Raw genomic sequence first — 55,418 nt, 5'->3', positions numbered from 1 at the left:
TCACCGACCTGAAACGCGGAGAAGGCGTCGATCATGTCGTCCGCTTCCTGAAGGAGCAGGGCGGCCTTTAAGGCCCGCAAGGCGAGGCGTCATGCTCGAACTCCTCAAGATGCTGCTCGCACGCTGGTTTCCGCCGAAGCCGGACGGGCTGACCAATGTTTCCGCAGCATCCATAGATCGCCAGGACGCATCGACGGAGATCCGCCGGTTCATCTGGAGCGGTTTCGAAGCCGAGGAGGCAATCGCCGATATCGTGGTCGAGGGATATCCGAGGCCTGAAGCGGTGTCGGACGCCGATCGTCTCTGGATAAGGACGGAAGTTAGCCGCCTTTTCGAGGAGAAGCGGCGGGAGGAGGCGACATGGCCAGCCAGAACCGACTGGGATCGCCTCGATGCGGCCTTCGTCGAACTCCGGGCATCCGGTATCGTCGCCTTGCACAATGCCGGTCTGACACAAGCAGATGGATTTGCCGAAGTTGCGGAAGAGTTCCGGATGCGCCAGGAAGTCGACGTCAAATCATCCGGTTTCGTCTTCTATGTTGGCGAGGATGTCGAGACGGCGCTCTCTGAAGGAGAACTTTATCTGGCCTTCGGAGCATTCGAGAAGCGAAGCGAAAATACGCCGGTGATCGCACGGCAGATCATCGCCGCTCTCAACAAGAAGGGCCTTCGCGCGACATGGAGCGGCGATATCGGCAAGCGCCTGCTGCTCAGCCCCTTCGAATGGCGCAAACGCAGTCCGGCCGATGAACCGATCCCATAAAAAATAGAGGCCGGTGACCCTCGAAAGTCACCGGCCTTTTCGCATGCCGCTTCCACCCGCCCGTGGCACGACACGCGCTCAGAGAGAGATCAGATCCGCCAATCCGACCTCGCCTCGCTGAACTTCTAGACTTCCCGCAACGCCTGGACGTCGCCCACCTGGATCACCCGGCCCCGCACCGTGACACCCGTCTTGCGCAGCGTTGAGAAGGCGCGGGAAAGTGCCTCCGGGGCGAGTCCGAGCATTCCTGCCAGCAAGCTCTTCTGGAACGGCAGCCGGATGGCCGCTGGACCTCCGTCGACCGGGCAGCGGGTCAGAATGTAGTTCGCCACCCGCTGCGGCGCCGTATGCAACCTGTCGTTTGCGACGCATTCCATCGTGGTAAGGAGATGCCTGGAGAGTGAGGTCATCACGGCCTTGGCGATGTCCTTCTCCTGTTCCGCCATTTCGCGCACGGCCTGCAACTCGAATCGGGCAACCGTGGCGGTCTCCGCCGTCTGGGCATGATAGCGATATTTGTTGCCGCCATAGAGCAGACATTCGGCAAATGTATCGCCCGGTGCGCAGATGCGGATATCGGCTTCACGACCTTCGCGATTCAGCCGGTAGAGCCGGACATAACCATTGAGAACACAGTAGAAAGCATCGGCGTCTTCCCCTTCGCGGAAGATAGACTTGCGGGTCGGAAGACTTGTCACGCTCATCGTCGCGAGCATGCGAACAAGGGAATTGCCGCTCAAACCTGAAAGAAACGGAGTCTTCATCAACACTGCCCGGTCCCGGCTGCTGAGCTTGAGGTTGCTGTTCATCATCTCCGTGGTCTCTTCCATAGTTTGAACCGCTACACACTCCTGATGCTGCTAAAATAACAGGTTTATGAAAGTCGAATTTGACGTCGATCAAATTCAATTCATTTTTCCTGCAATTTTTGCGCGCGGAACGAAAAACGCCGGACTTGAAGGCCCGGCGTCGTCCTTATGGGTATGGAAGCAGCGCCTATTCCGCCGCCATGGGAGGCAGGCGGAGCACTTTGTTGCCGGCCTGGGCGCCGGGAGAACGATCGTCGTTGGCGCTCGTCTGCCGTTCCATCTGGTTGAGGCGTTCTTCCAGGGATGCGATCGACTGGGCGTTTCTGCGCGCTTCCTGGCTGAGCTCCTCGTTGGAAAGACCGAAGTCCTCCTCTTCCTTCTTGCCGACCATCCGGCCGAAGATTTTGCCGAGGAGGCGCGACAGGTCGTCCATGATCAGGAAGAAGGACGGCACGACGACGAGCGAGAGCACCGTCGAGACAATGATGCCGCCTATCACTGCGATGGCCATCGGTGCACGGAAGGAGCCGCCTTCGCCGACGCCGAGCGCCGAGGGCAGCATGCCCGCCGACATGGCGATCGAGGTCATGATGATCGGGCGGGCGCGCTTGCGGCCGGCCTCCACCATGGCATGGACTCGTTCCAGGCCGTGGCGCTTCATCTCGATCGCGAAGTCCACCAGCAGGATGGCATTCTTGGTGACGATGCCCATCAGCATCAGGATACCGATCAGGACCGGCATGGAAAGCGCGTTCTGGGTGATGATCAGCGCCACTGCCACGCCGCCGATCGCAAGCGGTAGCGAGAACAGGATGGTGAACGGCTGGATGACGTCCTTGAAGAGCAGGATCAGCACCACGAGCACCAGCATCAGGCCCATCAGCATCGCATTGCCGAAGCTCTGCTGCATTTCTGCCTGCACCTTGGCGTCGCCGCTTTCGGCCAGCCGAACGGTCTTCGGCAACTCGGTCTCGCCGACGATGCGCTTGAACTCGGCCGATGCGGTATCGAGCGCCGTACCGAAGGGCACGTCGGAGCCGATCGCTACGACGCGGTTGCGGTCGTTGCGCTTGATCGAGCTCGGGCCTTCCGAATAATCGATGTCGGCGACGCTGTAGAGCGGCACGCTGGCACCGGCCGCGGTCTTGATCTTCAAGGCGCGGATGGAGGCGAGATCCCGGCGGACATCGAGCGATGCTTGAACGCGGATCGGGATTTGGCGGTCGTCGAGCGAGATCTTGGCAAGGTTGGCGTCCACGTCACCGATCGTTGCGACGCGGACCGTCTGGGCGATCTGCTGCGGCGTGATGCCAAGGCGCGAGGCCTCCGCCATGCGCGGCCGGATCTGCAGTTCCGGACGGGGCAAGGCGCCTTCCGAGGAGACGTTGAAAAGGACCGGCGAGGCGCGCAGCTTCGATTCCAGCACGCTGACGGCTTCGTTCAGGTCCGCCTCGTTGGTGGAGAGGAAGTTGAACGACAGGTCACGCTCGGCGCGGTCGTTGACCTTGGAAATCCGTACGTCCGGAATGGATTGGACGGCGGCGAAAATGTCCTTTTCGACATCCCATTGCGGACGCGTGCGGCCATTTTCCTTCATCTTCGGCACGACGTCGCGGATAACGGGGATCGATCCCAGACCCTTGTTGACCAGGGTCTTTACCAGCGAATGGTCGATATTCTGCAGGATGACGCGCACGGTTGCGCGTCGCAGTTCGAGGTCGCCCTTCGGCGAAGCGCCGCCGAGGATGAAGACGCTCTCGACACCGTCGATATGGCGTACCGCATCATAGATGACGTCGGTGCTCGCAGCCGTCTCCTCAAGCGTCGCATTCGGCGGCAATTCCACCGACAGCACGACGCGCGAGGAATCATCCGGCGGCAGGAAGCTGCCGGGAACCTGCGCAAGCAGCATCATCGAGCCGATGAGGAAGCCGATCGCGGCAAGCAGCGTCGTATAACGCCAATACCAGCGGCGGGTCGTGCCGGTGACGAGGCGCGTATAGGCCTTCATGATCCAGCCGTCGTTGTCGTGATGGTCTTCCATCCCGTCTTCGGGGCTCATCAGATAGGCGGCCATCAACGGTGTGATGAGACGCGCCACGGCGAGCGAGAAGAACACGGAGAAGGCGACCGTCAGGCCGAACTGGATGAAGTACTGGCCCGGAATGCCCGGCATGAACGAGACCGGCACGAAGACGGCGATGATCGTGAAGCTGGTGGCGATGACGGCAAGGCCGATTTCATCCGCTGCCTCGAGCGCCGCCCGGTAGGGCGTCTTGCCCATCTTGATATGCCGCGCGATGTTCTCGATCTCGACGATCGCGTCGTCGACGAGGATACCGGTAGCGAGCGTCAGCGCCAGGAAGCTCACGAGGTTCAGCGAGAACCCCATGATGTCCATGATCCAGAATGTCGGGATCGCCGAAAGCGGCAGGGCGACTGCGGCGATCAACGTCGCTCGCCAGTTCCTCAGGAACAGGAAGACGACAATGACGGCGAGGATCGAGCCTTCCATCAGCGTATGGAGAGCGGCCTCGTAGTTGCCGTAGGTGAAGTAGACGGAATCGTCGACCATCTCGATGGCGACGTTCGGATTGGCCTTGCGGACCTGGTCGAGGCTTTCCGCGACGGTCTCGGAGACCGATACTTCGCTGGCGCCCTTGGCACGGAAGACGGCGAAGGTGACCGACGGCGTACCGTTGAAGCGCGAGAAGGATTTCGGCTCCTCATAGGTATCGGTGACGGTGCCGAGTTCCGACAGCTTGACGAACTGGCCGTTCGGGAGGGTGATCGTCGTATCGGCAAGCTGGGTCACGCTGCGGGCATCGCCCAGCGTGCGGATCGTCTGCTCGTTGCCAGCAACCTGGCCGCGGCCCGAGCCGAGGTCCACGTTGGTGCCGCGAAGCTGCTGGTTCACATCGGCGGCGGTAATGCCGTAGGCATCCAGCTTGGCCGGGTTGAGCGACACGCGGATTTCGCGGTCGGAGCCGCCATAACGGTCGATACGGCCGATGCCGGGCTGGCCCTGAAGGGCGCGCTTGACGGTATCGTCGACGAACCAGGACAGTTCTTCGAGCGTCATGTTCGGGGAGGAGACGGCAAAAGTCTGGATCGCCTGACCTTCGACGTCGATCTTGGTGACGACAGGCTCTTCGATGCCGGCCGGCAGGTCGCTGCGGATCTTGTCGATCGCGTCCTTGGTATCCTGCACGGCTTCTTCGGTCGGCTTCTCGATGCGGAAGACGACGACCGTCTGTGATTGTCCATCGGTCACCGTCGACTGAATCTCGTCGATGCCGCTGATCGAGGCGACCGCATCTTCGATCTCCTTCGTCACCTGCATCTCGAGCTCGGCAGGTGCCGCGCCGCTCTGGGTGACGGTGATCGAAACGACGGGGACGTCGATATTCGGGAAACGGGTGATCGGCAGCGCATAGAAGGATTGGATGCCGACATAAAGCAGCAGGGCAAAGCCGAGCAGCGGCGCAATCGGATTGCGGATCGACCAGGCGGAGAAGTTCATGCGGCTTGACCTCAGTTGGCAACGGCGGCGGGTTCGGCCGGAACCGGGGCGATCTTGTCGCCGTCCCGGACAAAAGCACCGGCCTTCGCAACAACGATGTCACCGGCCGTAAGACCGCTGACGACCTGGATGAAACCGCCATCCTGGATGCCGGTCTCGATCTTCACCTGCTTGACCACATTATCCTCGACCTTGCGGGCTGTGGAGCCGCTGCGGCCTGTGGTGACGGCCGACAAGGGGAGGGCGAGCGCGTTAGCCTCGGCAATGACGATCTCGGCGCTCGCATACATGCCGGATCGTGCCCCGCTCTTGTCGTCAATCACGATATGCACCGAGCCCAGGCGGGTAGTCGCGTCGACCGTCGGGGAGACGAGCCGAACCTTGCCTTCGATCTTGGTCCTGCCTCCGGCAATCGTTACGATCGCCCTCTGGCCAGCCTTGATCTTCTGGATATCGGTCTCGGACAAATCTGCGACCAGTTCGATCGCGCTGTCCTTGATGATCGTGAAGAGCGGGCTGCCCTGTCCGGTCGCGATCGCGCCAACCTTGGCGGTTCGTGCCGAAACCACACCGGCAATCGGCGTCTTGACGCCGGTGCGGGCGAGTCTCAGTTTGACATCGTCGATCTGCGCATCCACGACCTTGATGTCCGACTGGCCAACCGCGACCGCCTGTTTGGCGGCATTGAGGCGCGCCTGCGCCACCTCGACCTGGGCTTCGGCCTGTTCGAGCTGGGAAACGGTGCTGGTGCCGCTCTGGCTGAGGCGCTTGGTGCGGTCCCGCTGGCGCGTCATGTCGGCCAGATTGGCTTCCGCCTCGATGACCTGCGCCTGATATTGAGCGACGCCAGCCTCAGCCTTCGCCTTGTTGGCTTCGTATTGGCTCTTCTGCAGAAGGAGGGCGTCGTCATTCAGCGTCGCAAGCACGCTGTCGGCCTTCACCTCGTCGCCGACATCCGCATTGAGCGTCTTGATCGACAGACCGTCGACGAGCGGCTGGACATAAACCTCCTCGACGGGTTTGATCGTGCCGGTGGCGATCACGCGGTCCACAAGCGGTTTCGTCACTGCTTCGGTAACGATAATGGAAGGCAGCTTGAGCTCAGTCTGCGCCGGGGCGGGCGCTGCCGCATCCTGGGCGAGCGCGGTGCTCGCAGCAAGCGAGATGATGAGAGCCGGTATACCGACAGACTTCGAGAACTTGCGAAACATGCGACTACTTCCAATATGAAAAGCTAGGGGCAAATATTCCGCTGGGTTTGATCCCGTCCCGCCGCGCTCCCCTCAGCGCACGACATCCCCGTCCAAGGTGGTAACCGCACAAAACGGTTACAAGACCGGCAGCGAAAGATTCATCTCGGCTTGCACTTTTACGTGTTTGCGGTGCACAAATCAATCCGCGGCCGTTATGGAACGGATGAGATTTGGTTATGCTTTACGTAAGAAAAATTTTAAAAACACGCGGCGGGTAGCCGCGTGTTCTCTTTAAGTGAACGATAGGCGATTATTATTTCAGCGCCGCGTCGGTAATCTCGGTCGTGTAGGCGCCTTCGGGCTTCTTGGTGATGATCTTCTGGTCGAGCAGTGCCTTTACCGTGCGGTCGTAGGTGGCGGTATCGAGCTTACCCGTGCCGGTGCCGATCAGCTTGGCAACTTCGCCCATCATGCGCTTCTGGTGGTTCTCGTCCTGGCCGCCATTGTCCATGACGATTTCGGCGGCCTCCGCGGGGTTGGCGATGGCATATTTCCAGCCCTTCATCGAAGCGCGCACGAACTTGATCATGTTCTCCTTGAACTTCGCATCCTTGAGTTTCGGCTCCATGACATAGAGACCATCCTCCAGCAGGTCGTTGCCCATGGCGGTATAGTTGAAGACGATCAGGTCTTCCGGCTTGAAGCCGGCATCGATTGCCTGCCAATATTCGTTATAGGTCATGACCGAGATGCAGTTCGCCTGCTTCTGGATCAGCGGTTGCACGTCGAAGCTCTGCTTCAGCACGGTGACGCCGTCCTTGCCGCCTTCCGTCTTCAGGCCCAGCTTGTTCATCCAGGCAAAGAACGGATATTCGTTGCCGAAGAACCAGACGCCGAGCGTGTGGCCTTTGAAATCGGCCTCGGTCTTCACCGGGCCGTCCTTGGGGCAGATCATCTGCAGGCCGGATTTCTGGTAGGGCTGAGCGATATTGATCAGCGGCACGCCCTTTTCGCGAGCAACCAATGCGCCGCCCATCCAGTCGACGATCACGTCCGCGCCACCACCGGCGATCACCTGTTCCGGCGCGATGTCGGGACCGCCGGGCTTGATCGTCACATCCAGGCCTTCCTCCTTGTAAAAGCCCTTGTCCTTCGCAACGTAATAACCGCCGAACTGGCCTTGCGCGACCCATTTCAACTGCAACGTCACCTTGTCGGCGGCCATCGCCTGGGCGGCTGCGAGCGACATCGTGCCCGCCATCAGTGCCATCATCGTCTTCTTCATTGTCGTTTTCCCTCTGTGGTTTGCCGGTCCCTCTCAAGCCGGGGCCGGATTTCAGCGGCTAACCCCCACGGTTAGACGGATGCCAGAACGTCGTCGCTCTCTCCGCGAGCGCCACGACACCATAAAAAACCGATCCGGTGAGCGCCGCAACGGCGATTTCGGCCCAGACCATATCGACATTCATGCGGCCGATTTCGGTCGAAATGCGGAAACCCATGCCGACGATCGGCGTGCCGAAGAATTCCGCGACGATCGCGCCGATCAGCGCCAGCGTGGAATTGATCTTCAAGGCGTTGAAGATGAAGGGCATGGCGGCCGGCAGGCGCAGCTTTGCCAGCGTTTGCCAGTAGCCGGAGGCGTAGGAACGCATCAGATCGCGCTCCATGGCGCCCGATGCCGTAAGCCCCACCACCGTGTTCACCAGCATCGGGAAGAAGGTCATGACGATCACCACCGCCGCCTTGGACTGCCAGTCGAAGCCGAACCACATGACCATGATCGGTGCGACGCCGATGATCGGCAGGGCGGATACCATGTTGCCGATCGGAATGAGACCCCTGCGCAGGAAAGCGAAGCGATCGGCGAGGATCGCGACGACAAAGCCGCTAGCGCATCCGACCACGTAGCCGAACAGGACCGCCTTGAAGATGGTCTGCTGCACATCGGCCCAGAGGATCGGCACGGAGCCTGCAAGACGGGCGCCGATCGCCGACGGTGGCGGCAGCAAGATGAAGGGAATGCCGAAACCGCGGGTGATCGCCTCCCAGATGATCAGGATCCAGGCGCCGAAGATCGCCGGGATCAGCAGTCTGAGGAATGTGCTGCCGGCGGCCGATTTCGCATGGATGCCGGACAGGACTGCGACGCAGCGCCAAGCGATCAGCCAGGAAGCGGTGACCATGAGGAAGAAAGCAAGCGTCGCCTTGCCCTCGTTGCCGGCGATGCCCGCCAGCAGCAACCAGGCGGCGAGATGGGCGACGACGAAGAGGATCGTCGAGAGAAGGGACGGCGAGATCCCCGCGAACGAGATCAGTGCCGTACCGGCAATCATGAGGAAGATCAGGAGGAGAGTGCCGGTGCCGAAGGGCGCGGGCGCGTCCGCCGCCAGCAGCGGCAGCGAGGCGAAGGCCGCCAGGCAGAGGATCAGGGCAACGGCGCCCTGCCAGGAGCGGAGAAAAACGGTCATGCCAGCCTCCCGCCCATCGACCGGTCGACGATCTTGCCGACGATGCCGACGATGGTGACCAGCAAGGCAGCGAGGACCGACCCGGCGATCAGGGCGGCCCAGATATCGATCGTCTGGCTGTAATAGGCGCCGGCGAGTAGTTTCGAGCCGATGCCGGCGACCGCGCCGGTCGGCAGTTCTCCGACGATCGCGCCGACGAGGCTTGCGGCGATCGCCACCTTCATGGACGTGAAGAGGAAGGGGATCGAAGCCGGCACGCGCAGCTTCCAGAAGGTCTGGCCGGCGCTGGCATGATAGGTGCGCATCAGATCGAGCTGGATGAGTTCCGGCGACCGCAAGCCCTTCACCATGCCGACCGCGACCGGAAAGAAGGACAGATAAGTGGAAATCAGCGCCTTCGGGAGAAGCCCGGTAATATTGACCGCTCCAAGCACGACGATGACCATGGGCGCGACCGCCAGGATCGGCACGGTCTGCGAGGCGATGATCCAGGGCATCAGGCTGCGGTCGAGCGCCTTCACGTGCACGATGCCGACGGCGATCAGGATGCCGAGCAGCGTGCCCATGGTGAAACCGGCGACGGTCGAGGACAATGTCACCCAGCCATGATAGACGAGGCTGCGGTTCGAGCTCACGCTGCGCAGGAACGTGTTTTCGAAGACGTTGCTCACCACCTGGTGGGGCGCGGGCAGGACGGGCTTCGGTTGTGCCATGGTCTTCTGGAAGAATTCCATGGCCGTCGACGTGACGTTGCCGCGCCGATCGAGATCGCGCTGAAAGGGCGAGTTCATGACGTAGGCCGCGACATACCATATTGCGATGATGACCAGGAGAACGGTGACGACCGGCAGGATGCGGTGCTGGAGGAGTCTTTCCTTCTGCATCAGCTTTTCGCCTCCAGCGGAAACAGCATCAGTATCATGGCGGCCACACCCAGGCCGACACCGGCAAGCTGTGTGGTGCTCAGTCGCTCGCCGAACATGAAAAAGGCGATGATGTTGACGAGCAGCAGCTGGGCGATGGCGGATGCCGAAATCGCCAGCCCCAGCCCGCCTTCGCGCATCAGCCGCACCATCATCAGGTTGCCGACGCAATAGAGGAGGAGCGAGAAGACGAGCAGGACGATATTGCTGCTGGCGATATAGGCGCGCGACGCGGTGGCCGCGGAGAGAAACACCACCATTGCGCCGGCCAGCCAGAGAAGGAAGACGGGATTCATGCCTCACTCCTCATAACTGTGCCCCGCTCTCAGACCCTCGCGGACCCGGTGGGCGATTTCCAGGAATTCGGGCGTCTCGCGGATTTCCAGAGGCCGCTCCTTTGGCAGCGTGGAGTCGATCACATCCGTCACCCGGCCGGGGCGTGGCGACATGACGACGATCCTGGTCGAGAGATAGACTGCTTCGGGAATGGAATGGGTGACGAAACAGATGGTTTTCTGCGTGCGAGCCCAGAGTTTCAGGAGCTGTTCGTTCAGATGGTCGCGGACGATCTCGTCGAGCGCACCGAAGGGCTCGTCCATCAGGAGAAGATCGGCATCGAAGGCGAGCGCGCGGGCGATCGAGGCGCGCTGCTGCATCCCGCCGGAAAGCTGCCAAGGATATTTCTTGCCGAATCCGGCGAGGTTGACGAGGTCCAGGGTGCGCTCGATGCGGGCTTTGCGGTCGGTCGCCGAATAGCCCATGATTTCCAGCGGAAGGGCGATGTTCTTTTCGATCGTTCGCCAGGGATAGAGCGCCGGCGCCTGGAAGACATAGCCGTAGGAGCGGGATTTTCGCGCCTCTTCCGGCGTCATGCCGTTGACGGTGATTTCGCCGGACGTCGCCTTCTCCAGATCGGCAATGACGCGCAGGAACGTCGTCTTGCCGCAGCCGGAGGGGCCGATGAAGGAAACGAAGTCGCCCTTGTTCACCGTGAGGTCGACATTCGACAATGCATGGACCGGGCCGTCGCCGGTCTCGAAGGTGAGGCCGAGCTTTCTGGCCGAGACGACGGAGGATGGGGCATTGTTCATCGGCATTTCGGCATTGGTCCCAGTTTGGTGCCGTCCGTGAAGCTGACGGTGTAGCCTTTGGCGGATTTGGTGATAGTCACCGTGTCTTCCGGCCCGACTTCCCCTTCGGCATCGCATTGCGCCTTGATGGTGAAACCGTTCGCAGTCTTCTTCGGAGCACCCTTGAATTCGCAGGCGGAAACGGAAGTCGTCACGCCTTCGTCGTTCAGCAGCAGAAAGTCGTCGACGCCGGACGATTCGCCGGTCTTGGCATAGGTGCAGCCTTCCTTGCTGCCATAGGCGCCGTCGAGGAATGTCGCGGCCCTGGCGGGAACGGCAATCGACATCGCGGCAAGGACCGCAGATGCGATGGTCAAGCGGATCGTATTCAATGACATTTCTCGAAAGGTCCCCATTCAAGCCCGTCTGCGAAGCGCACAGTATAGACATCGCCATTGCACAGGATATCGATCATTGCCGCGCGCGGATCTTCTTTTCGTTGGCCCCGGCTCCCGTGCTCGAACCGCCATGATATGCTGGCGGCAGATCCCGTTCGACAGAGGAATTTTGCCATGGACAGTACATCAAAACCCACCTGCCGTGTCGTGAGGCCCGGCGCTGCCTATGACGGCAAGCAGGGCTTGAGCTATTTCGAGGGGATCGCGGCGGAAACGGTCGGCTCCAAGGGTATCTGCATGCACCTCATCATCATTCCGCCGGGTGCCCGCGCCAAGGCGCATCTGCATGAAACCCATGAGACGGCGATCTACGTGCTCTCCGGTTCCGCCGTCACCTGGCATGGCGACCGGCTGGAGGAATGTGCTGAACTCTCGGCCGGCGAGATGATGTACATCCCGGCCGGCGTGCCGCACCTGCCGGCCAATATTTCCGGCGCGCCGTGCTCTGCGGTAATCGCGCGGACGGATCCAAACGAACAGGAGAGCGTGGTGTTGCTGCCGGAACTGGATGGGCTGGTGCCGGGTTAAAGCTCCGGAATTTGCGGTGTTGCTGCGCGCGGCCATCTCGTCCTGCTTACACCCCGCTGGCCGGTATGCCGGTGCGCTCCACCTTGCGCGGTGCGGTCAGGTCCTTCCAGGTCGACAGCGCCTTGTTGACTGCCTGGAAGGGCTCGCGCTTCACGAACTGGCCCTGTCCCTCCTGCGTCTTGACGACCGATTCTTCGATGGCCACCACACCGCGTGTTAGCGTGTAGCGCGGCAGACCGGTGACTTGCTTGCCTTCGAAGACGTTGTAGTCGATCGCCGACTGCTGGCTCTTGGCGCTGATCGTCTTGGACCGTTTCGGGTCCCAGACGACGATATCGGCATCCGCGCCGACCAAGATCGCACCCTTTCGCGGATAGATGTTCAGGATCTTGGCAATGTTGGTGGAGGTGACCGCCACGAACTCGTTCATGGTGATGCGGCCGGTCGCGACGCCATAGGTCCAGAGCATCGGCATGCGGTCTTCTAGGCCGCCGGTGCCGTTGGGGATCTTGCGGAAATCCCCGACGCCATACCGCTTCTGATCGGTGGTGAAGGCGCAATGATCGGTCGCCACCACCTGCAGAGAACCGGAGGCTAATCCGGCCCAGAGTGAATCCTGATGCTGCTTGTTGCGGAAGGGCGGGGACATGACCCGGCGGGCCGAATGATCCCAGTCCTTGTTGAAATACTCGCTTTCGTCGAGCGTCAGGTGCTGGATCAGCGGCTCGCCGTAGACCCGCATGCCGTTCTGCCGCGCGCGGCGGATCGCTTCATGCGCCTGTTCGCAGGACGTGTGGACGACGTAAAGCGGCACGCCCGCCATGTCGGCGATAATGATCGCGCGGTTGGTCGCTTCGCCTTCGACCGAAGCGGGACGCGAATAAGCGTGCGCCTCCGGGCCGTCATTGCCCTCATCCATCAGCTTGGTCTGCATGGCGGCGACCACGTCGCCGTTTTCCGCATGGACGAGCGGCAGGGCGCCGAGTTCGGCGCAGCGCTGGAAGGAGGCGAACATCTCGTCGTCGTTCACCATCAGAGCGCCTTTATAGGCCATGAAATGCTTGAAGGTGTTGATGCCGTGGTTGAGCACGACCGCCTTCATCTCGTTGAACACCTGCTCGCCCCACCACGTGACCGACATATGGAAGGAGTAGTCGCAATTGGCCCGTGTTGCCTTGTTGTCCCAGCGTTTCAGCGCGTCGAGCAGCGACTGGCCTGGTTCGGGCAGGCAGAAATCGACAACCATGGTGGTGCCGCCGGCAAGCGCCGCGCGCGTTCCGCTTTCGAAATCGTCCGCTGAATAGGTGCCCATAAACGGCATTTCGAGATGCACATGCGGATCGATGCCGCCCGGCATGACGTAACAGCCGGTGGCGTCCAGCGTGGTGTCGCCGACAAGGTTCTGGCCGATCTCGATGATTCTGCCGCCATCGATCTTCACGTCCGCCTTGTAGGTCAGGTCGGCGGTGACGATGGTTCCACCCTTGATGACTGTGGTCATGGCTGCTGTTCCTTATTCTTTTTCGTGAATGAGGCCGGCGCGTAGAAGCCGGATGCGGGATCTGCCTCAAGCCGACCGGACAGCGCGGCGAGGATCGTTTCAAGGACGGAGCGGCGTTCGCGCGAGATTTCGTGATTCCAGAAACGCACGACGGAATAGCCTTGGGTGTTCAACCAATCGGTACGTAGCCGGTCATAGGCGTTGTCGGCGTGTTGGGCGCCATCTACTTCGACGACGAGGTCGTGTTTGCGACAGAGGAAATCGACGATGTATGGGCCTAGTGGGACTTGGCGGGCGAATTTGTAACCGTTCAGCCTACGGGCGCGCAGGTCGCTCCAGAGTTGGTATTCTTCTTCTGTTTCGTTTTGGCGGAGTCGGCGGGCTTGGGATGTTTTTCCGGAGCGGTGTTTGCGGATATCCTGCTTTATGATTTTGATCGCTGTACCCGGAGCCCCCTCATCCGCCCTGCGGGCACCTTCTCCCCGAGGGGAGAAGGGGGAGTATGCCGTGGCCTCCGCACTTCCCTTCTCCCCGGCGGGGAGAAGGTGGCCCGAAGGGTCGGATGAGGGGGCTCCGGGCGCTACGGTCATCACCCCACAATCTCCGCCGTCTCCAGCACGGCGTGGAAGAGCACGTCCGCGCCCGCCGCCGCCCATTCCTTGGAAATCTCCTCGGCCTCGTTGTGCGACAACCCGCCGACGCAGGGGCACATGATCATGGTGGAGGGTGCGACCCTGGCGGCCCAGCAGGCGTCGTGACCGGCGCCGGAGATGATGTTCATGTGGCTGTAGCCGAGTTTTTCGGCGGCATTGCGGACGCGTTCGACGAGCGTCGGGTCGAAGGTCACGGGGTCGAAATGGCCGACCGCTTCCACCGAACAGCCCACGCCGAGTTTTTCGCAGATTTCGACCGCCTGTTTCTCGATCTTCGCCCGCATGCGGTCGAGCTTTTCCTGGGAGGGCGTGCGGATGTCTACGGTGAAGACCACTTTGCCCGGCAGGACGTTGCGGGAATTCGGGGAGAAAAAGACCTGGCCGACGCCGCCGACGGCGCCGGGCTGCTCGGCCATAGCCACTTCCTGCACCATTTCCAGAATGCGGCTCATGGCGAGGCCGGCATTGACGCGCATATTCATCGGCGTGGAGCCGGTATGGGCCTCTCTGCCGGTCAGCGTGAATTCCAACCACCAGAGGCCCTGACAATGAGTGACGACGCCAATCTGCTTTTCCTCGGCCTCAAGGATCGGCCCTTGTTCGATATGATATTCGAAATAGGCGTGCATTTTCCGCGCGCCGACCTCTTCATCGCCCACCCAGCCGATGCGCTTCAACTCGTCGCCGAAAGTCTTTCCTTCCGGGTCCTTGCGCGCATAGGCGTAGTCCATCGAATGCACGCCGGCGAAGACGCCGGAGGCGAGCATGGCAGGGGCGAACCGGGCGCCTTCCTCGTTGGTCCAGTTGGTGACGACGATCGGATGCTTCGTCCTGATGCCGAGATCGTTCATGGTGCGGACGACTTCGAGTCCGCCCAAAACCCCGAGTACGCCATCGTATTTGCCGCCGGTCGGCTGGGTATCGAGATGCGAACCGATGTAGACGGGCAGCGCATCCGGATCGGTGCCGGCACGGGTGGCGAACATCGTCCCCATCCTGTCGACGCCGATCGTCATGCCTTCGGCTTCGCACCATTTCTTGAAGAGGTTGCGGCCTTCGCCATCGGCATCCGTCAGGGTCTGGCGGTTGTTGCCGCCGGCAATGCCGGGGCCAATCTTCGCCATCTCCATGAGCATGTCCCAGAGACGGTCGCCGTTGACGCGCAAGTTCTCGCCCGGTGCTGCCACCATGTTCTCAAATCCTCGCCTGTTTCATGTTCCGCCCTTTGCGGGCGGCATGCTTGTCGTTCCCAGGAGGTCTCTTGCGTCCTTCCTTCGAGGGACGGAAGATCGGCATTGCCTTTATTGGCTTGTTGCCGATAATTTGACCGGTTGGTAAAACATTACAATTTCCGCGCTGTCACTCAAGCCGAAAATCACGAAAAATCCAGAGGAAATTCTGGAGGAGACGCCGGCGGTGACGCAAAGCGGAAAAGGGTGGAGACGTGAATGGCCATCCCGAGGGCGGCGAAGACACAAAGGCGCACGCGCATCCAAGAAGAGAAAGAGGAGCGCATCCTCGAAGCCGCGCTCGACGTGTTTTCCTCAAGCGGATTTCGCGGCTCCACCATCGACCAGATCGCCGAGGCGGCCGGCATGTCGAAGCCGAACCTGCTTTATTATTTCCGCACCAAAGAAGCGATCCACCGCCAGCTCATCGACCGGGTGCTGTTTACCTGGCTCGAACCGCTCCGGGCCTTCGATCCCGACGGCAATCCCGAATCGGAAATCCGTTCCTATATCCGCCGCAAGCTGGAAATGGCGCGGGATTTTCCACGCGAAAGCCGTCTTTTCGCCAATGAGATCCTGCAGGGCGCGCCGCATATCGAGGACGAGCTGAAGGGCCCGCTGAAGCAACTGGTCGATGAAAAGGCGGAGGTGATCCGCGCCTGGGCCCGTATGGGAAAGATCGCCAAATGCGATCCCTATCACCTGATCTTCTCGATCTGGTCCACGACCCAGCATTATGCTGACTTCGACGTGCAGGTGCGTGCGGTGCTGGGGCAGCACTATGCGGGCGAGGGCCGTTTCGAGGATGCGGCGCGGTTCCTGGAGGGGCTTTTCATGGAGGGGTTGAGGGTGAGGGGTGGCGTGATGTGAAGCCGCACCCGGATCGAGCCCTTCACCAACAAAGTCTAAGACTTAGCTCTCGCTAAGATCTGGATTTTGTAACCTCTCCTACAAGGGGAGAGATAGGCTGCCGAGCTTGCCGCGCGGTTATCTCTCCCCTTGTGGGAGAGATATTTCAACACATTAGCTTCAGCTAAGTGTTGGAAATCGCAAGTGAAGGGATTGGCTCCCGCCATTGCTCTTCCCGAAACCCACAAACAAAAAACGCCGGCATTTCGCCGGCGTTTTTCTCCTGGGAGGCCCTCGAAAGGGCGGCATATCGATCAGGCGGCTGCCGAAGAGTAGCCAGTAGTCGGGACTTCCGAGATCGTCTTCAGAACCTGAGAGGCGATCTGGTAGGGATCGCCCTGGGAGTTCGGACGACGATCTTCGAGGTAGCCGCGGTAATCGTTCTTGATGAACGAGTGCGGAACGCGGATCGAGGCGCCGCGGTCGGCAACGCCGTAGGAGAACTTGTTCCACGGGGCGGTTTCGTGCTTGCCGGTCAGACGCATGTGATTGTCCGGGCCATAGACGTCGATGTGGGCCATCAGGTTCTTGTCGAACTGCGCCATCAGGGCCTCGAAATAAGCCTTACCGCCGACTTCGCGCATGAACTTGGTCGAGAAGTTGCAGTGCATGCCGGAGCCGTTCCAGTCGGTGTCGCCGAGCGGCTTGCAGTGGAACTCGATGTCGATGCCATACTTTTCGCAGAGGCGGAGAAGCAGGTAGCGCGCCATCCAGATCTGGTCGGCGGCCTTCTTGGAGCCTTTGCCGAAAATCTGGAATTCCCACTGGCCCTTGGCCACTTCGGCGTTGATGCCTTCGTGGTTGATGCCGGCAGCGAGGCAGAGGTCGAGATGCTCCTCGACGATTTCGCGGGCGACGGAGCCGACATTCTTGTAACCGACTCCGGTGTAGTACGGACCCTGCGGAGCCGGGTAGCCGGTTTCCGGGAAGCCGAGCGGACGGCCGTTTTCGTAGAAGAAGTATTCCTGCTCGAAGCCGAACCATGCGTCCTCGTCATCGAGGATGGTCGCACGGCTGTTCGACGGATGCGGCGTGACGCCATCCGGCATCATCACTTCGCACATGACGAGAGCGCCGTTGGTGCGGGCCGGGTCCGGATAAACGGCGACGGGCTTCAGCACGCAATCGGACGAGCGGCCTTCAGCCTGCATCGTGGACGAACCATCGAAGCCCCAGAGCGGCAGCTGCTCGAGTGTCGGGAAGCTTTCGAATTCCTTGATCTGCGTCTTGCCACGCAGGTTCGGTACGGGGGTGTAACCGTCGAGCCAGATATACTCGAGCTTATACTTGGTCATTTTTTATCTCTCAGGCCGTGAGTTTCATGGTTGAGCCATCCTGAGGTCGCGGCACGACAGGCGCCGCGCCTCCGGGATGAGAGATTGAACGCATATCCCGTGCCAGTTTCGATGCGCGCGCCGATTTTTTTCTGAAAAAGCGCAAACGGACAGGAAGGCAGCCTTTTTCGCCAGCCCTTCCAGTGGCGTAGATAAGCGGAGGCTCATGAAAACCAGTGGTTTTTAAGCTTTCGCGAGGTTTTGTCGGAACTTCAGCGCGTCAGCACACGTTTTTTGCAAATGAGGGGTCCTCGGAGCAAATCGATCCCGCAATGTCATGGTTCGGCTAATTTAGCGCCTAGCGCATCAGGCTGAATTGATGTAAAATAAGGCAATAAGCACAAAAAATGTGCAGATTTGTGCCGTGTATGTTTGAATGCACTTATGAAGTTAGGAGACGATCGGATGACCACCAACATCCATCGTGAAACCGCCAAAGTCTATCAGTTCCCGATTCGCCAGCGGGTGCGCCTGGACAATGGCCGGACTTTGCCGACCGGTATCTACGATGTAGCGCCGGCCGTGGTCGATACCAATTGCTGGTATCACGACGAAGCCGTTCGGGAGTCCACAAAGACGGATCGGCCGAAACCCTGTTGAGCGACCAATAAAAAGGCCCCGCCATTGCTGACGTGGCCCAATTTGGTCCTTCTTCTCTTTCAGAGCGCGAAGACCTTCAGCATCGCGTAGCCGAATATTGCGATGAAAAGCCAGCCGAAGGCTCCGAGGGCCAGCGGCCTCCAGCCTTCCGCTTTCAGTTTGCCGATATTGGCCTGAAGCCCCATTGCCGCCAATGCCATAGACAAAAGGAAGTTGGTGAGCGTCGCAAGTCCCTTGCTTGCGTCTGGCGGAATCGCGACAGCGCTGTTGACCAGCATCATTCCCACAAAGCCCAGCACGAACCAGGGCATCGGCGCGGAAGCCCTGGCTGCGCCGTCTGAGCTCGATCGCATGGCCAGCGCCAGCGTCATGATCAGCGGCGCCAGCATTACCACGCGGGCGAGCTTGGATATTGTGCCGAACTGGCCGGCGACGTCGCCGCCCTGAAACGAGGCCGCCACGACCTGCGCCACTTCATGAATGGTGGCGCCGGTCCAGAGGCCGTAAGCGCGGGCATCGAGGCCCAGCGGCGTGGAAAGCAGCGGATAGGCGAGCATCGAGAGCGAGCCGCACAACGTCACGCAGGCGACGGCATAGGCCACGTGTTCCTGCTTTCCCCGCACGACCGTATTCGCCGCAATGACGGCGGAGGCGCCGCAGACCGACGTGCCGGCGGCGATCAAATCGGTTAATGCGCGGTCGACGCCCATCATCCGGCCGGCGATACGAATGGCCATGAAAGTCGCGACGAGCGTCAAGGCGACCATGGCAAGCCCTGAGCCCCCGAGTGAGAGGATCTGAGTCGCCGTAACCTGCAGACCGAGGAGGACGATGCCCAAGCGCAGGATACGCTTCAGCGAAAGACCGATGCCGGGTTCGGCAGCGGCCGGAACGGACAAGGTGTTGCGGATCAGCATACCGATGATGATCGACATAATAAGGGGGCTCAACGTCATCCAGCCGGTGAAGTTGCGGATGGCGAAGGCGGTGAGAGCAATCGCGGCTGTGAGTGTGAGGCCCGGAAGAAATCCCAGGATGGCTGGCAGACGGATCGGGGAAGAGGAGGTTCCGTGTTCTGCCGTTCGAGTCATCGGCTTCATGATTTTTCCGAATATTCGTATTCTTTTCGAAAATCATTCTTCATTTCGTAGAAAGATAAATCCAATTGATAAGTATTGTGATATCATTCGTTAAAATCGAATGGTTGGTGGAATGACGCTCGAACAGCTTCGGATTTTCCTGGAAGTCGCGAACCGCGAACACGTTACGCGAGCTTCGGAGGCGCTGAATCTCACCCAGTCGGCGGTGAGTGCGGCCATTTCTGCCCTTGAGGCGCGGCATGCGGTCGTTCTTTTCAACCGCGTGGGACGACGGATCGAACTCACCGAGGCCGGCCGGCTTTTCGTGCCGGAGGCGCGCGCCGTTCTGGAGCGGGCACTGTCGGCGGAGCACATGCTCGCCGATCTCGGCGGCTCGGCTACCGGCATCTTGCGTGTGCATGCCAGCCAGACGGTTGCCAGTTACTGGCTGCCTTCGCGGCTTGTGAGCTACCACGAGCGTTTTCCGCGGGTGGACGTGCGCTTGACGGTCGGCAATACCCAAAGCGCGGCAGAAGCCGTGCTTTCCGGCGCAGCCGAGATGGCGGTCGTCGAAGGCGATGTTTTCCTGCCTGGTCTCAGACGTCGCAAGGTTGCCGAGGACCGGCTGGTGCTGGTGGTCGGCAGACGCCACCCGTGGGCGGATGGGCGCAAGATCCTCTCCAGCGACCTTCTGGAAACGAACTGGATCATGCGCGAGAAAGGATCGGGCACGCGTTCCGCTTTCGAAGCGCAGTTGACCAATCTGGGGATCGAGCCACAATCGCTTTCGGTCGTGCTCGAAATGCCCTCGAACGAAGCAGCCATGGCGGCAGTCGAGGCCGGGCTTGCCGCGACCGTGCTTTCGAGCCGCGCCGCCTCGTCGCATTCCTTCTCCGGCCGGCTGCAGATCGCCGACTTCGCGATGCCGCTCCGGCAGTTTTCGGCACTTTATCATGGAGAGCGGCATGTCACCCGGGCTCTCCGGGCCATGCTCGATCTTTTGGATGAGGCGGCGGACGGGGCCGAATAGGAGCCGCAATTGGATGTTCAAGTGAACATATGAAGTTATCTCGTTCATTTTTGTTGAACGCTACGTGCCCAACTCACGGTCTATCGATGTCCGCCGATATGCACCATCTTCTGTCTCGCAAGCACGGCAACGTGCTTCGAAAAACAGAGATCACGCATATAGGAGAGGGGTTCGAGATACTCAGCCCCGTCACACGAAAGGACCAAGACAATGACCAAGATCACCTCCGCCATCGCCGCTGCCTTCATCGCTTCGGCTTCCTTCGGTTCCGTCGCCCTTGCCGAAGGCGACTATTACGACGGGGTTTCGAAGGCTGGCACTGCTGTTGACAACGTTCAGACCGCCAGCATTGGCCAGAAGGCAGATGCTCAGAAGCTCCAAAGCGACATCAACAGCGGCGACTATTTCAACGGCGCCAATCGTCCGAACTAACCGCAACTCATTCAAGACACCGAAACAAGATCCGCAGGCCAGGTCGCAAACTTCAAGCCGCGGACAACTCTGAAGGGACTACCACAATGACCAAGATCACTTCCGCCATCGCCGCTGCCTTCATCGCTTCGGCTTCCTTCGCTTCCGTCGCTCTCGCCGATGGCGATTACTACGAAGGCGCTTCCAAGGCTTCCGCTTCCATTTCGGTCGATCAGCTGAGCACCGGCAGCATCGCTCAGAAGGCCGACGCCCCGAAGGCTCAGGTCAACAGCGGCGACTATTTCGATGGCGCCAACCGCCCGCTCTAACGTATGCCGCGTGCAGAACGAAGAGGGCCCGGCATTTGCCGGGCCTCTTTGTTTTCGGATTTATTCCATCAGATCAGGCAGTTCCGATGCCAGGGTATCGATCGCCAGCCTGACCTTCGGCAGCATGACCGGCGATTTCGGCCAGACCGCATGGGTCTCGAAGGTCACCGAGGGTACCGACGTCAGAACCTGCCGCAACCGGCCGCTTGCGACATGGCCGCGTATCATCCAGCAGGGCAGCCAGGCGAGACCATGGCCGTTACAGGCAGCTTCCAGGATCGCATCGAGATCGTCGAGCCTCAGCCGCGAGCGCGGCAGCACGACCCGCCATGGATCTTCCGGCGAAGGGAAGACCCACGTGTCGTGGCTTTCCCGCTTGCCGTATACGATGCCTTCGTGTCTCGGGATGTCCTCGAGATTTTGCGGCTCCCCTCGCTTTTCCAGATAGTCCGGCGAGGCGCACACGGTCAGGCGCTGGAAGGCGATCCGGCGCGCCATGATTTCCGCATCGTCCTTCAGCCGGCCGTTGCGGACTGCAAGGTCGAAACCGTCTCCGGGAAGATCGGCGACCCGGTCGCTGAAGGAAAGGTCGAGTTCGAGATCCGGATGTTTATCGAGCAGCCCGATAAGGATCGGCGCGACGCATCGGCGGCCGAAGATCACCGGCATGGTGACACGCAGCTTGCCGCGAACTGCGCGGCGACCGGATTCGAGTTCGGCTTCCCCTAGGCGGATTTCCTCGACGGCTCTCAGGCACCGCTCATAGAAGAAGCGGCCTTCCTCCGTCAGATTCTGGCTACGGGTCGTGCGGTGAAACAGCCGCACGCCCAGTCTTTCCTCCAGCCTTGCCACCGTTTTGCCGATGGCCGAGCGCGTCAGGTTCAGCTTTTTAGCAGCGGCAGAAAAGCCGCCGGCTTCCACGGTTTCGACAAAAACCGGAATGTCTCTTAATTGCTCCATTGTATCCTCAGCGGAACCATTATGGCGAGATAGTATCGCAACTGCCGATACATTTTCAACGATATGATCTCTCATCGTTATCTTGAAGGAGTGATCTGATGAGAGTGGCAAGGCAATGGAGCATCGCGGCTGTCGGCCCGCAGGATTTTCGTATCCGCGAGGCTGAGGTTTCGCCTCCCGCTGCCGGTGAGGTTCTGGTGCGCGTACAGGCAGTATCGCTGAATTTCCGCGACAAGCTGGTCATGGAGAGCGGCATGGGCCTGCCGCTCCAGCTGCCCTTCGTCCCGGCTTCGGACATGGCCGGCACCATCGAGGCCATCGGACCGAGCGTGAGCCGATTCAAGCCGGGCGACAAGGTGATCTCCACCTTCATGCCCGGCCGTATCGAAGGAAAGCCCCTGGGAAATGCCAGCAACCCTCCCCATAAGACGCTCGGCGGCTTTCATCCCGGCGTGCTTTCCGAATATGTGACCTTCCCGGCGGACTGGTTCGTCGAAGCGCCGAAGAGCCTCGATGCCGGCGAGGCCAGCACGCTCCCCTGTGCCGGGCTGACGGCCTGGATGGCGCTGATCGAAAGCGGTTGTCTGAAGGCCGGTGACAAGGTGCTGATCCAGGGCACAGGCGGCGTGGCGCTGTTTGCACTGCAGATCGCCAAGGCGCATGGCGCGGAGGTCTTCATCACATCTTCCAGCGCTGCGAAGCTCGAAAAGGTGCGGACATTGGGCGCCGATCATTTGCTGGCACGCGAGGGCTGGTTGGAACGGCTGCTCGACCTGACGGATGGTTATGGCGCCGATCATGTGCTCGATATCGCCGGCGGTTCGGGTTTCGCACAGGCCCTGAATGCGGTGGCCGTGGGCGGACGGATCTCGCTGATCGGCGTCTTCGACGGTTTCGAGATTTCCGGCTCGGCGGCCCCGCTGCTGCAGAAGGCGCCGGTGGTGCAGGGCATCGCGGTCGGATATCGCCGGGCGCTCGAGGATTTCGTGCGGGCGGTGGATGCGATCGGCCTGAAGCCGGTGATCGATCGGCGCTACCGCTTCGAGGAGGCAGAACAGGCGTTCGCGCATCTCGACCGTGGGCCGTTCGGAAAGATCGTCATCGAGTTTTGACGGGAAGCTGGCCGGATGCCCGAGCCGGCCGGCTCCTTCTCACGCGGGGGCCATCAATCGCGATCCCTGACGAGCGTTCCCAGCATCGGAACCGGGCGCTCGCGGTTCGACGCCTGACCGGCATGCTGGAAATGCTGGAGCATCGGAAGGCGGATGCGGCCCGGCAGAAACGTTTTCTCGCCAACCGCAATATTGAGCGGGGTAACGAGGTGAAGACGTTCCGGCTCTGACTGGACGGGGCCTTCCCGAGGTCTCCGTCAATCTCGTCGCCTTGTCATCAAGGTTGTGCTAAAATAATTCCCATGAAAGAAGTCTTGGGAGGCAGGTGCCATGGAAAGGCTGCTTTTTAGAAACCTTCGGCCGCTTTACGGCTGGCTGTTCATATTTTCCTGGTTTGCCATTCTCCTGCTCGTCACCTCCGTTTTCATCCGCGATGGCGGCATCGTTGCGCATCCGTTTCGGGCGTTCGTCATCCTGTTCTTCTGGGGCGTGGGTGGATGGTTCGCAATCAATGCGCTTGCCCGGCCGGTGGTTTCGGTCTGGCAGAACGATGTGCACGACTGGCTCGTCATCCGTCGCTGGCTCTGGACGCATGACGAACAGCATGTCGATCCGGACCGGCTGCCGGCGCCGGTGATCGAGGAGGAAGACGACGGAGATAGCGGCTGCCAGTATCGCTGCATGCTGACCACGCCCGGCGGCATTGTCGCATTCAGCGAGCATGTCCGGCCGGAGAAGGCGGCACTTTCGCGCGATCGCATGGCTTTCCTGATCCGCAGCGCCCGCGCGAAAGCGCCATTGGGCAATCCGCCTGTTGGCGGCTTTCGTTAAGCCGCCCGGTTCCAGGGCATGCGCTGCAGGAGCAGGGCGAGCCCGCACCAGCCGCTGAAGCCGGCGAAAGCCAGCATGAAACCGAAGAAGCCGGCCAGCGCAAAGGCGGGCGTCAGGCCAAGGAACCCAAGAACGACACAGATCAGCACGAGGCTGCCGACGACCATCTGCACCTGGCGGAAGATCGACACCCCGCCACCGTCCCTGCTCGCGCCGACGACAGGCAGCCCCGCCTCTTTCCATGCGGTAATCCCGCCTTCGAGATTGTAGGCCTCATGGCCGGGCAGGATGCTTTCGATGGTGCGGCATGCCTGCTCGCCGCGCCCACCCTTCAGGCAATGCACGACGATCCGGCGATCCTGCGGGATCGTCAGGACCTGCCTCAGGCCGGTGATGGAATTCAAGGGGAGAGAAGCGGCGGCAGCGATATGTTCGGCCCGGAATTCATCCGGTTCGCGCACGTCGATCAGGATCGCGTCGCCCGCAGCCAGCCATTCGGCGGCCTCGATTGCGGATATGGTTCTTGCGGTTTCGGCTGTCATTTCAGTTGCTCTTGCAAAAGTGCTGGTAGAGGACGCCCATCAGTTCGCTGACCGCCGGGTGGGCTATGAAATAGAAGAGCGTGCGATGCTCCCGCCGGTAGTCGACAATGCCTTCTTCCTTCAGCTTGGCGAGATGCTGCGACATCGAGGTCGGCGCGATACCGGTCGCGGCGATGAGATCCGAGACGTTCCGCTCTCCTTCCGCCAGCGCGCAGAGCACAAGCAGCCGGTGGGAGTTTGCAAGCCCCTTGAGAAAGTTTGCCACTTCTTCGGCCTTCACGGGCATTTCGTCGCTCAGATCCATCGGTATCTCTTTACAATTCATGTTTATATAATATCATGAAAATATGAATTGTAAAGGCTGAGGAGTTTGCCAATGAAGGATTATCGTCAGATCACCAGGGATATATCGAGCTATACCGCCGAGATGCGGAAACTGACGCCAGAGGCGATGCAAGGGTTCTACGCGCTCTCCAAAGGGGCGAGTGCCGACGGAACTCTCGACAAGAAGACAAAGGAACTGATCGCGTTGGCGATCGGCATCACCCAGCGTTGCGACGGTTGTATTGGTTTTCATGCCAAGGCCTTGCAGGGGCTTGGCGCGACGCGCCAGGAAATCGCCGAGGTGGCTGCGATGAGTGCCTATATGGGCGGTGGACCGGCGGTCATGTATGCGGCCGACGCGCTGCGCGCCTGGGACCAGTTTTCCGACATGGCATGAAAGAAGGGGGAGGGCGTCTCGCTCCAGTTCTTTCGGGACGCCGGCGCGAAAGATGGGTGGCCTAACCGTTCAAGTTCTGCTGCCCGGGCGGTGGCTGTGTCATGAAGGCAAAGCCTTCATCCGACCAGCGGCCATGCATAAAGAAACCGCCGCCCAGGGATGACGGCCGTCATAATTTGTTGGAGGTCGTTATTCCGTGGCCCTTATTCGGCAGCTTGGCGAGCCATCGGGTTGTTCGGATGGGTCGTCCAGTTGGCGTAGTTGGGGTCGACGATCTTGCCGGTCCGCCTGTCCGTCGCGCCGGCCGCCAGCGGCTCCATGGTAATGCAGTTCTCGACCGGACAGACATTGACGCAGAGATTGCAGCCGACGCATTCCTCTTCCATGACCTCGAAATGCCGGACGCCGTTGACCACCGAGGTGATCGCCTGGTGCGAGGTATCCTCGCAGACGATATGACAGCGGCCGCACTTGATGCAGGCGTCCTGGTCGATATGCGCCTTGGCGATGTAGTTGAGGTTGAGATACTGCCAGTCGGTGACATTCTGGACGGCACGGCCGGTAATATCGTCCAGAGTGCGGTGGCCTTTGGAATCCATCCAGTCGGAGAGACCGGTGATCATCTCCTGGACGATCTTGAAGCCATAGGTCATGGCCGCCGTGCAGACCTGCACGTTGCCGGCGCCGAGCACCAGGAACTCGGCTGCGTCGCGCCAGGTGGTGACGCCGCCGATGCCGGAGATCGGCAGTCCATAGGTCTCAGGGTCGCGGGCGATCTCGGCCACCATGTTGAGCGCGATCGGCTTCACCGCCGGGCCGCAATAACCGCCATGCGAACCCTTGCCGCCAACCGTCGGGTTCGGCGCGAAGTTGTCGAGATCGACGGACACGATCGAGTTGATCGTATTGATCAGTGAGACGGCGTCGGTTCCGCCGGCTTTTGCCGCGCGCGCAGGGCGGCGGATATCGGTGATATTGGGCGTCAGCTTGGTGATGACGGGCATGCGGGTGTATTGCTTGCACCAGCGGACCACCATTTCGATATATTCCGGCACCTGGCCAACCGCGGAACCCATGCCGCGTTCGGACATGCCGTGCGGACAGCCGAAGTTGAGTTCGATGCCGTCGCATTCGGTCTCCTCGACGAGCGGCAGGATGGCCTTCCAGGCGCTTTCCTCACAGGGAACCATGATCGAGGCGATCAGTGCCCGGTCCGGCCAGTTCTTCTTCACCTGCTTCATTTCGCGAAGGTTGGTGTAGAGGTCGCGGTCGGTGATCAGCTCGATATTGTTCAGGCCGAGCAGGCGGCGGTCGGCGCCCCAGATCGCGCCGTAACGCGGACCGTTGACGTTGACGACCGGCGGGCCTTCCTCGCCGAGTGTCTTCCAGACCACGCCGCCCCAGCCCGCCTTGAACGCCCGCTCGACATTGTAGGCCTTGTCGGTCGGCGGGGCAGAGGCGAGCCAGAACGGGTTCGGGGATTTGATGCCGACGAAATTGTTGCGGATATCAGCCATGATTCAGTTCTCCCTCGGGCCTATCTCACGCCACCGCGGTGGCTGGCCGCGCTCCGGCGGCGAGGGCACGGTTGATGGATTCGGCGGCATCGCGTCCCTGCGCGACGGCCGAGACGGTCAGGTCCTCGCCTATGCCTACGCAATCGCCTCCGGCCCAGATACCCTCAATGGAGGTGCGGCCTTCGGCATCCACCGCGATCTTGCCCTTCTCGAATTGCAGCGCGCCCAAGCCGGAGGCGGAAAAATTCTGGCCGATCGCCTTAAAAATCTGGTCGGCGGCGATGACGCCGGTCTCGCCGGTGCCGGCCAGCCTGCCGTCCCTGACGGCTGTATATTCCACTTCGATGCCGACCACCTTGCCGTCCTTGCCGAGGATCGATTTCGGCGCCAGCCAATGGCGGATGATGACGCCGTTGGCGGTGGCAAGATCCTGCTCGTAAGGTGAAGCGTTCATGTTCTCCTTGCCCCGGCGGTAGCAGATCGTCACCTCCTCGGCGCCGAGCAGTTTGGACTGGATCGCGGCGTCGATCGCCGTCATACCGCCACCGAGCACGACGATCCGCCTGCCGATCGGGATCGACGCCTTGTCCTTCGCCTGACGGAGGGCTGCAATGAAATCCACCGCGTCCTCGACGCCCGCAAGGTCCTCGCCTTCGATGCCGAGGCCGTTCACCCCTTGGAGGCCCATGCCGAGGAAGACCGCGTCGTATCTGCCGGAGAGGTCCGAGAGCGAGAAGTCGCGACCGAGCGCCTTGCCATGCTGGATCTCGATGCCGCCGAGAGCGATCACGTAGTCCACCTCGCGTTCGGCGAAATCGTCGACCGCCTTGTAGGCGGCGATGCCGTATTCGTTGAGCCCCCCGGATTTTTCACGGGCTTCGAACACGGTCACCGAGTGACCGTGCATGGCGAGCCGATGTGCGGCGGCAAGGCCTGCCGGACCTGCGCCGACGATCGCAATCGTCTTTCCGGTGGGGGCCTTGCGGGTATAGAACTGCCTGTCCTGTTCCATCGCAATGTCGGTGGAATAGCGCTGCAGCTTGCCGATCTCGACCGGTCTGTCTTCCGCCGTGTTTCGCACGCAGGCCTGTTCGCACAGCGTTTCGGTGGGGCAGACCCGGGCGCACATGCCGCCCAGAATGTTCTGGTCGAAGATCGTCTTGGCCGAGCCCAGCGGGTTTCCCGTCGATATCTGCCGGATGAACAGCGGGATATCGATGGAGGTGGGACAGGCCGTCATGCACGGCGCGTCGTAACAGAAATAACAGCGGTCGGCGGCGACCAACGCCTCGTGCCTGTCGAGACGCGGGTGAAGATCGGAAAAATTCGTCTCGTATTGAGCCTCCGAAAGGCGCCCCGCCACGATGCCGGTCGCAATGCCCCCTTGGTGGCCGCTTCCCAGTCGTTCCATCTTATGTTCCCTCTTTTATCGGATTCATGGACAACTATTGGGAAAAGGTAACACAGCAAAAAAATTTATCAAACGGTAAATTTTTGGCGGAGGCGAACGGGTTTCAGGTGGCCGAATATATCCTGATAAAAAGAGTCGACTTTAATCTTTACTCCGAAAATCAACTTTAATATGGTGCCCGCCATCGAGGGGTAAGCGCCCCGGAGAGATTCTGCCAACGGGGAACACCATGGCGAAGAAGCAGAAGCGGAAGAGCGGCAACAGCGGCGCGGAAGAAGCGTCCAAGGCACCGGCGCGCGGGGAAAGCGGCGCGGTCGATGTCCGCAGCTTCCTTTATGTCGGCGGCCGGGACTGCCAGGTGGCGCACCTGCGCGAGATCGCCAGCAATTACGGTGCGGAACTTATCCATCACGACGGCGGTTTGCGCGAGGCGGTTTCCCGCATCGATACCGTGCTGCCCTCGGTCGACTGTGTCTTCTGCCCCATCGACTGTATCAGCCACGATGCGTGTCTGAGGGTGAAGACCGGCTGCAAGAAGTTCGGCGTCGCCTTCGTGCCGCTTCGAAACGGTTCGAAATCCAGTCTGGAGCGGGCGCTCCAGACCATGAAGGAACGCAATGATGAACGAAGAACGTCATGACACCAGCCTTTTTATCGGACTGCACAAGCTTGCTGCGCAGAACGGCGACGGCTTGGTGCCGGAACTCTATGCCCTGCTGACGGCGCGTGCCGAAACCACCCCCGACATGACGAACGTGGTCGCCTTTCCAGGCAAACCGGTGTCCGAGGCCAAAGGCCCGTTGCGTGGGGGCACGCGGGGAACCATCCTGTCGTTCGTCAGAACGTGAGCTCATTCAGGCCCGTCATCCGCCCGTGAGGCCCTGAACGCCGTTACTGCAGGCGTCGGAAAAAAGGCGCCTGCCGAAACGATAAGCCAGCCGAGCATCATCAGCGTGCCGCCCGTCGGCGCGGCGAACGGAAACAGCCGGGCACCGAGATAATGGCGCGAGACGAGATCGCCGGCAAAGACGATCGTGCCGAGGCCAAGCACAAGCGCTGCGAGCGTTGACGTGCGCAAAGCGCGATGGCCGACGTAAAGCCCTAGCAGAACCGGCGCATGCGCGAGGCACATCGTCGATGCCGATCTGAGGAAAAGCAAGTCGCCTCCGTGGCTGGCCGCAGCGGCCAGGGCGACGCCGGCAGCACCCATCAGCCCGCTCACAAACAGAATCAACGGCCGGAGATTGTCGAGTCGTTCCAACGGCTTATTCCTTGTTCTGCATATGGAGGGCAAGCCGCTCCACCGGTGGCCAGATGATCTCCCGCAATTTCGGATTTTCAATCGTCTCTTCCATAGCGAGGCGGAAGCACAGCATCCATTCGTCTCGTTCGAGAGGACCGATTTCCGCGCCGAAATGTCGGGAGCGCAGGCGCGGGTGGCCGTATTTCTCTACATAGACAGGTGGGCCGCCGAGATAGCCGGTGAGATAGTCGTATAGTTTCTCCCCGCTGCCTTCGAGGCTCGGCGGATGAATGGCGCGGCAGTGAGCCGCCTCAGGCAACGTGTCCATCAGCTCGTAGAAGCGCTTCACCAGTGCTCGCACGGTGGCCTCGCCGCCGATCGCCTCGTAGAGTGTAACGGTCTCGCCCGCCATGTCCGTTTCCCGATATTCCGTTCGCCGGTGTTAGCTCCCAGCGGGGATGCGGGCAAGCGCCAAGGCGTCGCAGAGGGGCTGCGAACCACCCGCTCGGTTGCGTCAATCCGGGCCGGCGTCCGCTTCCTTCGCATCCGGCTCGGGGAGCGAGCCTGTTCCCGGCGTCTTGTCGCGGTCGATCAGGGACTCCTTGGCATGCGGCCCGGCAGGCGGGCGGTTTTCTGTTCTGGCACGCCTTTCGGTTTGCTCGACGGCGTCACGGGCTTGTTTGTCTTCGGCCATCCTTGGTCCTCCGGCATTCGGTATATTTTGGCGAACGCCCGGATAGGCGGCCGGTTCCGAGACTGACGAACAAGAGCCTGCTAAAGATAATAGCCGACGAAATTTCACTCCGGCAGGGAAACGAAAACTTAGTTGTAACGGGTGTCTGATTTCCCCCAGGGCTGGAGGAGTTTTCCATGTATGTGCTGCTGCTGATCCTTGTGCCGCTGGCGATCTTCACAGCCATGTTCGCGGGGGGCGCCTGGCATCTGCGCCAGGCCTACCGCAGGCAATATGTGGAGGATTGCTTCGTTCCCGTCTTTGCAGCCGAAAGCGCAAAGTCGCCGCGGACGCAAAGCGGGGTGGAGCCCGGCGGCCGTCTCCGCCGCCGCCCGCCTGTGATCCGAGCCGCCGCCTGAGCCCCTAGTTTTGTCTCCGCCGGCCGTTGCCGACAGAACGCTGAACGCCGTTGCGACAGCTATTCAGAATGGTTCGTAAGGAATGGTCGCTTCCGCCATCAATGTCGGCTCCGGCGTATCCGAGGGCAACAGTTCGCCTTTCGCCCAGATCCGCTTCAATTCATCGAGGTCCACGCCGGCGACGTTCACGTCTATGTCCGTCAGGGTTCCTGGCACGCGATAGGGGCAGCGCCGTTTCGAGCAGTTGGTGGCGGAGGAGAACTGCCAGAGGAAATAGTTCGGCCAGCCGCCCATCGGGAAGACGGACGCGATGTCGGGTTTATAACGCGCGTACCAGATGGGCAGGCGGGACAGGAGCGGATAATCCTTTCGCAGGGCGGCGATGTAGCGCGCCACGCTGTGGTTCGTGTAGAGGATCGGGTATCGGCCGGTTCTGGCCTTGATGTGCCGGACGAAGATCTCGGCGTCTTCGAGAGACATGAACTTGCTGCCGAGATCCTCGATATCGAGGACCATCAGATCCTTTTCGTCCGGTTCGGCATAGTCGAGGAAATGGTGTGCCTGATCGATCGGATTTCCCGGCCGGGCCAGGTGATAGGCTCCCCAGAGCAGGCCCGCACCGCGGGCAACGAGACGCCGGGTCTGGTAGAGTTCCTTGCTGACTGCGTATTTCCGCCACATCGTCTTGCAGTGCGCGAAAGTATCGCCCGCATGCTGGCCGGTGCAGGTGTAGCTTTCCGGCAGGCCGTCGGAAGCCTTGTGAATGAACCCGGCAATACGCTTGTCGGTCAGAAGCTTCTGCCAGTCGATGACATTCAGCTCGTAGGCGTCGACGACCAGCGGTACACGAGTATCCTTCCATGGCTGCTTCTGGCCCGCTTGCGCCGGGCCGAACCCGATCAGGCTTGCGGCCAATGCGGCAACCAATCCCATTTTTGCTGGCTTCACTCTCTTCATTGAGAAAAGGTGAATATTTATTATTAAGAGATAATTAATTTAGTGATCCATTATTGCGCGGGCGCATGTTCGTATGCCCAGGAGCCTCGCCGAGGTCGTCACCCCGATCGGTAACGCGCCGGCATCGCGCTCGCAGCGGTTCCGGTGGTGATATTTTTCATCGGCGCGGCAGGGCGGATCGAGGCTATCGCCTGCGGCTGGCGCAGTCCTCGGGCCCTACGACTTCGCCCTCGCGCTGACGGGTTTCATCCTGCTGACCTTCTGGAAGGCTCCACCGTGGATGGTGGTCGCATCGACGGCGGCGGCAAGCACCGGGCTCGCTTTCCTTTGGGCACCTGTCGATCGGAGATGGAGTCTCCCGTCACGGCATTTGGCGGATGCGATGCAGTTCGGTCTCCAGTACCCCAAGACTGATAGGCTTTCGAATGGTCGTCCAGTCACCGAAGCGTTTGTGATCGTCGTGCTGCTCATAACCTGTGCAGAACAGGAAAGGCACGCCGTGCGACTGTAGCCAATCCGCGAATTGGTAGACCGGTTTTCCGCCGAGATTGATATCCAGCACGGCGACATCCGGAAGCTGCGTACCGGAGACCAGCCGCATGGCTTCGTCGGTGGTCGCCGCCGGCCCGAGGATCTGCCAGCCTCGCGACTCCAGTTGGCTGCAAAGTTCCATGGCGATAAGTGCTTCGTCCTCGACGACGAGAATGCGGCCCGCCGAACCGGGCTCCGAGGGTTGGGGTAATTCGTCCTTGCCGATGGGCATGCCCGCCGTAAGGTCGGGCCGGTAGACAGAGGAAGGCAGTGTCGCAACCAGGTTCATCCCGGTGAGCGGCCAGTTGATCTCCAGCTTGCCGGCCAATTGCCGGGTTGCGACCTCCGTCACCAGAGTGGAGCCGAATCCCTTCGATACGGGCTTTTCAACCTTGGGTCCGCCTGTCTCGGTCCAGCGGATCTCCAGTTCGTTGCTCGGCAGGATGCGCCAGGAAACGTCGACGCGTCCTTCGGCGATCGACAGGGCGCCATATTTGACGGCGTTTGTCGCAAGCTCATGGATGAGAAGGCTGACCGGCTGCACCGCGTTGGGGCCGAGAGTGACGGCCGGGCCTCCGATCAGCAATTGGTTCACGCTTTGATAGGGTCTCGTTTCGTCGGTGATGATTGCCGCCAGATCGCCGCCCTCCCACCGGTTCTGGGCAAGCAGGGAATGGGCACGGCTCAATGCGGAAACCCGACCCCGGACTGCGCTGACGAACGCTTCCTTGGTGTCGGCACGGGTCAGGGAGACCAGGGCTTGCACCACTGCCAGCGCGTTCTTGGCCCGGTGATCCACTTCGCGAGCCAGCAACTGGCGGGAGTCTTCGTTCGCCTTGCGTTCGGTGATGTCGCGCAGGATGACCGTGGCGAGTTTTCCTTCGCCGATACGGACCTGCGAGATCGACGCTTCCAGGGGAAATTCCTCGCCATTGGCGCGAAGGCCGCTGATGGCCCCCAAGGCGCCCATTCGCCGGTTGGTGACGCCCGTCTCCTTGAAGAGGCGGATATGCTCCCCATGTCCGGCGCGGAACCGCTCCGGGATGAAACGCTCGATCGGAGAGCCGAGCGCCTCCTGGCGTGCAACGCCGAACATGCGCTCTGCGGCCGGATTGAACAGCACGATCCGCTGGTCTTCGTCGATCGTGATCAGGGCGTCCATTGCTGATTCCACGATGCCCTCCATCCGCCGTCGGCTTTCCAGCAGGGCATCCTCGGCGGCCTTGCGCTCGGTGATGTCGCGCAGGATGACGGTTGCAAGGCGCTCGCCGCCAACCTCGACCTGTGAGATAGAGGCTTCGATGGGAAATTCCTTGCCATCCGTCCGCAGACCGCTGATGGCGCCGAGCGATCCCATCTGCCGGGTGGTCACGCCCGTCTCGGTGAAACGGCGTATATGCGTTGCATGTGCCGCGCGGTAGCGCTCCGGAATGAACTGGGAAATGTGCCGACCGAGCGCCTCGCTCGCCGGCAGGCCGAACATCCGCTCGGCGGCGGGATTGAACAGGATGATACGCTGCTCGTCATCGATGGTGATGATGCCGTCCATCGCCGAGGCGACGATGCCCTCGAGACGTTGCATGATTTCAGCGTCGGTCTTCCGACGGAGGATCTGGTGATGGTGTGGGCGAGGTTCCATGGAGGCATACCCGAATCGCCGCGCAATATTGCGCATCTGGTTGCAGTTATTATTCCAATTCTCGCATTTGGTGAAGCTTACGAAAGTCGGTAGACGAAGGGCCCAGGCGGATGGATGCGCGCCGCGCCCTACATTCGCTCATCTTCAACGTTTTGGACCGCAGAACGTTGCGCCGACGGACGCTGCACCGGTGCCGACCTCCGAGCGCGCCCGAGGCGTGGCTTTTCCATCAGGCGGGTACGACCGGCACTGCTTTGGCCACGGGAATGGGGAAGGGGTTGGCAAAATGGCACGCGGCAAGCTGGCCGGTCGCTACTTCGCGCAAGGGAGGGCGCTCGACGCTGCAGATGTCCTGGCGGATCGGGCAGCGGGTGTGGAAGCTGCAGCCGGACGGCACACGTTTGGGACTGGGAACGTCGCCCTCCAGGATGATGCGCCTGGCCTTGCGGTCCGGATCGGGTTCCGGTGCCGCGGATAAAAGCGCTTGCGTATAGGGATGCTGCGGCATGCCGTAGATCTGCTTCTTCGGGCCGATCTCGACGATGCGGCCGAGATACATGACCGCCACCCGGTCTGCGATGTGCCGCACGACGGCAAGGTCGTGGGCGATGAACAGGAAGGAGAAGTTCTTCTGTCTCTGCAGGTCCTGCATGAGGTTAATGATCTGCGCCTGCACCGAGACGTCGAGGGCCGAGACCGGTTCGTCGGCGACGATGAAGCTCGGGTCGACGGCGATCGCCCGGGCGATGCCGATGCGCTGGCGCTGGCCGCCGGAAAACTGGCGCGGATGCCGGTCCATGAAGCTCGGTGAAAGCCCGACCTGATTCATGAGGTCTGCGACGCGATCGCGGCGCTCCCGGCGCGAGCGGACGATGCCGAAGACGTCGAGCGGTTCGGCGATGATCTGCGCGACAGTGCGGCGGGGACTGAGCGAACCGTAAGGGTCCTGAAAGATCATCTGCAGGTGGCGGCGCATGTCGCGCATCCTGCCGGCCGGCAGGTGGGTGAGTTCGGTGTTCTCGAAAAAGATCTTGCCGGCCGTCGGATCGATCAATCGCAGCAGCAGGCGTCCGAGTGTGGACTTGCCGCAGCCCGATTCGCCGACCAGCGCCAGCGTCTCGCCGTGGTTGACGGAGAAGGAACAGCCGTCGACGGCGCGCACCTCGTCTGCCGGTTTCCCAAGGCTGAGACTGCTGCCGGACCTGAAGGTCTTGCCGAGGTCTTCGACGCGAATGATGGAATCCGTCATCACAGCGCAACCTCCTTCGCCTTCGCATCCGCCTGTCCGGCCGTCACCCAGCATGCGGCCCGCTGGTCCGGGCCGAACGAGAACATCGGCGGCATTTCCTGGGCACATTTGTCGATGCGCAGCGAACAGCGCTGGTAGAAGGGACAGCCCTTCTTGACCGAACCCGCCAGCGGCACGGAACCGGGAATCTGGTAGAGTCGGTCGCGGTCGTCGTCGAGTTTCGGGATCGATTGCAGCAGGCCGCGCGTATAGGGATGCTGCGGGTTGCGGAAGATCGAGCGGATATCCGCTTCCTCGACCACCCGGCCGGCATACATGACGACGACGCGTTCGCAGACATCGGCGATCACGCCGAGATCGTGGGAGATCAGAAGCACCGCGGTGTTAAGCGTGCGGCGCAGCTTGTGCATCAGGTCCAGCACCTGCGCCTGGATCGTCACGTCGAGCGCCGTCGTCGGTTCGTCGGCAATCAGGAGTTTCGGATTGCAGACCAGCGCCATGGCGATCATGACGCGCTGGCGCATGCCGCCCGAAAACTGATGCGGATAGGAATCGAGACGCCCGGCCGGATCGGGAATGCCGACGAGGCGCAGCATCTCGATAACGCGCTCGCGCCGCTTTTCTCCGGGCATGTCCTCGTGCAGCTTGATCGCTTCGCCGATCTGGTCGCCGATCGTCATGACCGGGTTGAGCGAACTCATCGGTTCCTGGAAGATCATGGCGATATCACGGCCGCGGATGTCGGGCATTTCCGAGCGCGGAAGGTCCAGCAGGTTGACACCGTTGAACTCGATACGGCCCTGAACGATGCGTCCCGGCGGCTCGGAGATCAGCCTGAGGATCGATAGTGAGGTGATCGATTTGCCGGAACCGGATTCTCCGACGATGCCGACAGCGCCGGCGGGCGGGATCTCGAAGCTGACGCCGTCGACGACGCGGATGGGGTTCGCCTTCGGCCCGAACTCGACCGCGAGATTATCCACTTTGAGGAGCGGCACGGTCATTCCGATATCTCCGGATCGAGCACGTCGCGAACGACATCGCCCAGCAGGTTGAAGGAGAGGACGACGCAGGTGATGGCGAAGCCGGCGCCGATGATCGGCCAGGGCGAGCCGAAGAGGTTGTTGAGGCCGTCGCGGATAATGTTGCCCCAGCTCGGATTCGGCGGCTGCGTGCCGATGCCGAGGAAGCTCAGCGAGGCTTCGAGGCGGATGGCCGACGCGACCCAGAGCGTCATCAGCACCACGATCGGGGCCGCGATGTTCGGTATGACATGGCGGAAGATGATCACCGGCGTCCGCACGCCGACCGCAATCGCCGCCTCGATATAGGGTTCCTGCTTGACCGCCAGCGTCGATGCGCGTGCGACGCGGGCGAAACCCGGAACGAAGGCGACGGTGATGACCGCGATGACGTTCCAGAACCCGCCGCCGAGCACCGCCGCGATCATGATCGCCAGCAGGAGTTCGGGGAAGGCGAGAAGAAGATCGACGACACGGGAGATGATGCGGTCGACGACGCCGCCGAAATAACCGGCGACAACGCCGAGGATCGTGCCGCAGATCGCCGCAAGCACCGGTGATACAAGGCCGAAGATCAGCGAGTTGCGCGAGCCGTAGATCATGCGCGACAGCACGTCGCGGCCGAACTGATCGGTGCCGAGCCAGTTGGCGGCCGAAGGCAGCCGGTTGATCTTGAGGATGCTCTGGGCAAGCGGATCATAGGGTGCCAGAAACGGCGCGAAGACAGCGACGGTCACGAAGATCAGTACGACAGCGAGCGCGAAGATCGTCGAAGGCCTCGAGAACAGCGCATAGGCGAGCCGGCTGAGCGCCTTGGGTTCTGGCGCCAGGGAAGGTGCAGGGAGCTGGGAATGTTCGGTCGCGACGGTCATCACTGCACCCGGATTCTGGGATCGACGACGATGTAGACGAGGTCCATCAGAAGGTTGATGAGCACCACGAAGAGCGAAAAGATCACCACGCCGCCCTGGATGACCGCATAGTCGCGTTCGGAAATCGCACTGATCAGCAGCTTGCCGATGCCGGGCCGGTTAAAGACCAGTTCGATCGCGACCGAACCGGACAGCGTCGCGAGCGTGCTGAGGCCGATGCCGGTGGTGAGCGGCAGAAGCGCGTTGCGCAGGCCGTGCCTGTAGATCACGCGCGGTTCGCGGGCGCCTTTGGCGCGGGCGGTGCGGATGTAGTCCTTGCCGAAGACTTCGAGCAGCGAGGTGCGCGTCAGCCTGCCGATGAAGGCGGCCTTGACGAGGGCCAGCGTCACCGCCGGCAGGAAGACGTGATGCATGCGGTCGAAAAAGCCCTCGCCGCCGCCGTTGATCGGAAACCATCCGAGATTCAGCGAGAAGGTGATCAGCAGCAGCGCGCCGAGATAGAAATCCGGCACCGCGTAGCCGAGCAGCGAGAAGCCCCGCACGGCATTGTCCGCCGCCTTGTTGCGATGGGTCGCAGCCAGCACACCGAGCGGAATGCCGAAGCCGACGCCGAGGATCATCGCCACGATGGTGAGTTCGATCGTATAGGGCAGGTTATAGGCGATCAGCGCGAGAACAGACTGGTTGTTCATCAGCGATCTGCCGAAATCGAGCGTCAGCATGCCCCAGACGAAATTGATGTATTGCAGCCAGAGCGGGGCGTTGAGGCCCATTTTTTCCCGGAAAAGTTCAAGCTGCTCCGGCGTCGCCATGTCACCCAGCGCGGCGATCGCGGGGTCGCCCGGCAGAATGCGCATGGCGATGAAGACAAGGGTGAGCACGAGCAGAATCGTAGGGACAGCATCCGCCAGTCTCAGCAACAGGTATCGCGCCATGGTCTTTCCTCCTCCCAGGTCGCGCATCCCGCTTCGCCTCCCTGCAAGGCGGAACCGCGCTATATTTGTGCAACTGGCCGCCGACCGCCAGACTCAATCTTGCAAGGCCGTCAAATAAGGCTCGTTGGCTAGGTTGGGCTGCAATCCTGGCGATAGAAGCGAGCGGCCATTCTGCCGGAAGCTGACGAAATACTGCAGATGATACTTCGACTGCGTGTAGTCGGCCGGGATGGTGGCGGCGAAACCGGCCCCCTGTCGCCGCATCGGCATGGATTTCCAGCGCTCGGCCTGGTTGACATGCCGGTAGTGCAGGATGGGTTCGTCTTCGGCCTCGCCCGAGAATGTCACCTCGAAGGGCTGGCCGGGCTTGAAGGCGGCGGCGCCCACGATGCCCGAAGGGCTGGAGGCGACGGGAATATGCGCTTCAAGGGCCGCGATGGCCGCCTCCGCCTTCGGGCTTGCCGGAACGCTTTCGTAGGAGCCGCCGCCGCGCAGGGATTCGAGATCGCCCAGTTCCGCCTGCATTTCCGGCAGGCGCGTGTGCCACGAACCGCGCAACCAGGGCTGCGGACCATAGGTGAGATCGTCCATATAGATGTCGCGAGAGATGTCGGCGATCTTCTGCCAGGCCATCAGCGATCGGTTTGCGTGGTCGATGACGTGGTCCATCAGCGGCGTGACCTTGGTGGCGACGAAGAGTTCGGCCCAGCAGGCGGCACGGAAGCGTTCGGCGAAGAACCGCGCGAGCCCGGCGCAGATCTGGATGTCGACGATCATGCGCTGCACGTCGATGGAGCCGAAGCTCTTTGTGCCGGTGGCCTTCAGCACTTCGCTTTCGCAGCCGTTCGCCATCTCGTCCAGCCAGTCAGCGACGTCGAGCGGCGTGTAGCGGTGCGACGATCTGCCGGCGAGCAACAGGCCGGCGTATTCGCGGGCGTTGACGAAGAGAGCGGGGTCGAAGGTCGGTGCATTGCCGAAACGGACCGGCCCTTCCATGTCGAAGCCGTAGGCACGCCGTCCGGATCCCTCGATCAGCGCGAGGTTGGTGTAAACCTCCGGCCAGTAGTGGTTGTTGGAAGCCGACGGGCCGTGCGCCAGCGTGATCAGCGGCAGGACGCGGCTTGCCCAGGAAAGACCCTTTTCGCAGGCTTCCGCCGCATCGCCGCAGGTCTGTTCGAGATAACGCATCCAGCTTTCACGCGGCGCTTCCGGGTTATAAAGCAACCGGCCCCAGACGCGGTACTGGTAGTCGTAGCGCTGCCAATCGTAGCGGGGAGCATAACCCTGTTTCCGATAGCTGAAGCGGCCGCCCGGAATGCCGGTGCCCATGCGCCCCTTGAAGCCCAACGGTTCGCACCATTCCACTCCGTCGGAGCCGGCAAACATCGAGCTGCGGCCATAACCGGCAGCAAATTCCGGATCGCCCCAGAGGAGCACGCGCTGCGTGCCCGGCCAGATGCGGTAGATGACCTTGTAGTCCTTGTCGGCCGTCAGCAAGTCGCCGTAGGAGTAGCGCAGGAACTTGCGGGAGCCCTCGCTCAATTGCTCGCGTTCGCTGCGGGCGACTTCCGGCGGGTATTCTTTGTCGCGGATCGCCGACATGTGATAGGGCGGCCCCATATGCTCGGCGAGGTATTTGGGCGACGCGGCGATCGGCATGCCGCTGTCCCGGGCGATCCCGATCATCTTGTGGTCGAGGCCCTTGCCGTGCATGTCGATCTCGACCGGCCGGCCGGCATCGGCGACGCCTGCGAAAGCTTCCTCCCAGAACCCGTATTCGCCTTCGGCAATGCCGCCTTCCACATGGACGCGGAAGGTCAGGCCGGTGATCTCGGGCACTTCCTTCAAGAGCGCAGTGATCGCCTGGCGGCAATAGGGGGCGAGATTGTCCTTGGTGATACCGGTCACTGTGTAGTTGGCGCGCGGCACGTCATCGAAGTCGTAGCGCTGGGTCCAGAGCGCCAGCTGGAATTCGAGTCCGCGCTTTGCCGCCTCCCGCCCGATGAACTTCAGCATTTCGAGGTTCTGCTGTCGTTCGTCGTCGGGCAGTTCGGCGACCTTCACCCCATGGCCTGGAAGATCGAGCAGATAGGGATAGGGGAAATAGAAGTAGACGTCGGTGATCCAGGGATTGTGGTAGGGGTAGTTGTAGCCGAAGCCCAGCGCCAGCGAGAAACGGTTGAAGCGGTTGGCTGCAAGCATCGACAAGTACTCACGCCATTGCTGGCGGTCGTAGAACCAGACCTTGTCCTCCTGCTCGCTGCAGAACATCCGGCTCATGCTGCGAATGCGGGCCGACGGCCGCTCGACCAGCGGAAACATGCCTTCGAACAGATCTTCTCCCTGTGCAAAGCGTACCCGGTCGGCAAGTTCGGTCAATGCGAAGACGAGACCGCGCTCGTCCGATCCCCAGGCGATGATATTGCCGCTTTCACGAGTCAGAACGAAGCTTTCCGGCGTCTGCGGCAGATCAACCGGCGGGAGCTTGCCGCCAGTCAGGCCAGCACCGGAAACATCGATCACCATGCCCGACCGCGCCGAGCTGGCGACCTGTGCCTGCACCTTGCGCCGGGCGAGCGCGCCCTGCAGCTCGGTGGTGGCCCAGTGGACAGGTCCGGTGGCCGCTTCCGGCAGAACGATGGTGACCGAGGTCGGAGCAGTCATAATGTCAGTCCTCTAAAAATAAGTCTTACACGGCGGGCGGGGCAGAACGGGGGCCGTATGCCAAACGCTGGTGGTTTTCCCGACCGTTTTGCCGACCCACGAATCCTTAAAATCACTATGTCTCACCAGCCGGGGACGCGCCCCGGTTTGGGTTTTCCAGGGATGAAGCGGCGAATGCTCTTCAGCCGATCTTGGCCTTGGTCAGGCGCCAATGGGCGTAGCCGGACTTGAGCTGGTAGCCGAGATCGACATTGGCGGCCCGGACGATCAGGTAGCCGTTGTCGCTGATCGGCAGGAGCGGCATGTCGGTCAGGAACCTGGTCTCGATTTCTTGGATCAGCTTGACGCGCCTATCGAGGTTCGGCTCTTCCATCGCCTTCTTCAACATGTCGTCGATGCCGGGGATCGCGACGCCGTAATGGCTGAAGTTCGGACCGCCGGAACCGTCCGGCTTGACCTCGGCGGCGGCGCTCAACTGCTCGATGATCGCCTGGGTCGGAACCGGCGGATAGGCGGCCGAGCGCTGGAAGATCGTGTTGGTGCCCTTGCCCTGGTCGGCATGGAATGCCGTATGGTCCTTGATGTTGAGCTTCATGTCGATGCCGCCGATGCGCAGCTGTTCCTGGATGATCAGCATCACCGAGGAATAGTCTTCGCGTTGCGAGGTATCGGCGTTGAACGAGAAACCGTTCGGGAAACCTGCCTCGGTCAGAAGCTGCTTCGCCTTCTTCGGATCGTAGTCGTAACGCACCGCAGCCGGGATCGTGTCCTTGGTGAAGCCGCCGAGGAAGGACGGCGGGTTGAGGCCGTAGGTGCGCTGGCTGACGGGCGCCATCGCATTGGCGAGCTGGTCGCGGTCGATGAGGTAGGCGATCGCCTGCCGCACCTTGATGTTGTCGAAGGGCTTGACCGTCAGATTGAACGAGATGGTGAAGAAGCTGCCCGGCGAGGCGACGTCGAAATGCAGGTTGGCATTGCGCTGCTTGATCGACGGAACCCAGCCGGGCGCGCGTACGCCCTCGATCATGTGGACGTCGCCCGAAAGCAGCGCCAGCGTGCGTGCCGTCGTATCGGCGATGTAGCGGACCTGGATGTTCGGGGTGACCGGCGCGCCGCCGAAATAGTCCTTGTTGGCAGTCAGCTTGACGCCCTGCGACGGGTCGGCTTCGATGCTGGCGAGCTGATACGGCCCCGTGCCGATCGGATCCTTTTCGAAGGCGGCGGCGCCCTTTTCCTCCAGCGCCTTGCGGCAAATGATGCTGGACGAATAGTGGCTGAGCGGGCCCATGATGAACAGCGGGTCGGGCTGGCTGAGCGTGAAGACGACGGTGCTCGGCCCGTCCGTCTTGACGTCGGCGATGTTGTCGAACAGGACGCGGTTGCTGCCGAGCGCCTTGTCGTTGCGCAGGCGATCGAACGTGTATTTCACGTCCTCGGCGGAAAACTCGCCGTAACCTTTGTGGAACTTCACGCCCTTGCGGAGCTGGAACGTCCAGGTCTTCGCATCCGGCGACATGGTCCAGCTGGTCGCAAGGCTGGGCTGAACCTCGCTGACGCTGCCCGGAAAATGCCCGAGCGGCACTTCGACCAGCTTGTCATGGATATGGATGATCGCCCATTCGTCCGCGCCCTGGATGGACTTGGCCGGATCGATGGTGCGGACGCCGCGGGCGGCGAAGGCCAGCCGCAACGTATCCGTTGTCTGAGCGAAAGCATTTGGTCCGAAACCGGACGCCAGACTGGCGCCGGCAATAGTTGCAGCCGTACGGCCGATGAACATGCGCCGAGATATTGCCATGCCACTCCTCCTTGGGCAGACCGGCCTGCTCCGCCTCCACGGCACAAGACGGTTGACGAACAACGCAATCCGATGGTAGCGCTGCCATAAACAATACGTCAAGCGCCGGAAGCGATTTTTTGAACCGGGGAGGCCATGACCAAGGAAGTGGATGGTGCGAATGGCGCAAATGGATTGTCTGGCGCAGGACGGATATCATCACGGCCATCGCAAACATGGCCGGGTGGCATCGACGTCGAGAATGGCGCTACCGGGTATCCACTTGACGGAGCTTTGAGATGTCGAAACGACGCACGGACGGGAGACCAACGATAGCCGACGTTGCCACGCGGGCCGGGGTGGGGGCGATCACCGTCTCCAGGGCCCTGCGCGATCCCTCGCTCGTTTCCGATGCGCTGCGGCAGAAGATCTCCACCGCCGTGCGCGAACTCGGTTACGTTCCCAATCTCAACGCGAGAGCCCTGGCGTCCACTCGCAGCGATGTCGTCGGAGTACTCGTTCCCTCGCTGACGCAGCACATCTTCGCCGATGTGCTGCGCGGCATCTATGACGGCATCGGCACGACCAGGCTGCATATCCAGGTCGGCAATACCCGTTACGATCTCGACGAGGAGGACCGGCTTCTGGCGGAGCTTCTCCGGTACAAGCCGGCCGGCCTGATCGTCTCGGGCATCGATCAGAGCCCGGCGGGGCGCCGGATGCTGGAGAAGGCCAATTGCCCGGTCATTCAGATCATGGACCTGAGCGACGATCCAGTGAACAAGATCATCGGTTTTTCGCATCACAACGCCGCCAAGGCGATGACGCAACACCTGATCGAGGCCGGCTATCGCCGGATCGGGTTCCTCAGCGGCTGGATGAACAGCCGCTCGAAGGGACGCCTGTCCGGTTATGCGGAGGCGCTCGATGAGGCCGGGTTCTTCGATCCGGCGCTCACCAATGCAGCCGGTGACCTCGGCGCTTTGGCGCTGCGCGGCAGCTGGGACAAGCACCAGTATTCGACGCCCGCCATGGGACGCGAATTGCTGTCCGAGCTCTGGAGGCGGGCGCCGGACATGGATGCGGTGTTCTGCAACAATGACGTACTGGCGCTCGGCGCGCTGTTCGAATGCCACGCCCGCGGCGTTTCCGTGCCCCGGGATTTCGGCATTGCCGGCTTCAACGACGAGGATTTCATGGAGGCCGCGTCGCCGGCGCTCTCGAGCGTCAGGACGCATCGCTGGAAGGTTGGGCATGACGCCGTGGTGGCGCTGCGCCGGCAGCTCGACGGCGAGCCGGATGACGAGCGGGTGGTCGATGTCGGCTTCGACATCGTCAAGCGTGCCAGCACCGACCGTCGCGGGTTGGGTGCGGGCGAGGGCGTTGTGGAGCTTGTCGCATCGCAACCGGCAGCGATCGGGAGCGGCAGGATGGCATGACCTCAAGCGGACCTGCCGGGGAGGGCGGGGCGGCCAGGGGACGAATAAAGATTTGCCGCGGAGCGATCCGCGGCCCATGGGAGGAGACAAGGCATGGCAAAGGAACCCTGGTACAGGACCGCGAAGCGTTGGGGGCAGACGAACCTCGTCGAGATCGATCCGTCCCGTTACGACGCGGCGTGGTGGCGCGAGCACTGGAGAAAGACGCGCGTCCAGGGGGTCATCGTCAATGCCGGCGGTATCGTCGCCTATTATCCCTCCCGTTTCCCTCTGCATCACCGCGCCCACACGCTTGGTGAGCGCGATCTTTATGGCGAAATCGTCAGGCAAGCCCGTGAGGCAGGTCTGAAGGTCATCGCCCGCATGGATTCGAACCGCGTCGCGGAGGACTTTTATCGTGTCCATCCCGACTGGATCTGCATCGACGCCGCCGGCAAACCTTATCGGCAGGCGGACAAATATGTCACCTGCATCAACTCGCCCTACTACTGGGAATATTTGCCGGAGGTAATGCGCGAGATTATCGGGCACAGCAAGCCGGACGGGTTCGCCGACAATAGCTGGGCCGGCATTCCGCGCAAGAATATCTGCCATTGCCGGCATTGCGCCGAGCAGTTTCGCGCCCATGCCGGCGTCGATCTGCCGACCGGCCACGACTGGTCAGACGAGCGTTACCGTCGCTGGATCCGCTGGAATTACAAGCGCCGCACCGATCTCTGGGAGTTCAACAACTCCGTCACCATGAAGGCCGGCGGCAAGGATTGCCGCTGGATGGGGATGATCAGCGGCGATGTCTTGAACAACAGTAACCGTTTCATCGACCTGAAATCGATCCTGGTGCGCACCGAGATCGTCATGCTCGACCATCAGCGGCGTAATGCCGTCGACGGTTTCGCTGACAATACCGAGGCGGGCAAGCGGCTGCATGAAGTGGGCGGCTGGGAAAAGCTCATTCCGGAAAGCATGCCGCAATACCAGCTCGGCAGCCCCGCCTTCCGGCTTGCCAGCATGCCGGCTGCGGAGGTGCGGCTCTGGTCGTCCTCCGGTTTTGCCGGCGGCATCCAGCCCTGGTGGCACCATATCGGTTCGCTGCACGAGGATCGCCGCCAATATAAGAGCGCCGAACCGATCTTCACTTGGCATGAGGCGAACGAGGATATCCTCGTGAACCGCAGGCCGCTTGCGGATGTCGGCGTGGTCTGGTCGCAGGACAATCACGACTTCCACGGTCAGGACAAGGCGAACGACCGGACAATGAACCCCTATCGCGGGGTGATCCGGGCGCTCGACCAGGCCGGTATCACCTACCTGCCGATCCATGCGGACGATATCACGGCGGCGGTCGGGCGTGTCGGCGTCCTGATCCTGCCGAATGTCGGCGCGCTTTCCGACGATCAGGCGGCGGCCGTAAAGGTTTTCGCGCGGCTGAGCGGTTCTGTCATCGCGACGTCCGAGACCAGTCTCTACGATGCGTCGGGCGACCGGCGGAAGGATTTCGCGCTTGCCGACCTCTTCGGTGTGCACCGAAAAGGCGGATCGCATGGTGGGCAGGATCTCGCCAATGCCGATATCGAGACCAGCGCGCGCCATACCTATGTGCGGCTTTCACCCGAACTGCGCTCCGGCCTTTACGGCCCGGCGGATGCGACCGCCCCGGTGCCCGCCGGTTCGCGCCATCCGCTGTTTGCCGGGCTCGAAAACACCGATACCATTCCGTTTGGCGGTTTCCTGCCGCTCGTGAGTGTCGATGACGACGTGGCGGTGCTGGCGACCTTCGTTCCGGATTTCCCGATCTATCCCCCCGAAACCTCCTGGATGCGCCAGCCGCGCTCCGACCTACCGGCCATCACCGTGCGGGAGCCCGCCTCGGGCGGCAAGCTGATCTGGCTGGTTGGCGATCTCGACCGCTGCTTCGCCCGCGACGAACATCCCGAACATGCGCTGATCATCGCCAATGCGGTGCGTTGGGTGCTGGGCGACAAGAGCCTCGTCGCGATCGAAGGCGGCCATGGCGTCATCAGTTCCACGCTCTACGAGCAGGACGGCCGCTATATCCTGCATCTCAACAATCGCCTCATTACCGCCAAGGTGCCGGGGCGCCAGAGCGAACTGATCCCGATCGGCCCGGTTACGGTCCGGCTCCGGATCGGCACGAAAAAGCCGCCGGGAGGGGTGAGCCTACGTGTCAGCGGAGATAGGGTGGCCGGCAGGATCGAGGGGACGGAACTGGTATTCGAAATTCCCAAGGTCGCGGATCACGAAGTGGCTGTGGTCGAGGTTTCCCCGAAAGCCTGATCATCCAAGGAAGCCGATACGGCTTGCTTCGGCTCGTCTGGTTCGTTCCGGCCCGGATCTCCCAGCCTTCACCTCATGCTACGGCCTCGGACTGAGCCACCGGTTCATCGATCGTCTGGATGGCCTCGTAGGCGGACAGTACGGTTTTCATCTGCGCCGTGTGGCCGGCGACGAAAGCGTCGCCGTAGATCGTCTCGTCAGGATATTCGGTGATCAGCGTCAGCGGCACCGTATGGCGGTCGTCGACGGAGATCAGGCAGGGGAAGCCGTTGATGACGCGAAAACCGGTTTCACCGGCATGGGTCTCGAAGAGCGCGACTTGGCGGTTGTTGTAATGCACGAGACCCGGAATGGCGGCGATGTGGCGGGTGACGCGGTCGATCAGCACTTCCGCCTGTTCGGTCCAGCCGGCATGGTGGCGCATCACGAGGAAGAAGCCCTTCGGCACCGTCCACATGGCGAAACCGCGCGGCACGTAACCGGAGAGGGGCCGCGTCCATTCATGCGAGGGATAACCGTGCAGGTTGACGTGCAGCTTGGCGCCGCTGAGTTTTTCCGCCTCGACCCTGATCGCCTTCTCGTTCAGGTTTGCGCCCGAACGATATTCGAGGTCGTCACCATAGGCCGTGTAGCGGGCCGCATGGTGCATGTGGAACGGATTGTCGGCGCGCAGGCGCCAGTGGATCTGGTAACCGTCCGGATTTTCCAGCGGCGAGATGACGAAATGGGCATTCGGCCGGGCGGCAAGGGTCTTGGCGGCACGCATTGCGCCGACGATGCCGGTCGTCTCGTTGGGATGCTGGCCGCCGCTGATGATGATCGGCTTGTCGCTGCCCTTATGATAACGCGCCTCGACGGCTCGGCCCGAGCGGGCACGGGCTTCGAACGGCACGCCTTCGATCGAGGTTAACTCCTGACGCACCTGACCGGCGGCGATCGGCGAGGTTGCGGTGTCGAGCGCTTGGGTTTCAGCGGTTTGCTCTGAAGTCGTGAAAGCGTGGGTTTCGACGCGCGCCGAGATCGCCTCGCCAAAACGGATTTCCGGCACGATCTGTCCGGGCCTCAGATGCCGGTCGCCGATCGGACGGCCGGATTTCTTCTGGAAGACTTCCAGAAGCGAGAAGTAGAAATCCTCATGCAGTGCCTCACGCAGGCTGACGACTTCTTCGCCGACCGGCAGGCGCTTGTCTTCCGCCGGAAAGGTGACGGCAATGTTCAGTTCTTCGAAATAGGGTTCGGTCGTACCCCATTCGTGGCTGGCAACAGCATTGGCCGCAGAGTGGAAGAGCGCTTCGTAATCCGTTTCCAGCCGTTCGCCGGAGCCGCCATCGATCGAAAGCCAGCCGGTTGGAGAAAGCAAGGTTTCGCCGATGAAATCCGTGTGGACGCGGTTTGGTGCAAAGACCTTATGGGTGCTTTCGGCGCCATCCTTCGTGGTGAGGGTGACGTCGTAGAAAAAGGCATCGTTCCTGCCGGCCTCGAACGTCATTTTGAGGTCGGCGGAAAGACCGGCGATCGGGTAGGCTTCCAGCAGGAAACGGTTCTTCGGGCAGGCCGCATAAACCGGATAAATTACGTGAACAGCGGCAAGGTCGGCGATCTGCACGTCTTCGAGAAAGAAGTGAAGCAAGGGTTTGTAAGCGCTGCGGAATTTCGCCTTGACACCTTTAGTGTCCAGTGCCGCCTCGGCTTGCCTGCGGCTCTTTTCGTCGTCGAAGACCCAGGCTTCGACCTTTTTGGCTTCGCCTGCGGAAAAGCGTGCGACGAGCGCATCCAGCGTGCGCTCGAACTGGCTTTCGAAGATTAGTGTCATGCGGATGTTCTGCCTGTGGGGTCGAGACTGTCGCGAAGCCAGTCGCCGAGGAGATTGAGGCCAAGCACGGTGAGAAGGATGGCAAGACCGGGGAAGACGCTGACCCACCAGGCGGTCTGCAGATAGGTGCGGCCTTCGGCCAGCATGCCGCCCCAGCTGGGAATGGTCGGATCGATGCCGAGACCGAGGAAGGTGAGGCTCGATTCGAGGAGGATGTTGGTGGCGACGTTCAGCGTCATCAACACGATGACCGGGCCGATCAGGTTCGGCAGCAGGTGCTGCACGATGATCCGCCAGTCCTTCACGCCGATGGCGCGGGCGGAGAGGATGAATTCCCGCTCGCGCAGCGTCAGCACCGAGCCCCGCACGAGGCGGGCGTATTGCACCCATTGAGAGACGACGAGCAGGATGATCGTGTTCGCCAGCCCGCCGCCGACGATGGCGATGAAGGTGATGGCGAGCAGGATGAAGGGCATGGCAAGCTGGATATCGGCGAACCGCATCACCAGCATATCCCAGATGCCGCGGTAATACCCGGCAATCAGGCCCATGACGACGCCGACGGTGACGCCGCCGGCGACCGAGACGAAACCGACCAGCAACGAAATCTTCCCGCCGGCCATGACGCGAGCCAGCACGTCGCGGCCCAGCGGATCGGTGCCGAAGATATGCGCCGGCTTGGTGAAGGGCGGCACGAGGCGGGACATCAGGTCGATCTTTTCGGCGCCACCCGGAAAGATCACGCCGGAGAAGATCACGGCAATTCCGATGACGCCGACGAGCAGGGCGCCGAGGACGAATTCGAGCTTCAGGAAATTTGAGGAAGCGCTGCGCGAGGCCATGGTTATCCCTCCGTCCGGATGCGGGGATCGACGAGGCCATAGGCGATATCGACGAGAAGGTTGATGCCGATGATCATCAGCGACAGAACGGTGATGACGGCCTGCAGCACGGGGTAATCGCGCGCGCCGACCGCGTCGAAGGCAAGCGTTCCCATTCCCGGCCAGTTGAAGACGCGCTCGACCACCACGATACCGCCCAGAAGGCCGCCGAATTGCAGGCCGAAATAGGTGATGAGCGGGATCGCGCAGTTTCGAAGCGCATGCTTGTAGAGCACGACGTTTTCGCTCAAGCCCTTGGCGCGGGCGACCATGATGTATTGCGAGCGCAGCGTTTCCAGCATGGTGGTGCGCACGAGGCGGACATTGGTCGCGGTCAGGATGACGCCCATGGTGACGGCCGGCATGATGAAGCTCGCGAACCCATCCATGCCGCTCGGCGGCAGGAGCGGCAGCGCGATCGCAAAGAGCAGGACCAGCATGGTGGCCAGCCAGAAATTCGGGAAGGAGAGGCCGACGAGCGACAGGATGCGGATCATCTGATCGGCCCACTTGCCGCGCGCGGTGGCGGCCTTGATGCCGAGCGGAATGGAGATGACGATCGAGACGAAAAGCGAGGTGAAGGCGAGCGCCAGAGTCGCCGGCAGCGCCTTGCCGATCAGCAGCGAAACGGGCGTGCCACCGAGAAAACTCCGGCCGAAATCAAGGGTTACGATGCCTTTGAGGAAGTTCATGTATTGGACGAAGAACGGCTCGTTGAGGCCAAGCCCTTCGCGGATCTTGACGAGATCTGCCTCGGTGACGCTGCCGGCGCCTTGCGTCAGCATCAGCGCCGGGTCGCCGGTGAGGCGGATCGCGAAAGCGACCGTCAGCGTCACGGCGATTACGACGAATATCGCCTGAGCTAGGCGTTTTATCAGGAATGCGGCCAAGTCTCTCGTTCCTTTGTTTTATGTGAATAGCCGCTTTACTGCGACGTGATCACATGACAGCTCTCACCCTAACCCTCTCCCCGCAGGCGGAGAGAGGGGACTGGGAGGCTGCAGTTTTCGTCCTTCTCCCCGTTTTTGCGGGGAGAAGGTGCCGGCAGGCGGATGAGGGGCAAATCGCCACGTGCGGCGGTCGTTGCCCTCAAGCGAGAGCCCTTGTCCTTAGTCCACCGTGACTTCGGTGAGCTTCAAACGGCTGTCCGGCACCGGCGTAAAATTCTTCACGCGCTTGTTGATACCGAAGATGGCGTTCAAGTTGTAGAGCGGCATTTCGAGCGCCCGGTCGGCGGCGTAATGGGCGATTTCCTGCAGCAGCTTTTCGCGCTGGGCGACATCCGTGACGGTGCGCTGCTTGGCGAGCATCTCATCCATCTTCGGGTCGCTGTCGTAGGGGTTCCACTTTTCCTTGGTCTTGTACATGGAGACAGCGGTGTTGTCGTAGTCGAGCGTCCAGCCGCCCCAGGACTGCTGGAACATCGCGCCCGTCCTGCCATTCGGGATGATGTCGTTCAGCAGGACGTTGGTTTCATACGGCTTGATCGTCGCGGTGATGCCAATCGTCTGCAGATAGGCGGAGATTGCCTGGGCGACTTCGATGAAGGTCGCGTCGTTGCCGCGAAGGTCGATCTGCACGGATGCGCCCGGAGCGACGCCGGCTTCCTTCAAGAGAGCCTGAGCCTTGGCCGGATCATAGGGAAGCGGCTTCATGGCCTTGTCGAAACCGAAGGACAGCGGTCCCTGGAAGCTCGCGATCGGCTGAGCCTGGCCGCCGAGGATGGTCTTGATGATCGCGTCGCGATCGACGCCCATGATCAGCGCCTGGCGGACCTTGACGTCCTTGGTGATGCCGTCGCGGGTGTTGAAGCGGAGCGCATAGACCGTGGGGCCGGGCGAGGTGACGATGGCGAGCTTGGAATTGCCCTGGATCGTCGGGATCATGCCGATCGGAATGGTCGGCGGGATGACGAGATCGACGCGGCCGGCCTGCAGTTCTGCAACGGCGGTCGCCGGTTCGGCGATGAACTTGTATTCGAGATCCGAAATCTTCGGCGCGCCGCCGAAATAATCCGGATTCGCAGCGAGAACGATGTTCACCTTCGGCTCATAGGAGACGAACTTGAAGGCGCCGGTGCCGACCGGATTGGCGTTGAAGAAGGCGTCGCCCTTTTCCTGGATGTATTTCGGCGGAACGATCATGGCGCCGTAGCCGGCAAGCTTGGTGAGGATGACCGGGTCTGCGACTTTCATTTTGAATTCGACAGTGTTGGCGTCAATGATCTCGACGCTGCCGATCGAATTGTAGTTGGACTGCTGCGGGCCCTTGGCGCCTTCCGCACCGAGCAGGCGGTCGAAGGTGAATTTTACCGCTTCGGCGTTGAAGGGCTCGCCATTGTGGAATTTTACGCCGTCGCGCAGCTTGAAGCGGAGGCGCATGCCATTGTCGAGCACGTCCCACGACGTGGCGAGGCCCGGAACCAGCTTCAGGTCCGGACCGCGATAGGTCAGGCCGTCGAAGATGTTGGTGGCGACCGAGGCCCAATTCACCAGGAAGGTGTCGATCGGGTCCCAGCTGCCGGGATCCTGAGGCGAGGATACCGTCAGCTTGCCGGCGGCCATGGCCGAGACCGGCATGAACGCAGCGCTTGCGAGCGCGACGGCGGCAAAAGCCGTCCGCAGACCCCTCTTGATTCTTGTCATTGTCTTGCTCCTGTTTAAAAACTCGAAATGTTCATGCACTTCGTGCGACGAAATGACCGGGTGCGATCTCCTCCCGGGCATAACGCACCGGTTCATTGCCGACGGCCCGGACTGGGCTCGGAATGTCTCCTTCGATGGCCGCGAGCTGTTTTCTCTGGCGCGGATCGGCGATCGGCACGGCGGAGAGCAGGCGGCGCGTATAGTCATGCGATGGCGTCTCGAAGACCTGGCGGCGATAACCAAATTCCATTATCTGGCCGAGATAGAGCACCGCGACCCGATGGCTCATCTTCTCCACCACCGCCATGTCATGGCTGATGAACAGATATGCAAGGCCGCGTTCCTGCTGCAGGTCCATGAAAAGGTTGATGATCTGCGCCTGGATTGACACGTCGAGCGCCGACAGCGCCTCGTCGGCGATGATCAGCTTCGGATTGGAGGCGAGCGCACGGGCGATGCAGATGCGCTGGCGCTGGCCGCCGGAAAATTCGTGCGGGTAGCGGCGGGCATGGGCAGAGGTGAGGCCGACGCGTTCCAGCAGCGCATCGACCGTCGTAGCGATCTCCTTGTCGCTGTGGATAAGGCCGTGAGTGCGGATCGGCTCGGCGATCGAAAATCCGACGGTCTTGCGTGGATCGAGCGAGGCGAACGGGTCTTGGAAGATATATTGCACGTCCTGCCGCAGCCTGTGCCGTTCGGCCGATGTCATGTCCGACAGCGACTTTCCGGCAAAGGAGACATTGCCGGCGGTAGCCTTCTGCAGCTGCTGGATCGTGCGACCGATGGTGGACTTGCCGGAGCCCGATTCGCCGACCAGCGCGAGCGTTTCGCCCGGATGGATATCGAAGCTGACCTTTTCCACGGCATGGACGCGGTGCGTGACCTTGCCGAGGAAGCTTTTCTTGATGTCGAAGCGTACCACGAGATCGCGCACCGAGAGCAGCGGATCGGCGCTGTAGCGGGCGGTATCCTGCACCCGTTCGACACCCGCGAGCCTCGGTTCGCCGTCTTCCAGCACCATCAGCGGCAGGCGCTTCGGAAAATCCTGGCCGGTCATGCTGCCGAGCTTCGGCACGGCGGAAAGCAGCGTGCGGGTATAAGGGTGCGCGGGCTTGTCGAAAATGTCGAGTGCTGCGCCTTTCTCGACCGCCTTGCCTTTCCACATGACGACGACATCGTCGGCCATTTCGGCCACGACGCCCATGTCGTGGGTGATGAAGATGATGGCGGTGCCGAGGTCCTTCTGCAGGTCGCGAAGGATGTTGAGGATCTGCGCCTGGATGGTGACGTCGAGGGCCGTGGTCGGCTCATCGGCGATCAAGAGCTTCGGCTTGCAGGCGAGCGCCATGGCGATCATCACGCGCTGGCGCATGCCGCCGGAAAGCTGGTGCGGATAACGGGTCAGAAGCTCTGCTGCATCGGGCAGGCGCACCATGTCGAGCAGGCGTTTGGCCTCGGCGAGTGCAGCCGTATTCGACTTGCCTTCGTGCAGTTTCAGGATTTCAGCGACCTGATCGCCGATCGTGAAAACCGGATTGAGCGAGGTCATGGGCTCCTGGAAGATCATCGAGATCTCCTTGCCGCGGATGCCGCGCATGGTTTTCTGGTCGAGGCGAAGAAGATCAGCCTCGCCCTTCGACGTACCGAACAGGATGCGGCCTGCCGGGAAATTGGCGCCGAGCATGTCGGCAAGGCGCATGACCGACAGCGATGTGACCGATTTGCCGGAGCCGGATTCGCCGACGATCGCAACCGTCTGGCCAGAGGAAACGGAGAAGCTCAGGTCGTCGATGACGCGCGAAGCGCCGAATTCGACCGAGAGGCCCTCGACTTTGAGAAGAGGTTTGGAAGCAGTTTGCATCATGCGGCAGCTCCTACGCGTTCATAGCGGCATCGGCCGCCCGGTGGAAGACACCAGACAAGAAATGGAGGACGAGAACAGGGTTGCTGCGATCTCCGGACGCCGACGAAGCGCGCGGAACGACTTCCCAACCAAACGAAGAAGGAAAGAAATGACGGCTCGCAGGCATGCCTTTCGGCACCTGCATATTCTTCCGTTCATGGCGGATCCGAATTCCTTTCGGTTCTTCCGTCACTCTCTGATCCCCATCTTAACAAGAATATGTCATCACTTTGTCGACAAAATGTCAACGGTAGGAAATGCCATATGTGTGGCTTCCTACTTCCGCGTCACGTCAGGCTATTGGAGAGGTCAGGAGAGTGTGATGACGGAGATGCGGCAGCGCGCATTCCGGCCGATTGCGGCAGTCTCCGACGGTGGAAGCGATATGGGCTCCCTACAAAAGGCGGCGCCGAGTTCCGTTTGATGCCCGCCGATACGACCGATGCCTCAGTCCACCTCGTCGATTGGATATCCGGATCGATCGCGATACCCGAGGCGCAGGGAAATCTGCCGAGCCGCGTGCTGCAGCGGCTCGACCAGCGCGTTGAGATTCTTGAGCGAGAGGCGCTGCACGGGGCCGGCGATGGCGATCGCGCCGACCACATCCGATCGCGCATCATGGATCGGCGCGCCGACAGCGCGGATGCCGAGTTCGCTTTCCTCGTCCTCCAGCGCGTAGCCCAGCCGGCGGACATTGGCGAGCAGCCTGCAGAGCTTTTCCGGATCGGTGACCGTTTTGGGCGTACGCGGCAGCATAGGAGCGGCCGTGATCGCGGCAATCCGGCTTTCCGGCTGGAAGGCAAGGATGGCCCGACCGGCGGCGGTGCAATAATAAGGAACGCGCATGCCGATCTCGGCGCCCATCCGTACCGTCTGACGGGAATGCTGGGTGCGGATATACATGATCTCCGGCCCGGCGGGGACTGCGAGCAGCACGGTCTCGTCGGTATCCCGGCGCAGGTCGATCATGAAGGTGCGGGCTTCGGTCGACAAGTCCATGCGATGGCGGACGAGCGATCCGAGGCCGAAGAGGCCGAGCCCCAACCGATAACGGCCGGTTTCGGGATTCTTGTCGAGAAGGTCTTCGGCGGCCAAGGTCGCGACGAGACGGTGGACTGTGCTCTTGGCGAGGTCGAGCCTTTTGGCAAGCTCGCTGATGCCGATCTCGGCTTCGTCGCCCGAAAAGGCCTTCAATATCCGGATCGCCATGGAAACGGACGAGAGCCGGTTTTTCTGCTGGCCCGTTTCATCCGGTTCCGGGGTATCAGTTTCCATTCCTGCTCCATCGAGGCTCGATTGTGGCAGCGTATAGCATGCGGTTTCCGGAGCTGGAAAGATTCCGCGAGTCGTGCATACCGCGAGCGGAAATACCGTTTGCGTCCTTCGACGGTATGTTCCGGCCCGCTTCCGCTGAGCTGGCCGATCAACTGGCGGTGAGATGCCGGGATCCCGCATTGCCAATTCTCGCCCATCGGACAATTTTCATTCCGGTCGTTCCGGGGCTTTCGCCATAGGCAAGTGTATTGTATACATGGCGAGGCTTTGGAGGAGCCGGTGCTGTGTGTCAGGAACCCTGATGAGTCCTGAGGCATGGCGAGGAAAAGCTAGCAGTCGCCTGTATTTTACATCGTGATATGCGGGTAGCTGGCCGATTAGGGAGGAATGAGGCCGTATGCAGCAGCTTGCCGGGGCCACAGCGGCCGACCAGGACACGCTTCTGGACATCCAGAACCTGACATTGTCGTTGCGCGACGAACTGGGCTGGGTCGAGGTCCTCAACAATGTTTCGTTTTCGGTGAAGTCGAAAGAGATCCTCGGCGTCGTCGGCGAGAGCGGCTGCGGCAAGTCCATGACCGCGTTGTCGATTTTGCGGCTTCTGCCGCTGCGGGATTCCCGCATCGGCGGTCGGATCATGTTCGGCGGCGAAAACCTTGCGACCTGCTCGGAATCGCAGATGAACCGCATTCGCGGCCGGCACATCAGCATGATTTTTCAAGAGCCTATGAGTGCTCTCGACCCTGTCTTCACCGTCGGCTACCAGATCGAGGAGACGCTCAAACGGCATTTCAAGCTCGGCCGCAAGGAGGCTGCGGAGCGTGCCGTCGCAGCGCTCGATTCGGTCGGCATCGCATCGCCGGCGCGCGTCGCGCAACTCTATCCGATGAACCTTTCGGGCGGCATGCGCCAACGCGTGATGATCGCCATGGCTCTGGTCTGCGAGCCGCGCCTCCTGATCGCAGACGAACCGACCACCGCCCTCGACGTGACGATCCAGGCGCAGATCATGGATCTCCTCCTGGGATTGGCCGACCGTACCGGAACGGCGATCATGTTCATCACCCACAATCTCGGCCTGGTGGCGCAGAGCTGTCATCGGATGGTCACGATGTATGCAGGACAGGTCGTCGAAAGCGGTCCGGTGAGGGACGTGATCTCAGGTCCAAACCATCCTTATACGGCCGGGCTCCTCCACTCGATACCGGACAGCAACCGGGCGCGCGGAACGCTGCCCTCGATCGCAGGTCGCGTTCCCTCGCTGCGCCATATGCCGGCG

Annotated in this window: 53 protein-coding genes (2 of these 53 cut by a window edge); 17 read left to right on the top strand and 36 right to left on the bottom strand. The window is 61.5% G+C overall.

What is annotated here, in order from left to right; translation table 11 throughout:
• Together ureG and DMO26_RS08750 are read left to right on the top strand one after the other, a co-directional pair.
• Window positions 1-71: the final stretch of an urease accessory protein UreG gene (gene ureG / locus DMO26_RS08755; protein WP_117191682.1), read on the top strand. It extends 541 nt beyond the left edge of the window; 71 of the gene's 612 nt are visible here — the last part of the coding sequence; its start codon lies beyond the left edge, outside the window; it ends in the stop codon at window positions 69-71.
• A gap of 20 nt (window positions 72-91) precedes the next feature.
• Window positions 92-763, top strand: coding sequence for a DUF6891 domain-containing protein (locus DMO26_RS08750; RefSeq protein ID WP_117191681.1), 672 nt, complete (start codon window positions 92-94; stop codon window positions 761-763).
• Between the two features lie 125 nt (window positions 764-888).
• On the opposite strand, the gene DMO26_RS08745 is transcribed toward DMO26_RS08750, so the two are convergent.
• The 9 genes from DMO26_RS08745 to DMO26_RS08705 form a co-directional block, all read right to left on the bottom strand.
• Window positions 889-1,572 (bottom strand): Crp/Fnr family transcriptional regulator, encoded by a 684-nt coding sequence (locus DMO26_RS08745; protein ID WP_162894796.1) that lies wholly within the window; start codon window positions 1,570-1,572, stop codon window positions 889-891.
• Between the two features lie 187 nt (window positions 1,573-1,759).
• On the bottom strand, window positions 1,760-5,095 hold the full coding sequence (locus DMO26_RS08740; RefSeq protein WP_117191679.1) for an efflux RND transporter permease subunit: 3,336 nt from the start codon (window positions 5,093-5,095) through the stop codon (window positions 1,760-1,762).
• A gap of 11 nt (window positions 5,096-5,106) precedes the next feature.
• Window positions 5,107-6,306 (bottom strand): efflux RND transporter periplasmic adaptor subunit, encoded by a 1,200-nt coding sequence (locus DMO26_RS08735; protein ID WP_117191678.1) that lies wholly within the window; start codon window positions 6,304-6,306, stop codon window positions 5,107-5,109.
• A 295-nt stretch (window positions 6,307-6,601) separates the two neighbouring features.
• Entirely contained in the window at window positions 6,602-7,573 is a 972-nt protein-coding gene (locus DMO26_RS08730) for an ABC transporter substrate-binding protein (protein WP_117191677.1), read from the bottom strand.
• A gap of 58 nt (window positions 7,574-7,631) precedes the next feature.
• Complete coding sequence (locus DMO26_RS08725) at window positions 7,632-8,759, bottom strand: ABC transporter permease (protein ID WP_117191676.1); 1,128 nt, start codon at window positions 8,757-8,759, stop codon at window positions 7,632-7,634.
• On the bottom strand, window positions 8,756-9,643 hold the full coding sequence (locus DMO26_RS08720; RefSeq protein WP_117191675.1) for an ABC transporter permease: 888 nt from the start codon (window positions 9,641-9,643) through the stop codon (window positions 8,756-8,758). Before DMO26_RS08720 ends, DMO26_RS08725 begins: the two co-directional genes overlap by 4 nt.
• Entirely contained in the window at window positions 9,643-9,978 is a 336-nt protein-coding gene (locus DMO26_RS08715; RefSeq protein WP_117191674.1) for a hypothetical protein, read from the bottom strand. The genes DMO26_RS08720 and DMO26_RS08715 overlap by 1 nt, the downstream gene beginning before the upstream one ends.
• A gap of 3 nt (window positions 9,979-9,981) precedes the next feature.
• Window positions 9,982-10,773 (bottom strand): ABC transporter ATP-binding protein, encoded by a 792-nt coding sequence (locus tag DMO26_RS08710; protein WP_117191673.1) that lies wholly within the window; start codon window positions 10,771-10,773, stop codon window positions 9,982-9,984.
• Window positions 10,770-11,129, bottom strand: a complete 360-nt coding sequence (locus DMO26_RS08705; protein WP_226951238.1) for a hypothetical protein — start codon at window positions 11,127-11,129, stop codon at window positions 10,770-10,772. Before DMO26_RS08705 ends, DMO26_RS08710 begins: the two co-directional genes overlap by 4 nt.
• 195 nt (window positions 11,130-11,324) lie before the next feature.
• Between DMO26_RS08705 and DMO26_RS08700 the strand changes: the two genes are divergently transcribed.
• On the top strand, window positions 11,325-11,738 hold the full coding sequence (locus DMO26_RS08700; protein WP_117191671.1) for a cupin domain-containing protein: 414 nt from the start codon (window positions 11,325-11,327) through the stop codon (window positions 11,736-11,738).
• A 46-nt stretch (window positions 11,739-11,784) separates the two neighbouring features.
• On the opposite strand, the gene hydA is transcribed toward DMO26_RS08700, so the two are convergent.
• The 3 genes from hydA to DMO26_RS08685 are packed head-to-tail and all read right to left on the bottom strand — an operon-like array spanning window position 11,785 to window position 15,079.
• Complete coding sequence (gene hydA / locus DMO26_RS08695; RefSeq protein WP_117191670.1) at window positions 11,785-13,239, bottom strand: dihydropyrimidinase; 1,455 nt, start codon at window positions 13,237-13,239, stop codon at window positions 11,785-11,787.
• A complete protein-coding gene (locus DMO26_RS08690) occupies window positions 13,236-13,832 on the bottom strand; it encodes an endonuclease domain-containing protein (RefSeq protein WP_117191669.1) in 597 nt (198 codons plus the stop codon). Before DMO26_RS08690 ends, hydA begins: the two co-directional genes overlap by 4 nt.
• Window positions 13,829-15,079, bottom strand: coding sequence for a Zn-dependent hydrolase (locus tag DMO26_RS08685; RefSeq protein WP_117191924.1), 1,251 nt, complete (start codon window positions 15,077-15,079; stop codon window positions 13,829-13,831). The genes DMO26_RS08690 and DMO26_RS08685 overlap by 4 nt, the downstream gene beginning before the upstream one ends.
• Before the next feature lie 261 nt (window positions 15,080-15,340).
• Between DMO26_RS08685 and DMO26_RS08680 the strand changes: the two genes are divergently transcribed.
• Window positions 15,341-15,991 (top strand): TetR family transcriptional regulator C-terminal domain-containing protein, encoded by a 651-nt coding sequence (locus DMO26_RS08680; RefSeq protein ID WP_117191667.1) that lies wholly within the window; start codon window positions 15,341-15,343, stop codon window positions 15,989-15,991.
• Between the two features lie 293 nt (window positions 15,992-16,284).
• Here the strand turns inward: DMO26_RS08680 and DMO26_RS08675 are convergent, their stop codons facing one another.
• Complete coding sequence (locus DMO26_RS08675; protein ID WP_117191665.1) at window positions 16,285-17,325, bottom strand: glutamine synthetase beta-grasp domain-containing protein; 1,041 nt, start codon at window positions 17,323-17,325, stop codon at window positions 16,285-16,287.
• Between the two features lie 444 nt (window positions 17,326-17,769).
• Here DMO26_RS08675 and DMO26_RS08670 point away from each other — a divergent pair, with 444 nt between their 5' ends.
• Window positions 17,770-17,964 carry a DUF2735 domain-containing protein gene (locus DMO26_RS08670; RefSeq protein ID WP_117191663.1) on the top strand — a complete coding sequence of 65 codons (195 nt, stop codon included), beginning with the start codon at window positions 17,770-17,772 and terminating at the stop codon, window positions 17,962-17,964.
• 59 nt (window positions 17,965-18,023) lie between these two features.
• Here DMO26_RS08670 and DMO26_RS08665 read toward each other — a convergent pair whose 3' ends face one another.
• Window positions 18,024-19,064 carry a YeiH family protein gene (locus DMO26_RS08665; protein WP_117191661.1) on the bottom strand — a complete coding sequence of 347 codons (1,041 nt, stop codon included), beginning with the start codon at window positions 19,062-19,064 and terminating at the stop codon, window positions 18,024-18,026.
• A gap of 112 nt (window positions 19,065-19,176) precedes the next feature.
• On the opposite strand from DMO26_RS08665, the gene DMO26_RS08660 reads away from it, so the two are divergent.
• The 3 genes from DMO26_RS08660 to DMO26_RS08650 all read left to right on the top strand — a co-directional run bounded on the left by DMO26_RS08660 (window position 19,177) and on the right by DMO26_RS08650 (window position 20,813).
• On the top strand, window positions 19,177-20,073 hold the full coding sequence (locus DMO26_RS08660; protein WP_117191660.1) for a LysR substrate-binding domain-containing protein: 897 nt from the start codon (window positions 19,177-19,179) through the stop codon (window positions 20,071-20,073).
• A gap of 210 nt (window positions 20,074-20,283) precedes the next feature.
• Window positions 20,284-20,505 carry a hypothetical protein gene (locus tag DMO26_RS08655; protein WP_117191656.1) on the top strand — a complete coding sequence of 74 codons (222 nt, stop codon included), beginning with the start codon at window positions 20,284-20,286 and terminating at the stop codon, window positions 20,503-20,505.
• A gap of 86 nt (window positions 20,506-20,591) precedes the next feature.
• On the top strand, window positions 20,592-20,813 hold the full coding sequence (locus DMO26_RS08650) for a hypothetical protein (protein ID WP_117191655.1): 222 nt from the start codon (window positions 20,592-20,594) through the stop codon (window positions 20,811-20,813).
• A 60-nt stretch (window positions 20,814-20,873) separates the two neighbouring features.
• Here the strand turns inward: DMO26_RS08650 and DMO26_RS08645 are convergent, their stop codons facing one another.
• Window positions 20,874-21,773, bottom strand: coding sequence for a LysR family transcriptional regulator (locus DMO26_RS08645; RefSeq protein WP_117191653.1), 900 nt, complete (start codon window positions 21,771-21,773; stop codon window positions 20,874-20,876).
• Between the two features lie 98 nt (window positions 21,774-21,871).
• On the opposite strand from DMO26_RS08645, the gene DMO26_RS08640 reads away from it, so the two are divergent.
• Entirely contained in the window at window positions 21,872-22,885 is a 1,014-nt protein-coding gene (locus tag DMO26_RS08640; protein WP_117191651.1) for a zinc-dependent alcohol dehydrogenase family protein, read from the top strand.
• A gap of 330 nt (window positions 22,886-23,215) precedes the next feature.
• Window positions 23,216-23,716 (top strand): hypothetical protein, encoded by a 501-nt coding sequence (locus DMO26_RS08630; protein WP_117191648.1) that lies wholly within the window; start codon window positions 23,216-23,218, stop codon window positions 23,714-23,716.
• Here DMO26_RS08630 and DMO26_RS08625 read toward each other — a convergent pair.
• Entirely contained in the window at window positions 23,713-24,258 is a 546-nt protein-coding gene (locus DMO26_RS08625) for a rhodanese-like domain-containing protein (protein ID WP_117191646.1), read from the bottom strand. The genes DMO26_RS08630 and DMO26_RS08625 overlap by 4 nt on opposite strands.
• A gap of 1 nt (window position 24,259) precedes the next feature.
• Window positions 24,260-24,562: an ArsR/SmtB family transcription factor gene (locus tag DMO26_RS08620; RefSeq protein ID WP_226951237.1), complete on the bottom strand. Its 303-nt coding sequence runs from the start codon at window positions 24,560-24,562 to the stop codon at window positions 24,260-24,262.
• 72 nt (window positions 24,563-24,634) lie between these two features.
• Between DMO26_RS08620 and DMO26_RS08615 the strand changes: the two genes are divergently transcribed.
• Complete coding sequence (locus DMO26_RS08615) at window positions 24,635-24,979, top strand: carboxymuconolactone decarboxylase family protein (RefSeq protein WP_205421190.1); 345 nt, start codon at window positions 24,635-24,637, stop codon at window positions 24,977-24,979.
• A gap of 203 nt (window positions 24,980-25,182) precedes the next feature.
• Here the strand turns inward: DMO26_RS08615 and preA are convergent, their stop codons facing one another.
• Window positions 25,183-26,496, bottom strand: a complete 1,314-nt coding sequence (gene preA, locus DMO26_RS08610; protein WP_117191641.1) for an NAD-dependent dihydropyrimidine dehydrogenase subunit PreA — start codon at window positions 26,494-26,496, stop codon at window positions 25,183-25,185.
• 25 nt (window positions 26,497-26,521) lie between these two features.
• Window positions 26,522-27,907 carry an NAD(P)-dependent oxidoreductase gene (locus tag DMO26_RS08605; RefSeq protein WP_117191640.1) on the bottom strand — a complete coding sequence of 462 codons (1,386 nt, stop codon included), beginning with the start codon at window positions 27,905-27,907 and terminating at the stop codon, window positions 26,522-26,524.
• 229 nt (window positions 27,908-28,136) lie between these two features.
• On the opposite strand from DMO26_RS08605, the gene DMO26_RS08600 reads away from it, so the two are divergent.
• Window positions 28,137-28,547 carry a DUF2325 domain-containing protein gene (locus DMO26_RS08600; RefSeq protein WP_117191639.1) on the top strand — a complete coding sequence of 137 codons (411 nt, stop codon included), beginning with the start codon at window positions 28,137-28,139 and terminating at the stop codon, window positions 28,545-28,547.
• Entirely contained in the window at window positions 28,525-28,755 is a 231-nt protein-coding gene (locus tag DMO26_RS08595; protein WP_162894763.1) for a hypothetical protein, read from the top strand. Before DMO26_RS08600 ends, DMO26_RS08595 begins: the two co-directional genes overlap by 23 nt.
• A 2-nt stretch (window positions 28,756-28,757) precedes the next feature.
• On the opposite strand, the gene DMO26_RS08590 is transcribed toward DMO26_RS08595, so the two are convergent.
• The 3 genes from DMO26_RS08590 to DMO26_RS08580 all read right to left on the bottom strand — a co-directional run bounded on the left by DMO26_RS08590 (window position 28,758) and on the right by DMO26_RS08580 (window position 29,844).
• Window positions 28,758-29,168, bottom strand: a complete 411-nt coding sequence (locus DMO26_RS08590) for a DUF423 domain-containing protein (protein ID WP_117191637.1) — start codon at window positions 29,166-29,168, stop codon at window positions 28,758-28,760.
• A gap of 4 nt (window positions 29,169-29,172) precedes the next feature.
• Window positions 29,173-29,562: a group II truncated hemoglobin gene (locus DMO26_RS08585; protein WP_117191635.1), complete on the bottom strand. Its 390-nt coding sequence runs from the start codon at window positions 29,560-29,562 to the stop codon at window positions 29,173-29,175.
• Between the two features lie 102 nt (window positions 29,563-29,664).
• Entirely contained in the window at window positions 29,665-29,844 is a 180-nt protein-coding gene (locus DMO26_RS08580; protein ID WP_117191633.1) for a hypothetical protein, read from the bottom strand.
• 176 nt (window positions 29,845-30,020) lie between these two features.
• Here DMO26_RS08580 and DMO26_RS08575 point away from each other — a divergent pair, with 176 nt between their 5' ends.
• Window positions 30,021-30,242 (top strand): hypothetical protein, encoded by a 222-nt coding sequence (locus DMO26_RS08575; protein ID WP_117191632.1) that lies wholly within the window; start codon window positions 30,021-30,023, stop codon window positions 30,240-30,242.
• Between the two features lie 63 nt (window positions 30,243-30,305).
• Here DMO26_RS08575 and DMO26_RS08570 read toward each other — a convergent pair whose 3' ends face one another.
• The 8 genes from DMO26_RS08570 to DMO26_RS08535 all read right to left on the bottom strand — a co-directional run bounded on the left by DMO26_RS08570 (window position 30,306) and on the right by DMO26_RS08535 (window position 41,909).
• Window positions 30,306-31,175, bottom strand: coding sequence for a glycoside hydrolase family 25 protein (locus DMO26_RS08570; RefSeq protein ID WP_404947031.1), 870 nt, complete (start codon window positions 31,173-31,175; stop codon window positions 30,306-30,308).
• 385 nt (window positions 31,176-31,560) lie between these two features.
• The gene (locus DMO26_RS08565) at window positions 31,561-33,312 is read right to left on the bottom strand and encodes a PAS domain S-box protein (protein ID WP_226951236.1); all 1,752 of its coding nucleotides are present in this window, start codon (window positions 33,310-33,312) and stop codon (window positions 31,561-31,563) included.
• Between the two features lie 286 nt (window positions 33,313-33,598).
• A complete protein-coding gene (locus DMO26_RS08560) occupies window positions 33,599-34,618 on the bottom strand; it encodes an ABC transporter ATP-binding protein (protein WP_117191629.1) in 1,020 nt (339 codons plus the stop codon).
• Window positions 34,618-35,622 carry an ABC transporter ATP-binding protein gene (locus DMO26_RS08555; RefSeq protein ID WP_117191627.1) on the bottom strand — a complete coding sequence of 335 codons (1,005 nt, stop codon included), beginning with the start codon at window positions 35,620-35,622 and terminating at the stop codon, window positions 34,618-34,620. The genes DMO26_RS08560 and DMO26_RS08555 overlap by 1 nt, the downstream gene beginning before the upstream one ends.
• Window positions 35,619-36,512 (bottom strand): ABC transporter permease, encoded by an 894-nt coding sequence (locus tag DMO26_RS08550; RefSeq protein ID WP_117191626.1) that lies wholly within the window; start codon window positions 36,510-36,512, stop codon window positions 35,619-35,621. Before DMO26_RS08550 ends, DMO26_RS08555 begins: the two co-directional genes overlap by 4 nt.
• On the bottom strand, window positions 36,512-37,447 hold the full coding sequence (locus tag DMO26_RS08545; RefSeq protein WP_117191625.1) for an ABC transporter permease: 936 nt from the start codon (window positions 37,445-37,447) through the stop codon (window positions 36,512-36,514). The genes DMO26_RS08550 and DMO26_RS08545 overlap by 1 nt, the downstream gene beginning before the upstream one ends.
• Window positions 37,448-37,540: 93 nt before the next feature.
• On the bottom strand, window positions 37,541-40,111 hold the full coding sequence (locus tag DMO26_RS08540) for a hypothetical protein (RefSeq protein WP_117191624.1): 2,571 nt from the start codon (window positions 40,109-40,111) through the stop codon (window positions 37,541-37,543).
• Window positions 40,112-40,292: 181 nt separating this feature from the next.
• A complete protein-coding gene (locus DMO26_RS08535) occupies window positions 40,293-41,909 on the bottom strand; it encodes an ABC transporter substrate-binding protein (protein ID WP_117191623.1) in 1,617 nt (538 codons plus the stop codon).
• 278 nt (window positions 41,910-42,187) lie between these two features.
• Here DMO26_RS08535 and DMO26_RS08530 point away from each other — a divergent pair, with 278 nt between their 5' ends.
• Together DMO26_RS08530 and DMO26_RS08525 are read left to right on the top strand one after the other, a co-directional pair.
• Window positions 42,188-43,327 carry a LacI family DNA-binding transcriptional regulator gene (locus tag DMO26_RS08530; RefSeq protein ID WP_117191622.1) on the top strand — a complete coding sequence of 380 codons (1,140 nt, stop codon included), beginning with the start codon at window positions 42,188-42,190 and terminating at the stop codon, window positions 43,325-43,327.
• Window positions 43,328-43,420: 93 nt separating this feature from the next.
• Window positions 43,421-45,622 carry an alpha-amylase family protein gene (locus DMO26_RS08525; RefSeq protein ID WP_117191621.1) on the top strand — a complete coding sequence of 734 codons (2,202 nt, stop codon included), beginning with the start codon at window positions 43,421-43,423 and terminating at the stop codon, window positions 45,620-45,622.
• Window positions 45,623-45,695: 73 nt separating this feature from the next.
• Here DMO26_RS08525 and DMO26_RS08520 read toward each other — a convergent pair whose 3' ends face one another.
• From DMO26_RS08520 to DMO26_RS08490, 6 genes are all read right to left on the bottom strand, one after another.
• A complete protein-coding gene (locus DMO26_RS08520) occupies window positions 45,696-47,435 on the bottom strand; it encodes a M14 family metallopeptidase (protein WP_117191619.1) in 1,740 nt (579 codons plus the stop codon).
• Window positions 47,432-48,277: an ABC transporter permease gene (locus DMO26_RS08515; protein WP_117191618.1), complete on the bottom strand. Its 846-nt coding sequence runs from the start codon at window positions 48,275-48,277 to the stop codon at window positions 47,432-47,434. The genes DMO26_RS08520 and DMO26_RS08515 overlap by 4 nt, the downstream gene beginning before the upstream one ends.
• Window positions 48,278-48,279: 2 nt before the next feature.
• Complete coding sequence (locus tag DMO26_RS08510; RefSeq protein WP_117191617.1) at window positions 48,280-49,206, bottom strand: ABC transporter permease; 927 nt, start codon at window positions 49,204-49,206, stop codon at window positions 48,280-48,282.
• Window positions 49,207-49,425: 219 nt separating this feature from the next.
• Window positions 49,426-50,961 (bottom strand): ABC transporter substrate-binding protein, encoded by a 1,536-nt coding sequence (locus tag DMO26_RS08505; protein ID WP_117191616.1) that lies wholly within the window; start codon window positions 50,959-50,961, stop codon window positions 49,426-49,428.
• A 31-nt stretch (window positions 50,962-50,992) separates the two neighbouring features.
• Window positions 50,993-52,825, bottom strand: coding sequence for an ABC transporter ATP-binding protein (locus tag DMO26_RS08500; protein WP_117191615.1), 1,833 nt, complete (start codon window positions 52,823-52,825; stop codon window positions 50,993-50,995).
• A gap of 486 nt (window positions 52,826-53,311) precedes the next feature.
• Window positions 53,312-54,139, bottom strand: a complete 828-nt coding sequence (locus tag DMO26_RS08490; protein ID WP_117191613.1) for an IclR family transcriptional regulator — start codon at window positions 54,137-54,139, stop codon at window positions 53,312-53,314.
• Between the two features lie 397 nt (window positions 54,140-54,536).
• Here DMO26_RS08490 and DMO26_RS08485 point away from each other — a divergent pair, with 397 nt between their 5' ends.
• On the top strand, window positions 54,537-55,418 hold the 5' portion of the coding sequence (locus tag DMO26_RS08485; RefSeq protein WP_117191612.1) for an ABC transporter ATP-binding protein. The gene runs 135 nt beyond the window's last position; the window shows 882 of its 1,017 coding nt (coding positions 1-882); the start codon lies at window positions 54,537-54,539; its stop codon lies off the right edge, out of view.

This window comes from Rhizobium terrae, assembly GCF_003425685.1.
GTDB lineage: Bacteria > Pseudomonadota > Alphaproteobacteria > Rhizobiales > Rhizobiaceae > Neorhizobium > Neorhizobium terrae.
The sequence above is the reverse complement of the archived record's forward strand: the minus strand, read 5'-3'. Positions and strand labels throughout refer to the sequence as shown.

Excerpts from the sequence above, each read along its gene's own strand:
- DMO26_RS08580 (WP_117191633.1), bottom strand. The coding sequence starts at position 29,844 with ATGGCCGAAGACAAACAAGCCCGTGACGCCGTCGAGCAAACCGAAAGG.
- DMO26_RS08665 (WP_117191661.1), bottom strand. The coding sequence starts at position 19,064 with ATGAAGCCGATGACTCGAACGGCAGAACACGGAACCTCCTCTTCCCCG.
- DMO26_RS08655 (WP_117191656.1), top strand. The coding sequence starts at position 20,284 with ATGACCAAGATCACCTCCGCCATCGCCGCTGCCTTCATCGCTTCGGCT.
- DMO26_RS08675 (WP_117191665.1), bottom strand. The coding sequence starts at position 17,325 with ATGACCAAGTATAAGCTCGAGTATATCTGGCTCGACGGTTACACCCCC.
- DMO26_RS08715 (WP_117191674.1), bottom strand. The coding sequence starts at position 9,978 with ATGAATCCCGTCTTCCTTCTCTGGCTGGCCGGCGCAATGGTGGTGTTT.
- DMO26_RS08615 (WP_205421190.1), top strand. The coding sequence starts at position 24,635 with ATGAAGGATTATCGTCAGATCACCAGGGATATATCGAGCTATACCGCC.
- DMO26_RS08640 (WP_117191651.1), top strand. The coding sequence starts at position 21,872 with ATGAGAGTGGCAAGGCAATGGAGCATCGCGGCTGTCGGCCCGCAGGAT.
- DMO26_RS08525 (WP_117191621.1), top strand. The coding sequence starts at position 43,421 with ATGGCAAAGGAACCCTGGTACAGGACCGCGAAGCGTTGGGGGCAGACG.
- DMO26_RS08725 (WP_117191676.1), bottom strand. The coding sequence starts at position 8,759 with ATGACCGTTTTTCTCCGCTCCTGGCAGGGCGCCGTTGCCCTGATCCTC.
- DMO26_RS08620 (WP_226951237.1), bottom strand. The coding sequence starts at position 24,562 with ATGGATCTGAGCGACGAAATGCCCGTGAAGGCCGAAGAAGTGGCAAAC.
- DMO26_RS08540 (WP_117191624.1), bottom strand. The coding sequence starts at position 40,111 with ATGACTGCTCCGACCTCGGTCACCATCGTTCTGCCGGAAGCGGCCACC.
- preA (WP_117191641.1), bottom strand. The coding sequence starts at position 26,496 with ATGGCTGATATCCGCAACAATTTCGTCGGCATCAAATCCCCGAACCCG.
- DMO26_RS08745 (WP_162894796.1), bottom strand. The coding sequence starts at position 1,572 with ATGAACAGCAACCTCAAGCTCAGCAGCCGGGACCGGGCAGTGTTGATG.
- DMO26_RS08670 (WP_117191663.1), top strand. The coding sequence starts at position 17,770 with ATGACCACCAACATCCATCGTGAAACCGCCAAAGTCTATCAGTTCCCG.
- DMO26_RS08595 (WP_162894763.1), top strand. The coding sequence starts at position 28,525 with ATGATGAACGAAGAACGTCATGACACCAGCCTTTTTATCGGACTGCAC.
- DMO26_RS08505 (WP_117191616.1), bottom strand. The coding sequence starts at position 50,961 with ATGACAAGAATCAAGAGGGGTCTGCGGACGGCTTTTGCCGCCGTCGCG.
- hydA (WP_117191670.1), bottom strand. The coding sequence starts at position 13,239 with ATGACCACAGTCATCAAGGGTGGAACCATCGTCACCGCCGACCTGACC.
- DMO26_RS08625 (WP_117191646.1), bottom strand. The coding sequence starts at position 24,258 with ATGACAGCCGAAACCGCAAGAACCATATCCGCAATCGAGGCCGCCGAA.
- DMO26_RS08710 (WP_117191673.1), bottom strand. The coding sequence starts at position 10,773 with ATGAACAATGCCCCATCCTCCGTCGTCTCGGCCAGAAAGCTCGGCCTC.
- DMO26_RS08570 (WP_404947031.1), bottom strand. The coding sequence starts at position 31,175 with ATGGGATTGGTTGCCGCATTGGCCGCAAGCCTGATCGGGTTCGGCCCG.
- DMO26_RS08680 (WP_117191667.1), top strand. The coding sequence starts at position 15,341 with ATGGCCATCCCGAGGGCGGCGAAGACACAAAGGCGCACGCGCATCCAA.
- DMO26_RS08555 (WP_117191627.1), bottom strand. The coding sequence starts at position 35,622 with ATGACCGTGCCGCTCCTCAAAGTGGATAATCTCGCGGTCGAGTTCGGG.
- DMO26_RS08585 (WP_117191635.1), bottom strand. The coding sequence starts at position 29,562 with ATGGCGGGCGAGACCGTTACACTCTACGAGGCGATCGGCGGCGAGGCC.
- DMO26_RS08650 (WP_117191655.1), top strand. The coding sequence starts at position 20,592 with ATGACCAAGATCACTTCCGCCATCGCCGCTGCCTTCATCGCTTCGGCT.
- DMO26_RS08515 (WP_117191618.1), bottom strand. The coding sequence starts at position 48,277 with ATGGCCTCGCGCAGCGCTTCCTCAAATTTCCTGAAGCTCGAATTCGTC.
- DMO26_RS08565 (WP_226951236.1), bottom strand. The coding sequence starts at position 33,312 with ATGCAACGTCTCGAGGGCATCGTCGCCTCGGCGATGGACGGCATCATC.
- DMO26_RS08750 (WP_117191681.1), top strand. The coding sequence starts at position 92 with ATGCTCGAACTCCTCAAGATGCTGCTCGCACGCTGGTTTCCGCCGAAG.
- DMO26_RS08545 (WP_117191625.1), bottom strand. The coding sequence starts at position 37,447 with ATGGCGCGATACCTGTTGCTGAGACTGGCGGATGCTGTCCCTACGATT.
- DMO26_RS08520 (WP_117191619.1), bottom strand. The coding sequence starts at position 47,435 with ATGACACTAATCTTCGAAAGCCAGTTCGAGCGCACGCTGGATGCGCTC.
- DMO26_RS08740 (WP_117191679.1), bottom strand. The coding sequence starts at position 5,095 with ATGAACTTCTCCGCCTGGTCGATCCGCAATCCGATTGCGCCGCTGCTC.
- DMO26_RS08550 (WP_117191626.1), bottom strand. The coding sequence starts at position 36,512 with ATGACCGTCGCGACCGAACATTCCCAGCTCCCTGCACCTTCCCTGGCG.
- DMO26_RS08630 (WP_117191648.1), top strand. The coding sequence starts at position 23,216 with ATGGAAAGGCTGCTTTTTAGAAACCTTCGGCCGCTTTACGGCTGGCTG.
- DMO26_RS08600 (WP_117191639.1), top strand. The coding sequence starts at position 28,137 with ATGGCGAAGAAGCAGAAGCGGAAGAGCGGCAACAGCGGCGCGGAAGAA.
- DMO26_RS08730 (WP_117191677.1), bottom strand. The coding sequence starts at position 7,573 with ATGAAGAAGACGATGATGGCACTGATGGCGGGCACGATGTCGCTCGCA.
- DMO26_RS08535 (WP_117191623.1), bottom strand. The coding sequence starts at position 41,909 with ATGGCAATATCTCGGCGCATGTTCATCGGCCGTACGGCTGCAACTATT.
- DMO26_RS08660 (WP_117191660.1), top strand. The coding sequence starts at position 19,177 with ATGACGCTCGAACAGCTTCGGATTTTCCTGGAAGTCGCGAACCGCGAA.
- DMO26_RS08645 (WP_117191653.1), bottom strand. The coding sequence starts at position 21,773 with ATGGAGCAATTAAGAGACATTCCGGTTTTTGTCGAAACCGTGGAAGCC.
- DMO26_RS08720 (WP_117191675.1), bottom strand. The coding sequence starts at position 9,643 with ATGCAGAAGGAAAGACTCCTCCAGCACCGCATCCTGCCGGTCGTCACC.
- DMO26_RS08530 (WP_117191622.1), top strand. The coding sequence starts at position 42,188 with ATGTCGAAACGACGCACGGACGGGAGACCAACGATAGCCGACGTTGCC.
- DMO26_RS08575 (WP_117191632.1), top strand. The coding sequence starts at position 30,021 with ATGTATGTGCTGCTGCTGATCCTTGTGCCGCTGGCGATCTTCACAGCC.
- DMO26_RS08700 (WP_117191671.1), top strand. The coding sequence starts at position 11,325 with ATGGACAGTACATCAAAACCCACCTGCCGTGTCGTGAGGCCCGGCGCT.
- DMO26_RS08490 (WP_117191613.1), bottom strand. The coding sequence starts at position 54,139 with ATGGAAACTGATACCCCGGAACCGGATGAAACGGGCCAGCAGAAAAAC.
- DMO26_RS08560 (WP_117191629.1), bottom strand. The coding sequence starts at position 34,618 with ATGACGGATTCCATCATTCGCGTCGAAGACCTCGGCAAGACCTTCAGG.
- DMO26_RS08500 (WP_117191615.1), bottom strand. The coding sequence starts at position 52,825 with ATGATGCAAACTGCTTCCAAACCTCTTCTCAAAGTCGAGGGCCTCTCG.
- DMO26_RS08735 (WP_117191678.1), bottom strand. The coding sequence starts at position 6,306 with ATGTTTCGCAAGTTCTCGAAGTCTGTCGGTATACCGGCTCTCATCATC.
- DMO26_RS08605 (WP_117191640.1), bottom strand. The coding sequence starts at position 27,907 with ATGGAACGACTGGGAAGCGGCCACCAAGGGGGCATTGCGACCGGCATC.